The organism is Janthinobacterium sp. 78, from assembly GCF_003096775.1.
Lineage (GTDB): Bacteria > Pseudomonadota > Gammaproteobacteria > Burkholderiales > Burkholderiaceae_D > Janthinobacterium > Janthinobacterium tructae.
The window spans coordinates 1-57,671 of sequence record NZ_QENT01000001.1 but is presented as its reverse complement, the minus strand read 5'-3'; the positions used below and the strand labels follow the sequence as shown (position 1 = coordinate 57,671).

General features: G+C 60.8%; 47 protein-coding genes, 1 tRNA gene and 1 rRNA gene. 25 read left to right on the top strand and 24 right to left on the bottom strand.

Annotated features, from left to right (window positions below; all coding sequences use genetic code 11):
- Nucleotides 1-402 precede the first annotated feature (402 nt).
- The 5 genes from C8C92_RS00245 to C8C92_RS00225 all read left to right on the top strand — a co-directional run bounded on the left by C8C92_RS00245 (nucleotide 403) and on the right by C8C92_RS00225 (nucleotide 6,372).
- The gene (locus tag C8C92_RS00245) at nucleotides 403-1,542 is read left to right on the top strand and encodes a glycosyltransferase (RefSeq protein ID WP_116742710.1); all 1,140 of its coding nucleotides are present in this window, start codon (nucleotides 403-405) and stop codon (nucleotides 1,540-1,542) included.
- Nucleotides 1,542-3,506, top strand: coding sequence for an asparagine synthase (glutamine-hydrolyzing) (gene asnB / locus C8C92_RS00240; protein WP_099761723.1), 1,965 nt, complete (start codon nucleotides 1,542-1,544; stop codon nucleotides 3,504-3,506). The genes C8C92_RS00245 and asnB overlap by 1 nt, the downstream gene beginning before the upstream one ends.
- 99 nt (nucleotides 3,507-3,605) lie before the next feature.
- Nucleotides 3,606-4,862, top strand: coding sequence for a glycosyltransferase family 4 protein (locus C8C92_RS00235; RefSeq protein ID WP_116742709.1), 1,257 nt, complete (start codon nucleotides 3,606-3,608; stop codon nucleotides 4,860-4,862).
- Nucleotides 4,862-5,815, top strand: a complete 954-nt coding sequence (locus C8C92_RS00230; RefSeq protein WP_099761729.1) for an SDR family oxidoreductase — start codon at nucleotides 4,862-4,864, stop codon at nucleotides 5,813-5,815. Before C8C92_RS00235 ends, C8C92_RS00230 begins: the two co-directional genes overlap by 1 nt.
- Nucleotides 5,812-6,372, top strand: coding sequence for a sugar transferase (locus C8C92_RS00225; RefSeq protein ID WP_099761731.1), 561 nt, complete (start codon nucleotides 5,812-5,814; stop codon nucleotides 6,370-6,372). The genes C8C92_RS00230 and C8C92_RS00225 overlap by 4 nt, the downstream gene beginning before the upstream one ends.
- A 279-nt stretch (nucleotides 6,373-6,651) precedes the next feature.
- On the opposite strand, the gene C8C92_RS00220 is transcribed toward C8C92_RS00225, so the two are convergent.
- From C8C92_RS00220 to C8C92_RS00205, 4 genes are all read right to left on the bottom strand, one after another.
- Nucleotides 6,652-8,544: a nucleoside-diphosphate sugar epimerase/dehydratase gene (locus C8C92_RS00220; protein ID WP_243420064.1), complete on the bottom strand. Its 1,893-nt coding sequence runs from the start codon at nucleotides 8,542-8,544 to the stop codon at nucleotides 6,652-6,654.
- 460 nt (nucleotides 8,545-9,004) lie between these two features.
- Complete coding sequence (locus C8C92_RS00215) at nucleotides 9,005-9,544, bottom strand: DinB family protein (RefSeq protein WP_099761738.1); 540 nt, start codon at nucleotides 9,542-9,544, stop codon at nucleotides 9,005-9,007.
- Nucleotides 9,545-9,577: 33 nt separating this feature from the next.
- The gene (locus C8C92_RS00210) at nucleotides 9,578-10,177 is read right to left on the bottom strand and encodes a MarC family protein (RefSeq protein WP_099764369.1); all 600 of its coding nucleotides are present in this window, start codon (nucleotides 10,175-10,177) and stop codon (nucleotides 9,578-9,580) included.
- 117 nt (nucleotides 10,178-10,294) lie between these two features.
- Nucleotides 10,295-11,083, bottom strand: coding sequence for a helix-turn-helix transcriptional regulator (locus C8C92_RS00205; RefSeq protein WP_116742708.1), 789 nt, complete (start codon nucleotides 11,081-11,083; stop codon nucleotides 10,295-10,297).
- Nucleotides 11,084-11,185: 102 nt separating this feature from the next.
- On the opposite strand from C8C92_RS00205, the gene C8C92_RS00200 reads away from it, so the two are divergent.
- From C8C92_RS00200 to C8C92_RS00190, 3 genes are all read left to right on the top strand, one after another.
- Nucleotides 11,186-12,103 carry a DMT family transporter gene (locus C8C92_RS00200; protein ID WP_116742707.1) on the top strand — a complete coding sequence of 306 codons (918 nt, stop codon included), beginning with the start codon at nucleotides 11,186-11,188 and terminating at the stop codon, nucleotides 12,101-12,103.
- Between the two features lie 40 nt (nucleotides 12,104-12,143).
- Nucleotides 12,144-13,061, top strand: a complete 918-nt coding sequence (locus C8C92_RS00195) for a hypothetical protein (RefSeq protein WP_133250679.1) — start codon at nucleotides 12,144-12,146, stop codon at nucleotides 13,059-13,061.
- A 415-nt stretch (nucleotides 13,062-13,476) separates the two neighbouring features.
- The gene (locus tag C8C92_RS00190; RefSeq protein ID WP_116742705.1) at nucleotides 13,477-15,210 is read left to right on the top strand and encodes a methyl-accepting chemotaxis protein; all 1,734 of its coding nucleotides are present in this window, start codon (nucleotides 13,477-13,479) and stop codon (nucleotides 15,208-15,210) included.
- A 22-nt stretch (nucleotides 15,211-15,232) separates the two neighbouring features.
- Here C8C92_RS00190 and C8C92_RS00185 read toward each other — a convergent pair whose 3' ends face one another.
- A complete protein-coding gene (locus tag C8C92_RS00185) occupies nucleotides 15,233-16,375 on the bottom strand; it encodes an AI-2E family transporter (protein ID WP_099761749.1) in 1,143 nt (380 codons plus the stop codon).
- A 160-nt stretch (nucleotides 16,376-16,535) separates the two neighbouring features.
- Nucleotides 16,536-17,474 (bottom strand): hypothetical protein, encoded by a 939-nt coding sequence (locus tag C8C92_RS00180; protein WP_133250678.1) that lies wholly within the window; start codon nucleotides 17,472-17,474, stop codon nucleotides 16,536-16,538.
- Between the two features lie 123 nt (nucleotides 17,475-17,597).
- On the opposite strand from C8C92_RS00180, the gene C8C92_RS00175 reads away from it, so the two are divergent.
- On the top strand, nucleotides 17,598-17,966 hold the full coding sequence (locus C8C92_RS00175; RefSeq protein ID WP_116742703.1) for a hypothetical protein: 369 nt from the start codon (nucleotides 17,598-17,600) through the stop codon (nucleotides 17,964-17,966).
- Here the strand turns inward: C8C92_RS00175 and C8C92_RS00170 are convergent.
- The 5 genes from C8C92_RS00170 to dnaA form a co-directional block, all read right to left on the bottom strand.
- On the bottom strand, nucleotides 17,945-19,006 hold the full coding sequence (locus C8C92_RS00170; RefSeq protein ID WP_116742702.1) for a GGDEF domain-containing protein: 1,062 nt from the start codon (nucleotides 19,004-19,006) through the stop codon (nucleotides 17,945-17,947). The two genes, C8C92_RS00175 and C8C92_RS00170, sit on opposite strands and share 22 nt — an antisense overlap.
- A gap of 206 nt (nucleotides 19,007-19,212) precedes the next feature.
- A complete protein-coding gene (locus C8C92_RS00165; protein WP_116742701.1) occupies nucleotides 19,213-20,133 on the bottom strand; it encodes a helix-turn-helix domain-containing GNAT family N-acetyltransferase in 921 nt (306 codons plus the stop codon).
- Nucleotides 20,134-20,278: 145 nt separating this feature from the next.
- Nucleotides 20,279-22,777, bottom strand: a complete 2,499-nt coding sequence (gene gyrB / locus C8C92_RS00160; RefSeq protein ID WP_116742700.1) for a DNA topoisomerase (ATP-hydrolyzing) subunit B — start codon at nucleotides 22,775-22,777, stop codon at nucleotides 20,279-20,281.
- Between the two features lie 152 nt (nucleotides 22,778-22,929).
- A complete protein-coding gene (gene dnaN, locus C8C92_RS00155; RefSeq protein ID WP_034754341.1) occupies nucleotides 22,930-24,036 on the bottom strand; it encodes a DNA polymerase III subunit beta in 1,107 nt (368 codons plus the stop codon).
- Between the two features lie 149 nt (nucleotides 24,037-24,185).
- Nucleotides 24,186-25,580 carry a chromosomal replication initiator protein DnaA gene (gene dnaA / locus C8C92_RS00150; RefSeq protein ID WP_034781304.1) on the bottom strand — a complete coding sequence of 465 codons (1,395 nt, stop codon included), beginning with the start codon at nucleotides 25,578-25,580 and terminating at the stop codon, nucleotides 24,186-24,188.
- Between the two features lie 513 nt (nucleotides 25,581-26,093).
- Between dnaA and rpmH the strand changes: the two genes are divergently transcribed.
- From rpmH to C8C92_RS00120, 6 genes are all read left to right on the top strand, one after another.
- On the top strand, nucleotides 26,094-26,228 hold the full coding sequence (gene rpmH, locus C8C92_RS00145) for a 50S ribosomal protein L34 (protein ID WP_010401996.1): 135 nt from the start codon (nucleotides 26,094-26,096) through the stop codon (nucleotides 26,226-26,228).
- A gap of 23 nt (nucleotides 26,229-26,251) precedes the next feature.
- Nucleotides 26,252-26,689, top strand: coding sequence for a ribonuclease P protein component (rnpA, locus tag C8C92_RS00140; protein ID WP_099403828.1), 438 nt, complete (start codon nucleotides 26,252-26,254; stop codon nucleotides 26,687-26,689).
- Nucleotides 26,686-26,946, top strand: a complete 261-nt coding sequence (gene yidD, locus C8C92_RS00135; RefSeq protein WP_071075105.1) for a membrane protein insertion efficiency factor YidD — start codon at nucleotides 26,686-26,688, stop codon at nucleotides 26,944-26,946. The genes rnpA and yidD overlap by 4 nt, the downstream gene beginning before the upstream one ends.
- Nucleotides 26,947-26,957: 11 nt before the next feature.
- Nucleotides 26,958-28,694, top strand: a complete 1,737-nt coding sequence (gene yidC / locus C8C92_RS00130; RefSeq protein ID WP_116742699.1) for a membrane protein insertase YidC — start codon at nucleotides 26,958-26,960, stop codon at nucleotides 28,692-28,694.
- Between the two features lie 185 nt (nucleotides 28,695-28,879).
- Nucleotides 28,880-30,259, top strand: a complete 1,380-nt coding sequence (mnmE, locus tag C8C92_RS00125; protein ID WP_116742698.1) for a tRNA uridine-5-carboxymethylaminomethyl(34) synthesis GTPase MnmE — start codon at nucleotides 28,880-28,882, stop codon at nucleotides 30,257-30,259.
- 9 nt (nucleotides 30,260-30,268) lie between these two features.
- On the top strand, nucleotides 30,269-30,568 hold the full coding sequence (locus C8C92_RS00120; RefSeq protein ID WP_116742697.1) for a hypothetical protein: 300 nt from the start codon (nucleotides 30,269-30,271) through the stop codon (nucleotides 30,566-30,568).
- Nucleotides 30,569-30,660: 92 nt separating this feature from the next.
- Here the strand turns inward: C8C92_RS00120 and C8C92_RS00115 are convergent, their stop codons facing one another.
- Nucleotides 30,661-32,358: a M1 family metallopeptidase gene (locus tag C8C92_RS00115; protein ID WP_099761791.1), complete on the bottom strand. Its 1,698-nt coding sequence runs from the start codon at nucleotides 32,356-32,358 to the stop codon at nucleotides 30,661-30,663.
- A 179-nt stretch (nucleotides 32,359-32,537) separates the two neighbouring features.
- On the opposite strand from C8C92_RS00115, the gene C8C92_RS00110 reads away from it, so the two are divergent.
- Nucleotides 32,538-32,738, top strand: coding sequence for a hypothetical protein (locus C8C92_RS00110; protein WP_096238196.1), 201 nt, complete (start codon nucleotides 32,538-32,540; stop codon nucleotides 32,736-32,738).
- A 3-nt stretch (nucleotides 32,739-32,741) separates the two neighbouring features.
- Here C8C92_RS00110 and C8C92_RS00105 read toward each other — a convergent pair whose 3' ends face one another.
- Nucleotides 32,742-33,377 (bottom strand): Hpt domain-containing protein, encoded by a 636-nt coding sequence (locus tag C8C92_RS00105; protein ID WP_099761793.1) that lies wholly within the window; start codon nucleotides 33,375-33,377, stop codon nucleotides 32,742-32,744.
- 93 nt (nucleotides 33,378-33,470) lie between these two features.
- A complete protein-coding gene (locus C8C92_RS00100) occupies nucleotides 33,471-34,424 on the bottom strand; it encodes a CAP domain-containing protein (RefSeq protein WP_347708455.1) in 954 nt (317 codons plus the stop codon).
- Between the two features lie 238 nt (nucleotides 34,425-34,662).
- Between C8C92_RS00100 and pssA the strand changes: the two genes are divergently transcribed.
- Nucleotides 34,663-35,433 carry a CDP-diacylglycerol--serine O-phosphatidyltransferase gene (gene pssA / locus C8C92_RS00095; protein WP_165829561.1) on the top strand — a complete coding sequence of 257 codons (771 nt, stop codon included), beginning with the start codon at nucleotides 34,663-34,665 and terminating at the stop codon, nucleotides 35,431-35,433.
- Here pssA and C8C92_RS00090 read toward each other — a convergent pair.
- The 10 genes from C8C92_RS00090 to C8C92_RS00045 form a co-directional block, all read right to left on the bottom strand.
- Nucleotides 35,430-36,356 (bottom strand): aldo/keto reductase, encoded by a 927-nt coding sequence (locus C8C92_RS00090; protein ID WP_116742695.1) that lies wholly within the window; start codon nucleotides 36,354-36,356, stop codon nucleotides 35,430-35,432. The genes pssA and C8C92_RS00090 overlap by 4 nt on opposite strands.
- Nucleotides 36,357-36,503: 147 nt before the next feature.
- A complete protein-coding gene (locus C8C92_RS00085; protein WP_071075112.1) occupies nucleotides 36,504-37,649 on the bottom strand; it encodes a D-alanyl-D-alanine carboxypeptidase family protein in 1,146 nt (381 codons plus the stop codon).
- Between the two features lie 113 nt (nucleotides 37,650-37,762).
- Nucleotides 37,763-38,416 carry an alpha/beta hydrolase gene (locus tag C8C92_RS00080; protein WP_116742694.1) on the bottom strand — a complete coding sequence of 218 codons (654 nt, stop codon included), beginning with the start codon at nucleotides 38,414-38,416 and terminating at the stop codon, nucleotides 37,763-37,765.
- 48 nt (nucleotides 38,417-38,464) lie between these two features.
- Nucleotides 38,465-38,782: a ferredoxin gene (locus C8C92_RS00075; protein WP_034781335.1), complete on the bottom strand. Its 318-nt coding sequence runs from the start codon at nucleotides 38,780-38,782 to the stop codon at nucleotides 38,465-38,467.
- A 40-nt stretch (nucleotides 38,783-38,822) separates the two neighbouring features.
- On the bottom strand, nucleotides 38,823-40,010 hold the full coding sequence (locus tag C8C92_RS00070; protein WP_099761804.1) for a VanZ family protein: 1,188 nt from the start codon (nucleotides 40,008-40,010) through the stop codon (nucleotides 38,823-38,825).
- Between the two features lie 10 nt (nucleotides 40,011-40,020).
- Entirely contained in the window at nucleotides 40,021-40,635 is a 615-nt protein-coding gene (locus tag C8C92_RS00065) for an ABC-type transport auxiliary lipoprotein family protein (protein WP_116742693.1), read from the bottom strand.
- A 12-nt stretch (nucleotides 40,636-40,647) separates the two neighbouring features.
- Nucleotides 40,648-41,607: an MlaD family protein gene (locus tag C8C92_RS00060; RefSeq protein WP_096238189.1), complete on the bottom strand. Its 960-nt coding sequence runs from the start codon at nucleotides 41,605-41,607 to the stop codon at nucleotides 40,648-40,650.
- Nucleotides 41,607-42,506 carry an ATP-binding cassette domain-containing protein gene (locus C8C92_RS00055; protein WP_071075116.1) on the bottom strand — a complete coding sequence of 300 codons (900 nt, stop codon included), beginning with the start codon at nucleotides 42,504-42,506 and terminating at the stop codon, nucleotides 41,607-41,609. Before C8C92_RS00055 ends, C8C92_RS00060 begins: the two co-directional genes overlap by 1 nt.
- Nucleotides 42,506-43,648, bottom strand: coding sequence for an ABC transporter permease (locus C8C92_RS00050; protein ID WP_116742692.1), 1,143 nt, complete (start codon nucleotides 43,646-43,648; stop codon nucleotides 42,506-42,508). Before C8C92_RS00050 ends, C8C92_RS00055 begins: the two co-directional genes overlap by 1 nt.
- A gap of 57 nt (nucleotides 43,649-43,705) precedes the next feature.
- Complete coding sequence (locus C8C92_RS00045) at nucleotides 43,706-45,214, bottom strand: radical SAM protein (protein ID WP_099761818.1); 1,509 nt, start codon at nucleotides 45,212-45,214, stop codon at nucleotides 43,706-43,708.
- 141 nt (nucleotides 45,215-45,355) lie between these two features.
- Here C8C92_RS00045 and C8C92_RS00040 point away from each other — a divergent pair, with 141 nt between their 5' ends.
- The 8 genes from C8C92_RS00040 to C8C92_RS00005 all read left to right on the top strand — a co-directional run bounded on the left by C8C92_RS00040 (nucleotide 45,356) and on the right by C8C92_RS00005 (nucleotide 57,598).
- Nucleotides 45,356-46,957 carry a DUF2138 family protein gene (locus C8C92_RS00040; RefSeq protein WP_165829223.1) on the top strand — a complete coding sequence of 534 codons (1,602 nt, stop codon included), beginning with the start codon at nucleotides 45,356-45,358 and terminating at the stop codon, nucleotides 46,955-46,957.
- The gene (locus tag C8C92_RS00035; RefSeq protein WP_243420063.1) at nucleotides 46,954-47,634 is read left to right on the top strand and encodes a DUF1175 family protein; all 681 of its coding nucleotides are present in this window, start codon (nucleotides 46,954-46,956) and stop codon (nucleotides 47,632-47,634) included. Before C8C92_RS00040 ends, C8C92_RS00035 begins: the two co-directional genes overlap by 4 nt.
- 14 nt (nucleotides 47,635-47,648) lie before the next feature.
- Entirely contained in the window at nucleotides 47,649-52,187 is a 4,539-nt protein-coding gene (locus C8C92_RS00030; RefSeq protein WP_243420062.1) for an alpha-2-macroglobulin, read from the top strand.
- Nucleotides 52,187-53,881 (top strand): DUF2300 domain-containing protein, encoded by a 1,695-nt coding sequence (locus tag C8C92_RS00025; protein WP_116742689.1) that lies wholly within the window; start codon nucleotides 52,187-52,189, stop codon nucleotides 53,879-53,881. Before C8C92_RS00030 ends, C8C92_RS00025 begins: the two co-directional genes overlap by 1 nt.
- Nucleotides 53,878-54,675 (top strand): DUF2135 domain-containing protein, encoded by a 798-nt coding sequence (locus C8C92_RS00020; protein ID WP_116742688.1) that lies wholly within the window; start codon nucleotides 53,878-53,880, stop codon nucleotides 54,673-54,675. The genes C8C92_RS00025 and C8C92_RS00020 overlap by 4 nt, the downstream gene beginning before the upstream one ends.
- A 40-nt stretch (nucleotides 54,676-54,715) precedes the next feature.
- Entirely contained in the window at nucleotides 54,716-55,450 is a 735-nt protein-coding gene (locus tag C8C92_RS00015; protein WP_243420061.1) for a DUF2135 domain-containing protein, read from the top strand.
- A 440-nt stretch (nucleotides 55,451-55,890) separates the two neighbouring features.
- A 16S ribosomal RNA gene (locus C8C92_RS00010) occupies nucleotides 55,891-57,421 on the top strand.
- A gap of 100 nt (nucleotides 57,422-57,521) precedes the next feature.
- A tRNA-Ile gene (locus C8C92_RS00005) sits at nucleotides 57,522-57,598 on the top strand.
- The last annotated feature ends 73 nt before the right edge of the window (nucleotides 57,599-57,671 follow it).

Genomic DNA, 57,671 nt, shown 5'->3' with positions numbered 1-57,671 from the left:
TTGATCTTGAATTCACTATGTATTCCGACTTCACTTTTGCCATATCATGATCGTTTTTTTATTTGGTCTTGGGTTTTCGGGCCTTCATTAATCATTTATGGTTTGAGTTTCTTTAAGTATAAAATTAAGATTTTTGATATTAAAAAATATATTCGCAGCCTTTGATGAATTTCCAATGGTTTTTAGGTTGTTAAATTTCTCGCCAGTTTTTGAAATTTATGCTGCAGAATATGCGCTATTTTTCGTTGTGCATAGGTAAGTCTTATAAAGTATTTTCGAATGAAATGTTTCATCTAGATAGTAATTTTTTGTCGTTCTTTTATGGGATCAAGTAGACAAGTTGTTAATTTTTGATGGTTGGTCGTCTTTAGAGTATTTACATATAATTTTTAATGTTTGGTAATGAAAATATTTCACATTATTGTAGGCCTAAACGTTGGTGGCGCAGAGCTAATGCTCAAACGTTTGGTTGAATCGCATTTTGGCAACAGTGGTTATGGTCACAGTATTATTTCGCTTACGACCCTTGGCACGGTTGGTGCTCAATTGAAAAAGTTGGGCTTTGATGTGTATTACTTGAACATGCGTTCCCTGTTCGATATACCTCGTATTATTTGGCAGTTGATGCGTATGATTAAGAATGATCGTCCAGATATTGTACAAACCTGGATGTATCATGCCGACCTGCTCGGCGGTATTGCTGCGCGCTTGGCGGGTAATAGAAACATTATCTGGGGGATACGAACCACCGACGTGCAGGCTGGCGGTTCACGCGCCACAACCCTGGTTAGAAAGGTGTGCGCCTGGCTATCCAGCAAGATTCCACACACCATCGTGTGTGCCGCCGATGCCTCGCGCCGTGCCCATATTACGGTTGGCTACGATGCCACGCGCATGACGGTGGTGCCGAATGGCTTTGATCTGACGCGACTGGTCGCCACGCCGGAGCAGCGTGTCGGATTGCGTCAGATGTGCGGCTTTGACGATACGCACGTTGTCGTTGGCACGCTGGGACGTTTCAATCCTGCCAAGGATCACGCTAATTTCGTGCGCGCTGCTGGCTTGGTGGCGCAGGACCACCCCGAGGTGCGCTTCCTGATGGTGGGCCGTGAACTCACCAGCGACAATGCTGTCCTGATGCACTGGATTCAGCAGACCGGCTGCGCAGATCGCTTTGTGTTGCTCGGTGAGCGCGCCGACGTGGCTGTCTGCCTGTCGGCAATGGATATATTTGGCCTGTCGTCCCGTACCGAAGGCTTCCCGAATGTCGTGGGCGAGGCCATGGCGATGGGCGTGCCCTGTGTCGTGACCGACGTGGGGGATGCGGCCATGCTGGTGGCGGATACCGGTGTTGTTGTTCCTAAGGAAGATTCTTCAGCCTTGGCACTTGGGCTGGGGCAGTTGCTGACGCTGGAAGCCGATGTTCTGCATGCGCAGGGACAGATGGCTAGGCAAAGAATTGTTGCAGAGTTTACAATAATGCGCGCCCGGGATCGTTTCGAGGCAGTCTATCAACGCGTTGCAAATGAAAGTATTCACTGATGTGTGGATTTGTAGGTTTCTTCGGCTCTCCTGTTTCTCACGATGGTGGCGTATATGTTCCCCTGCTTAAGCGCATGGCGGACACCATTGCCCTTCGCGGCCCGGATGATGAAGGCTATTGGAGCGATGCAGAGCAGGGTATCGGCCTCGGGCACCGTCGCCTGGCCATCGTCGACTTGTCGCCGGCCGGCCATCAGCCCATGCCGTCGGCCGCCGGCCGTTATGTGGTCGCTTTCAATGGCGAAATATACAACCATCTGTTGCTGCGCCAGGAGCTGGAAAAAAGTGGGGTGGCGCCAGCTTGGCGCGGCCATTCGGATACGGAAACCTTGCTGGCGGGCTTCGATGCCTGGGGCATCCGCGAAACGCTGGTGCGCGCCATCGGCATGTTCGCCATGGCGATATGGGACCGGCAGACTGCCACCTTGACCCTGGCGCGCGACCGCATCGGCGAAAAGCCGCTATATTACGGCTGGCAGGGGCAGGGTAGCGGCGCGGTCTTCATGTTTGGCTCCGAACTGAAGGCCTTGCGCGTGCATCCGGCGTTCGAAAACCGCGTCAACCGCGGCGCACTCTGTCTGCAGCTGCGGCACAACTATATTCCCGCGCCTTACTCGATTTATGAAGGTATCGCCAAACTGCCGCCAGGTTGCTTGCTGACAATATCATTGAAGCAACGTGAACCGCAGTTAAGTACGTATTGGTCCGGTGCCGGGATAGCCGAGGCTGGCGTCGCTGCGCCGTTCAAAGGTACGCCGGAGCAAGGTGTCGATGCGCTGGAAGTCTTGCTCAAGGATGCTATCCGGCAGCAAATGATGGCCGATGTGCCATTGGGCGCCTTTCTTTCCGGTGGTGTCGATTCGTCCACCGTAGTGGCACTGATGCAGGCGCAATCGGCGCGGCCAGTCAAGACTTTTACCATCGGCTTTCACGAGGCCGGCTACAACGAGGCTGAGCATGCAAAAGCGGTAGCCCGGCATCTGGGGACCGACCATACCGAACTGTATGTGACGGCAGAGCAAGCCATGGCCGTAATTCCACGGCTGCCGCAGTTGTATGACGAACCGTTTTCCGATTCGTCGCAGATTCCGACCTTCCTCGTCTCGCAACTGGCCAAGGAGCATGTGACGGTGGCCTTGTCCGGCGATGCCGGTGATGAGTTGCTGTGCGGCTATAACCGCTATCAGTTGACGAATAGACTGTGGGGCAAGCTTTCCGCCGCTCCTGTTCCATTGCGTCGCCTGGCGGCGAAGGGCTTGACGGCAGTGTCGCCGGCGGCCTGGAACAAGGTCGCCGGCGCGGTCCGTCGTGTCGTGCCTGGCGCCGTGCCATTCGCCAACGTCGGCGACAAGCTGCACAAGGGCGCCGGCGTATTGGCCAGCGCTTCTTGCGACGCGCTGTATTTGAACCTGGTATCGCATTGGCTCGACCCGGCGGCTGTCGTCATCGGCGGCAGCGAGCCGGCTACCCTGCTGACCGGCGCCGCGCCTTCTCTCGACGGCCTGGACCGGGTACAGCGCATGATGGCGCTCGATATGCTCAGCTATCTGCCGGACGATATCATGGCCAAGGTCGACCGCGCCGCGATGGGTGTTTCATTGGAAACGCGCGTACCGTTCCTCGACCATAGGGTGGTGGAGTTTGCCTGGAGCCTGCCGCAATCGATGAAGCTGCGCGATGGCCAGACCAAGTGGGCCTTGCGCGAGGTGTTGTACCGGCACGTGCCAAGGGCCTTGATCGAGCGGCCGAAAATGGGTTTTGGCGTACCAATCGGCAAGTGGCTGCGCGGTCCCTTGCGCGACTGGGCCGAGGCGTTGCTGGACGAGTCCCGGCTGCGTCGCGAGGGTTTTTTCGATCCCTTGCCAATTCGACAAAAATGGGCCGACCATCTGTCGGGGCAGCGCAATTGGGAAGCCCATCTGTGGGATGTGTTGATGTTCCAGGCCTGGCTGGAAGCGCAGTGAAAATGAATAGAGTATTGGCATTCAATGAATTGCCAGAAAGCATGCTGAAACCGTGTCGCCATAGGCGCAGACGGGACCGGCAGATTGATGGAATAGATAATGATAGATGAACAAGCGAAGCCCGCGTCTGCCGAGGGCGCCAGGAAATTTCTTGATGGGGATGGTACCTCGCCCCGTCAATCCGGGCAGGCGAGCCGGCAGGTGAAGGCGCCACATGCCGCGGCGCGGACCAAGCTGTTGTTTGTGGTGACCGAAGATTGGTATTTTGTTTCGCATCGACTGCCGCTCGCTGTCGCGGCCATTGCCGCCGGCATGGAGGTGTCGATCGCCACCAACGTCAGTAGCCATGCCGAGGTGATTCGCCAGGCTGGCATCAAGCTGTATCCGTGGAAACTGAATCGGGGTTCGACGGGCTTGCTGGCCGAGTTCAAGGCCCTGTGCGGCTTGTTGAAAATTTATTGGCAGGTGCGTCCGGATATCGTGCATCAGGTTGCCATCAAGCCCGTCCTCTACGGTAGCCTGCTGGCAAAATTGCTGCGCATTCCACGAGTCGTCAACGCGCTTGGCGGCATGGGGGCCATTTTCAGCGATACGTCAGGCAAGCGCGGCCGTTTGCGTGCCGGCGTCCTGGCAGGTTTCCGCTCCTTGTTGAACCGCCGAGGCAGTTTGCTGATCCTGCAAAATCCCGACGATTGTGAACTCATGGTCAATGGCGCGGCGATCGCGCGTGAGAATATCCGCCTGATCCGCGGCGCCGGCGTTGACGTGCGGGTATTTGACGTCGTGCCGGAGCCGGAGGGTACGCCGCTGGTAGTGCTACCGGCCCGTATGTTGACGGACAAGGGAGTCGTCGAGTTCGTCGAGGCCGCCAGGCTGCTCAAGGCGCAGGGCGTGCAGGCACGCTTTGCGCTGGTGGGTGGGACCGATGAATGCAATCCGGCCTCCGTGCCACCTGCCAGCTTGAAGGATTGGGTCGATAGCGGCACGGTGGAGTGGCATGGCCGTCGCGACGACATGCCTGCCGTATACCGCAGCGCTACCCTGGTGTGCCTGCCTTCGTACCGCGAGGGTTTGCCCAAGGCCTTGCTCGAGGCGGCCGCTTGCGGACGCGCAATTGTTGCCACCGACGTTCCCGGCTGCCGTGAAATCGTGCGCCATGGCGAAAATGGCTTGCTGGTCGAGGTGCGCGATGTTGCTGCATTGGCCAAGGCGATGGCGACATTGCTGTCCGATACCGCCACGCGCCAGGCCATGGGCGCGGCCGGTAGACAAATGGTATTACAGGAGTTTTCTGAGGAGAAGGTTGTGGCGGACACGCTGGAGATTTATCAGGAATTGATGATGGTGGCAGACTGATGGCAAAAGTATTGGTAACAGGGGCTGCTGGCTTTGTCGGCGTCGCTTTGTGCAAGGCGCTGCGCGCGCGCGGCGACGAGGTCATCGCTGCCGTGCGCAGCGGGGCGCAAGCGGGACAGATGAACGTGGGCGATATCGGTCCCGATACCGACTGGAGCACCGCGCTGCAGGGCTGTGATGCTGTCATCCATCTGGCCGCGCGCGTACACGTGATGGCGGACCGCGAGCAGGATCCCATGCGCGCGTATCGCAGCGTGAATGTCGATGCTACCCTGAATCTGGCGGCACAGGCGATGCGACACGGAGTCAGGCGCTTTGTCTTCGTCAGCAGCGTCAAAGTGAATGGCGAGGCGACCACGGACCGGCCGTTCAGCGCGGCCGATGTGCCCATGCCGTGCGACCCGTATGGCCAGTCGAAGCTGGAAGCCGAGCGCGGCCTGGCGGCTCTGGCGGCGACAGGTTGCCTGGAGGTGGCGATCGTGCGTCCTCCGCTGGTTTATGGGCCTGGCGTCAAGGCGAATTTCCTCAATTTGATGCGCCTGGTCGAACGGGGCTTGCCTTTGCCTTTTGGGCGGGTTCGCAATGCGCGCAGCATGGTCGCGCTGGATAACCTGGTGGACTTGCTCATTGTGTGTACGCACCACGCGCGTGCTCCAGGCGGTACATTCATGGTGTCTGACGGCGCGGATCTGGGGATCGCCGAGTTGGCCAAGATGATCGCTACGGCGATGGGCAAGACAGCGTTGCTGCTGCCCGTACCGCCGGCCTGGATGCGCCTCGGCGCTGCCTTGCTGGGCAAGCGCGCCGTGGCAGACCGTTTGCTTGACTCCTTGCAAGTCGACATCGGCGCGACGCAGGCAACTTTGGACTGGCATCCGCTTGTTAGCCAGCAGGCAGCCATTGCCGAAAGTGTCGCCTATTTCAAAGCCTTTGATCGTAGTGGTAAAAAATGAAACGTTTCTTGGATTTACTTTGTGTCGGCATGGCGATGCTGGTTTTCGCCGTGCCGTTTGCGCTTCTCGTCATCGTGGTGAAGCTGACTTCGAAGGGTCCCGCCCTGTATTGGTCAAACCGTGTCGGACGTAATAACGCGCTTTTTTCCATGCCCAAGTTGCGTACGATGCGTGTCGATACGCCTGTCGTGGCGACGCATCTGCTGAATGATCCCGATCAATTCCTGACGCCGGTCGGTGGTTTTCTGCGCAAGAGCAGCCTCGATGAATTGCCACAGCTATGGTGTATCCTGCGTGGCGACATGAGTGTCGTTGGACCAAGGCCGGCGCTGTATAACCAGCACGATTTGATCGCCCTGCGTACGGCCCAGGGCGTGCACAGCATTCCGCCCGGACTGACTGGCTGGGCCCAGGTCAATGGCCGTGATGAGTTGCCGCTGGACGTGAAGGTGCAACTCGACGCCTATTATTTGAAGCAGCGCTCGCTCTGGCTGGATATCAAAATTGTTTTCCTGACGGTCTTGAAAGTCGTACGCCGGGACGGTATCACCCATTGATCCAGCGCTAGGCGAATCTTGCCGGAGCGTCAGATAATCATGTTGTTAAGCCAATGCCGTTAAGCTACATAGGGCTGGGTTCTGTATTCCAGGACTCAGCCTTTTTCGTTTGCGAGCGACGCGTGCGGGACGCATGCCTGGATCATCGGCCGCTCCGTATCTGAACGCGTTCATACTATTGAAGCGCTGATGGCTTGCCATTGGCGCAAAAAAAACCCCAAACATGGTAGCCATGTCTGGGGTTCAGTGCACTACCAAGCACTCTCAGGTTTCACCCGCTTAGCTTGATATGGTCACGTTATTCCTGATCTTGATTTCGTCCACCTGAACCTGTTGCCAGATGGTATCGGCGATCTCCGATGCGGGCCGGTACTCGCTGACCATTTTCAGCAACTGGGCACGGATTGCCGCGTGGTCGAAGCGCTGGCAGGCGTCGTTGAGTTGCTTGAGCATGATGTCGAGGAAGGGCCAGTCGATTTCCGATTCCTGGGCGCGCATGATCAAGGGATGTTCGGTACCGGTTACGTTGTTTCCTATGAGTAATTCTTCGTACAGTTTTTCACCGGGACGCAGGCCGACATAGCGGATTTCGATCTTGCCGTCTGGCGTGGAAGGGCTGAGCACTTCCTGGCCACTCAGGTGCACCATGCGTACCGCCAGGTCGACGATGCGCACCGGTTCGCCCATGTCGAGCACGAAGACGTCGCCACCGGTGCCCATCGAGCCGGCTTGTAGCACCAGTTGTGCCGCCTCCGGAATGGTCATGAAGTAACGGGTGATATCCGGATGGGTCAGGGTAATCGGGCCGCCGCCGGCGATTTGCCTGCGGAACAGCGGCACCACGGAACCCGAGGAGCCAAGCACATTGCCGAAACGTACCATCGAGAAGCGCGTGCCGCCGCCCTGGCGGGCGAATGCCTGCAGCACCAGTTCGGCCAGGCGCTTGGTGGCGCCCATTACGTTGGTTGGGCGCACGGCCTTGTCGGTTGATACCAGGACGAAACACTTGACGCGGGCGGCAACGGCCGCCTTGGCCAGGCTGAGCGTGCCGAAGACATTGTTCTGGATGCCTTCGATGGGATTGTGTTCGACCAGCGGCACGTGCTTGTAGGCTGCCGCGTGGTACACCGTGTGGATCTCGAACGTGTGCATCAGGCGCTGGCATTTTTCCGTGTCGAGCACGGAACCGATGCAGGCGACCAGTTCGATGTCGAGTTCATGGCTGGCGCAGTAGCCGCGCAATTCCTGTTCGATTGTATACAGCGCATATTCTGAAATATCGAGCAATACCAGTCGCTTCGGATTCAGGGCAACGATCTGACGGCACAGTTCGGAGCCGATCGAGCCGCCGGCGCCGCTGACCAGGACGGCCTTGCCGTGGATGCATACCGATAAGAGCTTCGGATCGGGCGCGACCGGGTCGCGGCTGAGCAAGTCTTCGATTTCGATTTGGCGCACGTCTTCGACGCGGGCAATACCCTTGACCAGGCTGGTGATCGATGGCGTGACCTTGATCTTCAGTTGCAGGGTCGACAGGCGGTCGAGGATTTTGCGTTGCTCGCGACGCGAGATCGACGGTAGTGCCAGCAGCACGGTGCTGATGCGCATGCTTTTTGCCAATTGTTCAATCTGCTTCGCCGGATAGACCTTAATGCCGTGGATGGTGGTATTTTGCCGTTGTGCGGAATCATCGATAAAGATGACGGGCAGGTATTCGCTGCTTGGCTTCAAGGCATTGGCCAGCATGCTGCCTGCCTTGCCTGCGCCATAGATGGCAACGCGGGTCTTGTTGGAGCGCTCGCGCAAACCGACGAAATAGCCGCGCGCGGTATAGCGACTGGCCAGTACGTAGATGATGGAGGTGACCCAGTAGATCAGGAAAGGGGGCAGCGATAAATGCCCCGGCTGCAGGATATGTACGATGATGGCCAACATGAGTACCGACAGCGTGCTACCCAGCACCACTGTGGAAATGATCTTCTGGTCGATATAGCGCACTACGGCGCGGTACAGGCCCAGTTTGATAAAGATTGGCACGGCGGTGATGGCCGCGGCAAAAGCCGGCCATTTGTATTCGATGAGGAGTGCCATGCTCAGGCTGTCGAAATGCAGGAACAGCGCAAAGTAGAACATTATTGGCAGGCAGACGAGGTCGGCACCAGCCGCTATCATCTGTTTGTGCCGGCGGGATAACTTCAAAAATTTGTTTTTCATACGTCAAAGAATCCATTCTTTGCAAACAAAGCGGACACCAATCTGCTTATGGAAAGTTTGCTTCGCCGAACGTCGTTCGGATTGGCCCGGGAGAGGGCTTGATCAGGTACTGTCGCCATACTGCCGGGACGAGGCTGCTGGGTTGGCTTTCCTGTCCACTGGTCACCAAATTGGCTGGCAAACAGGTCGCCGAGTGGGATAAAGATTGCTGCCGATGGGGAACAAACGTCATGGTAACGCATTCGATGAGGAATTGATATCGCGCACGCTACGAATTCACCGCACTATTGCCTTAAAGTGCTTGCAAAGTTCGAATGATTCATGTAATCCGAAAATATATTTTATAACCGGATATTTCTGTTAACTTGCCTGATTTTTATCAGGTATCAACATATATATAATACTTTCCCGGAATTCCTCAGAGATGGTTGGGAATGCGGAACAGCAGGTCGGTATCGCCCAGGTCGACACCGGTTTGCGACAGCAGGGTGCTGGCCTGGCCCCGGTGGTGCGTCTGGTGATTGAAGAAATGCATGAGCAGGCTGAAGAATTCGCGCCGGTTCGGCCCCTTGCTGTTGCGGTAATCGAGCAAATGGTCCAGGTCTTCTTCGCGGATGGAGGCGGCCCAGTCGATGATGAGCTGGTCCAGCCACAGCCGGTGCGCATGCATGGCGGCAAAATCCTCGGCCGCGAACAGCGGGTGCGTGAGCGAGGCGGGCGGCGTGATGGCGCGGATGGGGTCGAGCAGGGGAAAGCCGGCCGGATGTTTTGCATAGCGCTGCAGCCACAGGGTGTCGCCCACCATCACGTGGTTCAGGGTGGCCAGCAGGGAGCCAAAAAAGGCGCCCCGCTCGCGCTGCAGCTCGCCGGGCGGCAGGCTGGCCGCCGCCGCGTAGACCTTGGCATTCATCCACTGGTTGTAATCGGCCATCAGGCAAATGTGGGCGCAACGGCTCATGGACAAACCTCCGTGAATGAATGAAAGGCTATTTTATACAGACTTCAAAAATGCGCGTATGCCGGCCAACAACATTTCAATGGCCATCGCCGTCAGGATCAAGCCCATCAGGCGTTCGAACGCCGTCATGACCCGTGGACCGAGCGCCCGCTGCAAGCGTTCGGCGCACAGGAAGACGGCCAGCCAGACGACGGCCACGGCCGTCAGCCCCGCGACGTGGGCGATCACTTCATTGACTTCATGCGAGGAAAACAGCAGCACGGTGGCCAGGGCCGACGGGCCGGCCAGCGCGGGGATGGCCAGCGGCACGATGAACGGTTCGCCGGCCATCTCGTGGTCGCTATTGCCCGCGTTCGGTTGTGGGAACACCATGCGCATGGCGATCAGGAACAAAATCACACCGCCGCCGATGCGCAGCGCCACTTCCGACAATTGCAAGGCGTTCAGGAAGTGGCGGCCGAAGAACATGAATAGCAGCAAGATGCCGAAGGCGATCATGCATTCGCGCACCACGACTTTCCAGCGCCGCTCGATGGGTACCCGCTTCAGGGCATTGACGAACAGGGAAACGTTGCCGAACGGATCGGTGACGAGCAAGAGCAGGATAAATGTCTGGAAGAAATTCTGTGTCATGGTGGTGTGATTGAGGTCAACATCGCTGCCAGGATGGGCGCGCTGCGATAAGGCTTGCGATGATAACAAGAGAGGTGACTCTCGCCCATGATTATTGATGCATAGCAGCATTTTTTTTTATGCAGCGATGACTTTAGCCTGGTAAAACGCGGTGGGCGTGGTGCCGAAATGTTTCTTGAACATGGCCGTAAACGCACTCTGGCTGGTGTAGCCGTTGTCCATGGCCACGTCGATGACCTTGCTGCCGTGCGCCAATTGTTCCAGCGCTCGCAGCAAACGGGCTTGCTGGCGCCACTGGCCAAAGCGCATGCCCGTCTGTTTCTGGAACAGCCGGTGCAGGCTGCGCTCGGTGATGGACAGTTCCTGCGCCCAGTGCGCCACCGTCACTTGCTCTCCCGGTTGTGCCATCAGCCGCGCGCAAATGCCGCGCAGGCGCGCATCCACTGGTAAGGGCAAATACAGGGGCAGCACGGGCAGGCTGTTTAGTTCGTGCAACAGCAGTTGCAGCAGGTGCCAGTCGCGGCTGCCTTGCGTGAAATCGGGCGCGATGTCGACGGCTGCCACGATCAGTTGCCGCAGCAGGGGGCTGATGTCGAGCACGCAGCTGTGGCGCGGCAGCAGCGGTGAGCTGGCGCAATCGATGAAGACGGTGCGCATTTTGACCGCGCCGCTCATGCGCACCTGGTGCGCGATGCCGGGCTGCAGCCATACGCCGCGCGTGGGCGGCACCACCCAGCGCCCGCCCTGCGCTTCGATGGTCATCACGCCCTCGATGGCGTACAGCAATTGCGCATGCGTGTGGCGGTGCACGGAAATCACATGGCCATGCGCATAGTCGACGGCCAGCGCCATGGCGCGCGCCGTGACGGGCAGCAATTCCTGAAAGGCGGCGGAGGAACAATCCATCAAATAAGGTCAGTTTTGCGATAGGAATGGACATCTTAGCGCGAGAAGACGCGACGCGCCTGCGGCATGATGGTTCCCCCGCAATGATTTATGGAGCCTCGCATGCCTGTGCGCGCCTATCTGTATCCGTTTCTGGCCATGCTGCTGTGGGCCGGCAACGTCGTCGTCTCGAAGCTGGCCGCATCCAGCATCGCCCCCACGGCCATCACTTTTTATCGCCTGGTGCTGGTCTTGCTGGTGATGACGCCGTTTATCATTCTCCCCCTGTGGCGCAACCGCGCCGCCATCCGGCGCCAGTGGTGGCAGCTGGCCCTGTGCGGAGTGATGTCGATGGCGCTGTTCCAGAGCCTGTCCTATCGCGCCGCCGAATCGACGACGGCGACGAACATGGCCATCGTCACGGCGCTGGCGCCGCTGATGACGGCCCTGCTCAGCGTGCTGCTGCTGGGCGAGCGCCTGACGCTGGGTATGGCGGCCGGCGGCGTGCTGTCGTTTTGCGGCTTGCTGTACCTGGTTGGGCGCGGCGATATGCTGGCCTTGCTGCAGCAGGGCGTGCATGCGGGTGACGCGCTGATGCTGCTGGCCTGCCTGATCTTCGCCCTGTACGGCGTGCTGCTGCGCCGTTGGCGTTTAACGATTCCCGCCTGGCAAGCCATTTATTGCCAGGCGCTGGCGGCCCTGGCGTGCATGCTGCCGCTGTTCCTGCTGTTGCCGCCCGGTAGCGCCAGGCTGGACGCCACCACCTTGCCCCTGATCGGCTATGCGGGCATCGGCTCGTCCATCGTGCTGTCTTACCTGTGGATCGAAGGCGTCAAACTGCTGGGGCCGAACCGCTGCAGCATCTACGTCAACCTGTTGCCTTTGCTGACGGCCTTGCTGGCCATCGTCTGGCTGCACGAAAGCATGCATATGTATCACCTGGTCGGCGGCGGTATCTCGCTGCTGGGCGTGCTGCTGGCGCAGACGGTGCAGCGCCCGTTGTTTGGCCGCTACCGTCCTGGGGTGTCCGGGACTGCCTGAATGGCCATGCATAATGGCGCTTTTGGGCAGTGGAGTTGGCATGCGGAAAACATTTGGGATGAGCACGATGGCGGCGCTGCTGGCGCTGGGAACCCTGGCGCCAGCGCAGGCGGCGCCGCGTTTTTATGCAGGCCAGCCCATGGCCACCGCCAGCTCCGTCGAACGCGGCGCGAAAACCATGGACGAGGCGCAGGTGCGCACGGCGCTGGCCCATGTGCCGCTGATCGACCACAGCATAGCCTACGCACCCACGGGCGTGGCCGAGTTTGACGCCATCGAGCATGCGCATGGCACCCTGGTCGGCTATTTCAATATCGACGGCGAGTTACTGCCGGGCAAACCGGCCGACGCGCCCGCGTTTGCGTATAAAAAAACCTTCCAGGAAAAAGAGGGCCATTTTCTGACCGTCACGTATCTGCTGGGCAAGGGCTGGCAAGGGAGCCGCGCACCCAGTTACCACGTCAAGTGGATCACCTGGGAAACACAGCCGCAGCGCTTTGCCGCCAGCCAGGATGGCGTATTTATCGAATACGACGTGAATTGCTGCGTGGGCAGCGTGTTTGCCCGTGGCCTGTATGCGCAGGGCAAGCGCACGGGCGTATGGCACTATGAAGAGCCGAACACCATCCGCTCGTTTGGCGCCTTCGTCGATGACAAGGCTGAAGGGCCGTGGACGTATGCAAGCGGCGACGAAACCACCACGGGCATGATGCAGCGGGGCCAGCGCACGGGCCGCTGGGAAGTGAGCCCGGGCGTGGCCGAATGGCGCGCAGCGGACATGCACAGTTTCACCGGTTATGACCATTTTGTGAAAGACCGCTTGAACGGCCCCAGCGAGCGCCGCATCGATGGCGTGGTGCAATGGCAGGGCAACTATGTGAATGGCAAGAAGCAGGGCCAGTGGGTCGAACCTGGCGGTGGCGGCTTGTATGTCGACGACGTGAAGCAGGGGCAGTGAAAGAAGGCGATGCCGGGGCAAATACTGACTATGCTCGACGGCAAGCTCATTACGGAAACCATGTATTAACATACCTGGCATGCCGGCGCGACCGCGCACGATTGCGACATGCCAGTTCTGCGCAAAAAACATCATCCGCTTGTTACAAAGCGTGAAAATCCCGGCTGCATATTGCTACAGCTAATCTTTCCCTGTATCTTGCGATCAGGAAATTAAAAGTACAGGAAACCTCAACCCTGTTGCCCCGTATTTCACTCCTGACGATGATGAGCGGGCCGCCTTCCCCCAGCCGCCAGTCACGCTCCATCGACCGAATTTTGTCCTGAACAATTAAGAATTGCCCCGCCCATCTGGTGCTTGCCGTTATCCGTCCGGCATGCGCAAGCATGGTTGCGCCCTTACCAAGGAAAATTGCATGCTGTCGAATATAACAATAAAAATGCGCCTGATTGCCACCATGAGTGTGCTGGGCGTGCTGATCGCCTTGCTGGGCGTGATGAGTATCATCAGCCTGAAATCGGCCAACAACAGCCTCAACGAGGTCTACAGCAACCAGCTAGCCTCGACGCAGGCGATCGGCGAATCGCAAATCGCCCTGGGCCGCGCCCGTTTTACGATGGACCGCGTGATGGTGCACCCGGATGCGGCCAATGCCAAGGATACCCTGGCTCGCTCCGAGCAATTCATCGAGGCTTCCAACAAGTCCTGGAAGGTGTACCTGGCCTTGCCGCAAAGCGCGGAAGAAAAGCGCCTGTCCGACGACATGGACAAGAAGCGCAACGACTATATTAACAATGGCATGCTGGCCATGAGCAAGGCTTTGCGCGAAAACAATATCGAGCAGGCGGACAAGCTGATGATGACGGGTCTGTCGGTTCTCTACCGTACCCTGGACCAGGCTGCCGAAACATTGACGCAATTCCAGGCCACCTCGGCCGCCGCGATGTATGCGGAAAGCCAGGCCAGTTACCGCACGCAAGTGACCATGGCCATCATCGGCATGATCGTCGGCGCCTTGCTGACGATTATTTCCAGCTTCTTGCTGCTGCGCGCCATCTTCGGCCCGCTGGACCAGGCTCTGCGCCATTTCGGTGCCATTTCGGACGGCAACCTGGCCAACGACATCGTCATCACGCGCAACGATGAAATGGGCGCTCTGCTGACGGGCTTGCAGAAAATGCAGGAACGCCTGTCGACCACCGTGCGCGGCGTGCGCGACGGCAGCGGCGCCATCGCCACGGCCAGCAATGAAATCGCCTCGGGCAACCTGGACCTGTCCAGCCGCACGGAGCAGCAAGCGTCCAGCCTGGAAGAAACGGCCTCCTCGCTGGAAGAGCTGACCTCGACCGTCAAGCAGAATTCCGACAATGCGCGCCAGGCGAACCAGCTGGCCGTCTCCGCCTCGGACGTGGCCGTCAAGGGTGGCGCGCTGGTGGCGCAAGTGGTCGATACCATGGGCTCCATCAGCGAATCGTCGAAAAAGATCGCCGACATTATCGGTGTGATCGATGGCATCGCTTTCCAGACCAACATCCTGGCCCTGAACGCGGCCGTGGAAGCGGCGCGTGCAGGCGAGCAAGGCCGTGGCTTTGCCGTCGTCGCCACAGAAGTGCGCAACCTGGCGCACCGCTCGGCCAGCGCCGCCAAGGATATCAAGATGCTCATCGAAGCGTCGGTGCAGAATGTGGGTGCCGGCAGCGCGCTGGTCAGCCAGACGGGTACGACGATGGACGAAATCGTGGCCAGCATTCGCCGCGTGACGGACATCATGGGCGAAATCAGCGCCGCCGGCCACGAGCAGGAACTGGGCATCGGCCAGATCAATCAAGCGGTGGCGGAAATGGATACCGTGACGCAACAAAATGCGGCATTGGTGGAAGAAGCGGCAGCCGCTTCGGAAGCGATGCAGGAGCAGGCGGCGGCGCTGGCCGAAATGGTCAGCATCTTCAAACTCGACGCCGCCCACAGCGGCCCGGCAGCGGCCAAGCCTGCCTTGCGCAAGCCTGTCGTGGCCGCCGCCAGCACGGCCTTGAAACGTCCGGCAGTGCGCCTGGCGCCGGCCCGCGCTGCGGCAGCACCTGTTGCCGCCGCCAAGCCGCGTCCAGCCAAGCCCGCCGCGGATAGCAGCGGCGAGTGGGAAGAGTTCTAAGTGACGGCTTAAATTACTGCGCTTACAGGGCCACCTTGCTGCCCTGTTCCTGCAGCAGCGCCGCCTCGGCCAGGGCCTGGGCGCGCGCTTCCTCGGCCGCCTGTTCCGCTTTCTCATGCGCATCATGGCGCGCCTGCAAGGCCGCCCGTGCGCGCACGAAGACGATCTTGATGGCCGCCATCACGGGCACGGACAGGAAGATGCCCACCACGCCCCCCAACTGGTCGCCGGCCAGCAAGCCGACGATCACCATCAGCGGGCTCACTTCCACGCCTTCGCTCATCAGGTACGGATTGACCACGTAATCCTGGAACAAACGGTAGGCGGCGATAAAGCCGATCAGCCAGAATACGTGATCGAAGCCGCTGAAACCGGCCACGACCACAGCGATGATGGCGGCCGCCAGCGGACCGGCAAACGGGATGAATTCCAGCAAGGCGGCGGCGCCCGCCAGCAGCAGGCTGTACGGCACGCCCATCAGGGAAAAGGCGATGCTGTAAGACACAAACGTGGCGATCGACAACAGCAGCAGCGCGCGTACATAGCGCGACAGCAAGATGTCGAGGTCATCGATGATGGCGCCCCAGAGCTTCTTGTTCGGGCGGTTCAGCAAGGACAGCAAGCCGTCGCGCATGTCCGGCCCTTCCTTGATCAGCAAAAAGCTCAGCACGGGCACCAGCACCAGATAGATCAGGTTGCTGGCCGCATGCATGACGGTCAAGCCCAGTTCCTTCGCCAGCGGCATGGCTTGTCCCGTACCGCTGCTCAGCTGCGTCTGCATGAATGACAGCAGGCGCGCGCGCAAGGGTTCCATGAATTCCGGCAAGGGGATGCGCTCGGCAAAATTATTGCCTTTAAGCAGTGTTGGCAATTGATCGCTGAGCTTGATAGCCTCTTCCTCGATGCGCGCCCCGAAGATGGAGCTCAGTATCGCCACCAGCAAGATCACCACCAGGAAGACGATGCCGATATTGGCCGTGCGCGGCAGGCGCTTCGGCCCATGGCGCTCCAGCAGCCCGATCAGCGGATACACGAGATAGCTGAAGAAAACGGCAAACACCACCACGATCAGGGTCGACGAGACCTTGTAGGTGAGAAATAACAAGAAGGCGATGAGGAAAGCCGTCCACACCATCTTGGCAACGCGCAAGTTAAAACCGAACATATGATTCCTTAGGGCAGGATGCGACGCAAGCGTGGCAGGCGTGAAGGGCAGGGTGGGCGAGGCAGGGAGCGGGCCGCGCCGCACGGCCGGAAATCATACCGCAAAATGCCAAAATGCCATGCTCCTGTGCGTGATGGCAATGTTTCCCCTGCGCTCACGCTTATTTTGTCTGCCAGCTGGCTACGGTGATGAAGACGCTGTCTTTCTTGCCCTGTTCGCGCAAGGTCACCGTGTAGCGGCCGCTGGCATCGTTGCCCGTCAACACGACCTTGTCGTCATGCCCCTTCACTTGCGCGCCCTTGGCCAGCTTGGCGTAGGTGTTGAGCACCCAGTGGAAATCGGCATAGCTGCGCAGGGTGATGGTGGCATCGGGCATGGGCTCGTCGCCGGCCGCGGCCGCTTCCGTGGGCGTGCCGGTCAATTCCGCGTTCGGCAACAGCAGGTGCAGCAAGCTGGCGGGAAAGCCGGGCGGCACGTCGCGCGCTTCCCAGCCGGGCTGGCCGGGGCGGGTGGTAATGTATTCCACCACAGCAATGCTTTGCCGCTGCTCCGGCGCAGCCTGTGCCAGCATCGGTGGCCGCTGCCGCGCCCACACCAGCAGCGGCGCGGCCATCTCGTCCTCTGCACCTGGTGGCAGGAACAGTGTCAGCACGGCATGCGTGGACGGCAGGCAGGCGGGCGCGCAATGGCCATTGACGAGGCCGAGCGCCAACAGCTTGCGTTGCGGGTCGAACAGCATGGCGGCGCGCCATGCACCGCGCGTGCCGGCATCGATGGAGGCCAGCACCGAGCGCCCGTCGGGCAGCATGGTGCGCGTGATGTCGTCCAGTGACTGCATGCTGTCGAGTACCTGGAGCGCGACCAGGGTGTCGTCCTGCGTATAGCTGCCACGCGCATAGCCGAGCAGCCTGAAGACGTCGGCGCGGATCTCGGGATGCTCGTTCAGGCTGAGCGGCGGCGATGGCACGGAGACGGGCACGGTGGCGGCCACGAAGGCGGCATCCTCGGCAGAAATGGCTTGTGCCATGCTGGAAAGCGGCAGGCACAGGGTAGCGCACAGCGACAGCATGCGCAGAGTGAATTTTCCTGGGGTGTTCAATGGCAATCCTTGTCGAGACGCCATGCCGATCCGCTTGCCGGCATGCGCGCGCCGCGATCTTAGCATTTCAGGAATGAAACGCTTTCTGCTAAGCTTGGCTATTGAATCACTGTCCCCGTTGCCATGGCCAAGATCACCATTTCCTGCAGTATTCCCGTCGACGATGAGGTCGTGACCGAGTTCCTGCTCAAGTACGTGCTCCAATCGCGTCTCGGCGCGGCCAGGAGATTGCGCATGGGAGAGAAGGGTTGTTTCTATACCTGCTCCTTGTATCGAGATGACCACGCCAAGGTGAGCCGTTTGATGCGCCGCATGCTGGCGTTCTTTGAGAGCAAGGACATCCCCTTGACCATCCTCAAGATCGGCGCCCTGGACAGCTGGGACGAGGTGGACCCGGAGCAGCGCGACCCGTGGAAAATTTCTCCGCAAGCCTTGCTGGCGCTGCTCGATGCGACGCCCAACGGCGATGTTCAGGCGGCGTTGAGCACGTAGCGGTTCTTGCCGCTTTTCTTGGCCTGATACAAGGATTCATCGGCACGCCGGTAGCTGTGCGACAAGTCCGCTTCCTTGAGCATTTCCGCCATGCCGATGCTGACGGACACCTTGCGTTCCGGCACGAAAGCCGCCTCGACGCTGTCGACCAGTTGCGCGGCAAAGGCGCAGGCCGCGTTCTTTTCGCCCAGGTAAATGATGGCGAATTCCTCGCCGCCCAGGCGGCCGCACAGGTGCTCGCCACACAGCCCCGCGATGACGTCGGCGATCTTTTTCAACACCTCGTCGCCCACCTCATGGCCGTGTACGTCGTTGATTTGCTTGAAGTCGTCGATGTCGATCATCAGGAAAAACGCGGGTGTATGCGCCGTACGCTGCAGGATGCGGGCGCTTTGTGTAAACATGCGTCGGTTGTTGAGTCCGGTCAAGCCATCCTTGTAGGCCATCGTCGCCAGTTCGCGCTGGGAACGGTAGTTATGGATGCGCAAGACGAGAAAATAGATATTTAGCGCCAGGCCGATGATCACGCTGATGGTGACGGCCAGCACGGGCCAATGCTGGTCGGCCTGGCCCGCATGCACGGGAAACTGCCCCAGCCCCAGGATGGCCCACACGCCCAGTGATACGCCCAGGTAATACGCGATGCCGCTGAAGATGGGTGCCGTTGTCAGGGTGATCATCACGCCCAGCGGCAACACCCAGAAAGCGGGGTCTTCCGTGCCCAGCATCAGCACGCGAAAGCCGAAAGCGATGAACAGCACGCTGATGGTGCCGCTGACGATGATGGCCTGCAGCGACCTGGCATAGACCGTCAGCAGCAGCCCCACCAGCATACCCGTCACGCCCAGCGCCGCCTGCGCATGATCGAGCGAAGCGCGCGACAGGGTCAGGCTGAATGTGACCAGCCAGCAAGCCAGGCCAAACGTCAGGATCGCTATCGAAATGAAATGCAGTTCTTTGAAAAAGCGCTGCTGCTGCTCCCGTTCTCCTGAAAAGAACAGGTAATAGAAGGCAGGAGACAGGCTGCGCGAAGTGAACATTGCATTTGTCCAGGCAGACAACACGCCTTGCGGCAGGGAAGCCTCCCGGCAACGGCAGGCGACATGACGCGCGTACAAAAGTAGTTGCGCTCAGGAACTAGTGTACTGGTTTCTGGGGGGTAGTGGGGAGATGGACCAGGAAATTGGCGGACAGTGTCCTGCCGCCGCCACAGTCGCTTCCACGCCAGGGGCCGGCAAGCGCCGGCTTACAGGTCGCGCGCCAGCACCTGGCCGACCAGATCCTTGCCAAAGCTGTGATGCGCCTCTTCCTCGACCAGTTGGAAGCCAGCCTTGTCGTAAATGCGCCTGGCGTCGGTGAGGATGCTGTTGGTCCACAATACCATTTTTGTATAGCCGACCTGGCGGCTGAAGCGCAGGCATTCATTGACCAGGCGGCTGCCGATGCCCAGGCCGCGTGCGCAGGGATCGACATACAGCAGGCGCAGCTTGGCCGTCGTATCGTCCTGGCGCACGATGAGGACGGAACCGATTACCTTGCCGTCCTTCTCGGCTATCCAGCAGCGCTCGCGGGCCGGATCGAATTCCCGCACGAACTTGGTGAGAATCTCGGCAACGAGTGCCTCGTATTCGTTGTTCCAGCCATATTCCTGCGCATACAGCACGGCTTGACGGTGGATGATCCAGCCCATGTCACCCGGCTGCGGATTGCGCAGGATATAACTGGGCGATGCTTCCCCCAGCAAGCCCTGGATTTGCCCCATGGCAGCGACCAGTTCCTGCTGCGCCGTTGGCGGCAAGCGTTGCAGCATGGCCGCCACTTCGCGCCGCGATGCATCAACCAAGGGCGCGAGCGTGCGTTTGCCCTGTTCGGTCAGCTGCAACTGCGCCGCGCGCGCATCCGTCGGCGAGCGCGTCTTGATGATCAACCCCTGCTTTTCGAACCCGGCAATGACCCGGCTCAGGTAGCCCGCGTTCAAGCCCAGTTCGCGGCACAGATCCGCACTGGTCAGTTGTTCCCGGTGCGCCAGTTCATACAGGATGCGTACCTCCGTCAGCGAAAACGCGCTATCCAGCAAATGTTCATGTAGCACGCCAATTTGGCGCGTATAGAAACGGTTGAAACGACGTACGATCTCCGTGCGCTCACTGAGTTGATTCGCGTGCATGTAACACCTCCCATTTGCTTGCTTATGGCAGATTATTGATTGCTTTTGGCAAGTATATCAATGTGGCAGCAGAATGCTGGCGCGCATAAAAAAAGCGGCCCTGAAAAGGGCCGCCTTGGCTGTCACGAAAACCAGGGAAGCTGGCTTACACGTCAATATTCCCCGCACGCAGCGCATTATTCTCAATAAACGCCCTGCGTGGTTCCACGTCATCACCCATCAGCGTCGTGAAGATCTGATCCGCAGCAATGGCGTCTTCAATCTGCACTTTCAACAAGCGGCGGACGGTCGGGTCCATCGTCGTTTCCCACAGCTGATCCGGGTTCATCTCGCCCAGACCTTTGTAGCGCTGTTTCGAGACGGTGCGTTCGGCTTCGTCGCGCAGCCATTGCATGGCTTGGTGGAAGTCGACCACGGCGATTTCCTTCATGCGCTCGCCTTCGCCGCGGCGCACGAAGGCGCCTTCGCCGATCAGGCCTTCGAAGGTGGCGGCGCCGTTGGCCAGCACGGCGTAGTCCGGGCCTTGCACGAAGTCGGCGTCGATGGCCGTCACTTTGATGTTGCCGTGGTGCATGCGCTCGACGCGCAGCATGTGTTTTTCCGACAAATCGTCGGAACGCACGTGCACGCGCACGGCGCTGTCGTTGATGGCCGTCTGCAGGGCCAGGGCGGAGGTTTCCGCCAGGTCAAGCGTCGACAGATCCAGCTGCACGCCCGTCATGATGGCCGTCAGGGCGGCGCGGTCGATGACGCGCGTCAGACGCGTCATGATGGTGTTCGACAGGTTGAACTTGCGCACCAGTTCCGTCAGCGTTTCGCCGGAAATGCCTTCCGCGCCGGTGCGCGGCACCAGCACGGCCGTGTTCAGCGCCACCGTCATCATGTAGCTCGCTTCTTCGGCGTCATCTTTCAGATAGCGCTCGTCGCGGCCCGATTTCACTTTGTACAGCGGCGGTTGCGCGATGTAGATGTGGCCGCGCTCGACCAGTTGCGGCATCTGGCGGTAGAACAGGGTCAGCAGCAGGGTACGGATGTGGGCGCCGTCGACGTCCGCATCGGTCATGATGATGATGCGGTGGTAGCGCAGCTTTTCGACGTTGAATTCGTCCGGTCCGATCGAGGTGCCGAGGGTGGCGATCAGGGTGGTGATCTGCTCGGACGACAGCATCTTCTCGAAACGGGCTTTTTCCACGTTCAGCACTTTACCGCGCAGCGGCAGAATCGCCTGGAACTTGCGGTCGCGTCCTTGTTTTGCCGAGCCACCTGCCGAGTCACCCTCGACGATGTACAGTTCGCACAGGGCCGGGTCTTTTTCCTGGCAGTCGGCCAGCTTGGCCGACAGGCCCAGGCCATCCATGATGCCTTTGCGGCGCGTCAAGTCGCGGGCCTTGCGGGCCGCTTCACGGGCGCGTGCCGCTTCGACGATCTTGCCGCAAATGATCTTGGCGTCGTTCGGTTTTTCTTGCAGGTAATCGGCCAGGGTCTTGGCGACGATCTCTTCGACGGGGCCGCGCACTTCTGACGACACCAGCTTGTCTTTCGTCTGCGACGAGAATTTCGGTTCCGGCACTTTCACCGACAAGACGCAGGTCAGGCCTTCGCGCATGTCGTCGCCGCTGATTTCCACTTTCGCCTTTTTGGCGAACTCGTGTTCATCGATGTATTTGTTGATCACGCGCGTCATGGCCGCGCGCAAGCCGGTCAGGTGGGTGCCGCCGTCGCGTTGCGGGATGTTATTCGTAAAGCACAGCACTTGTTCGTTGTAGGCATCGTTCCACTGCATCGACACGTCGACCGAGATGTTCGTGCCCTGGTCCGACAGGCGCTCGCCCGTGGCCTGGAAAATGGTCGGGTGCAAGACCGACTTGGCCTTGTTGATGTACTCGACGAAGCCGCGCGTGCCGCCTTCGAAGGCGAAGATTTCTTCCTTGCCCGTGCGCTGGTCGGACAATTTGATCTTGACGCCATTGTTCAGGAAGGACAGTTCGCGGATGCGCTTGGCCAGGATTTCGTAGTGGAATTCCACATGCGTGAAAATCTCTTCGTCGGCCCAGAAATGCACGTCGGTACCGCGCTTGTCCGTCTCGCCGATGACCTTGATCGGCGAGGTGGCGATGTCGCCCACCATGACGATCTGGCGGTCTTGCGGTACGCCGCGCACGAATTCCATGTGATGCACTTTGCCATCGCGGCGGATGGTCAGTTTCAGCAATTTCGACAGGCCATTGACGCAAGACACGCCCACGCCATGCAAACCGCCCGATACCTTGTACGAGTTCTGGTCGAACTTGCCGCCCGCGTGCAGCTCGGTCATGACGATTTCCGCCGCCGAACGCTTCGGATCGTGCTTGTCGTCCATTTTCAGGCCGGTCGGCACGCCGCGGCCATTGTCGGTGATCGAGATCGAATTGTCGCTGTGGATCGTGACGTGGATGTCCGTGCAGTGGCCGGCCAGCGATTCATCGATGGAGTTGTCCAGCACTTCGAATACCAGGTGGTGCAAGCCGGTGCCGTCCGAGGTGTCGCCAATGTACATGCCCGGGCGTTTGCGTACGGCCTCCAGGCCTTCCAGGATCTGGATGGAGGAGGCGCCGTATTCTTCCGTGATGGCCTGGATCGGGGTGTCTTGTGGATTCTCGGACATGGACTGCTTTCTCAAATAACGATTGCTGATTGATTCGGGGCTGCTGGCTGATGACCGTAGGTCGGGTTAGCCGGAACGGCGTAACCCGACAGACGGCGCTCAGCATGTCGGATTACGCTGCGCTAATCCGACCTACGTCACTGCTGTGGTCTTTAGATCCGCATCGGCATGACGACATACTTGAAGTCGGCATTGTCCGGGATGGAGATCAGGGCGGACGAGTTCGAATCACCGAGCGCGATGTTGACGTATTCGCATTTCAGGTTGTTCAGCACGTCCAGCAGATACGTCACGTTGAAGCCGATGTCGACGGAATCGCCGCCGTAGTCGATTTCCAGCTCTTCGACGGCTTCTTCCTGGTCCGCATTGGTCGAGCTGATCTTCATGCTGCCCGGGGTGATGATGCAGCGCACGCCCTTGAACTTGTCGCTGGTCATGATGGCGGCACGTTGCAGCGAGCGCAGCAGTTCATCGCGGCCGATGGTGAAGTCGTTTTTGTAGCCTTTTGGAATCACGCGCGTGTAGTCGGGGAACTTGCCTTCCACCAGCTTCGAGATCAGCTCGATGTCGGCAAAGGTCAGTTTCACCTGATTGGCGGCGATGTCCAGCTGCACCGGCTCATCGTTCTCTTCCAGCAGGCGCTGCAGTTCGATGATGGTCTTGCGCGGAATAATCACTTCCTGGCGCGCAAACGTCTGCTCGGTGGCGACCTGGCAAAACGCCAGGCGGTGGCCATCGGTGGCCACGGCGATGACATTATTGCCATCCAGGACCAGCAGCAAGCCGTTCAGGTAATAGCGGATGTCTTGCTGCGCCATCGAGAAATGCACCATGTTGAACAGGTGCTTCAGCGTTTTTTGCGGCAGGGTGACGGACGCGTTGTAGCTTTCCGCCTGTTGCACGGTTGGAAACTCTTCCGCCGCCAGGGTTTGCAGGGCGAAGCGCGACTTGCCCGTTTGCACGGTCAGGCGCTTGTTCAGCAGGGTCATCGTGACGTCGCCCGATTCGGGCAGGGCGCGCAAAATATCCAGCAGTTTGCGCGCGGCCACGGTGGTGCCGGTGACGTCCGCACCGGAACCGATTTCCGCGTGCGTGGTGATCTGCACTTCGGTGTCGGTCGACAGGAAGGAGACATTTTCACCGTCTTTGCGGATGAGGATATTGGCCAGAATCGGCATAGTGTGCCGACGCTCGACAATACCGCTCACGATCTGCAGTGGCCGGAGAAGGGTATCTCGGGTGGTTTTGACCAATTGCATATTTATCCTCAATGTATAGGTTGAACAGTACGATGTTTAACGTATTAATTTAACAATTGTTGCCATAGGGAGCCCCGACAGACCGGCTGCGGTGCCCTCCCAGATGATAAGGGTAAAGCACGTTTTGAGCCAGTCTTGCCAAATGGTGCTTAGCCCTTCAACGTTTGCTCCAGTACATGCAATTCGTGGTTGCATTCCGGGTTCTTGGTGCGGTCCAGCGCGATCTTGCGCACGGCATGCAGCACCGTGGTGTGGTCGCGGCCGCCGAACAGCTCGCCGATTTCCGGCAGGCTCTTCTGTGTCAATTCCTTGGCCAGGTACATGGCGATCTGGCGTGGCCGGGCGATATTCGCGGGCCGGCGCTTCGAATACATGTCGGCTACCTTGATATTGAAGAAGTCGGCCACCGTTTTCTGGATGTTTTCCACGGAAATCTGGCGGTTTTGCACCGACAGCAAGTCCTTCAGGGCTTCCTTGACGATATCGATAGTTATATCTTTGCCATGGAAACGCGAATACGCCAGAATTTTGCGCAGCGCGCCTTCGAGCTCGCGCACGTTCGAGCGCAAGTGCTTGGCGACAAAGAAGGCCACGTCGTCGGAGAAGGTCACACCTTCCTGCTTGGCTTTTTTCAACAGAATCGCCACGCGCATTTCCAGTTCCGGCGGCTCGATGGCCACCGTCAGGCCCGAGTCGAAGCGCGAAATCAGGCGGTCGTCCATGCCCGTGATTTCCTTCGGATAGGTATCCGAGGTGATGATGATCTGTTTCTTCGCAGCAATTAACGCCTCGAACGCATAGAAAAACTCTTCCTGCGTGCGGCTCTTGCCGCCAAAGAACTGGATATCATCGATCAGCAGCATGTCGAGCGAGTGATAGTAGTGCTTGAAGTCGTCGAAACCCTTGCGCTGGTAAGCGGTCACTACGTCGCGAACGTACTGTTCTGCGTGGATGTAGCGGATCTTCGCGCCCGGATTGTCGGCCATCACCTGGTTGCCGATGGCGTGGATCAAGTGCGTTTTACCCAGGCCGACGCCGCCGTAGAAGAACAGCGGGTTATACGACACGCCCGGGTTGTTCGCCACCTGGATGGCGGCGGCGCGCGCCAACTGGTTGGCCTTGCCGGTCACGAAGCTGTCGAAGGTCAGGTCGGTGTTGATGCGGCTCTGCTCGCGGCGCGGCGCCGCGCCGATGCTCAGTTCCGGCACGCTGGGCTGCGGCTCCGCGGCGCGCGCGCTGGGCGCGCCGCCATTCGGATCGCTGGCCGGGGTGCTGGCGGTGACGGGCTTCTTCGGCAGGGCCAGGCGCGGGTCGAGCACGAACTGCACTTCCGTGGGCGCTTCGAAGTACTGTATGGCCAGGGCAGTGATGCGGCTGGCGAACTGGGTCTTGACCCAATCGAGCTTGAAGCGATTGGGCGCAGCAATGCGCAGCTTGCCCTCTTCGTAATCGAGAGGGATAAGCGGTTTGATCCACGCACTGAATTGTTGCGGTGTCAGCTCCAGTTCCAACTGCGCGGAACAGGCCTGCCAGAAATTATCCATGTATGTCTATGTGAAAAGGTGTGGGAGGGCGTATCGATTCTGCCCTGCGTTCACCGTGTTGCAAGGCCGGCGTCGCGCGAGGGCTCGCCACACGTAACGCGCTATTCTACTCCCGACTGCCAAAGTTATCCACAGGCACGGCTGTTATTTTTCTGTGGCGGGGTGGGGCGCCGTGTGTATAAGAGGCGACTTATCCCCCGGTTATCCCGATGCAGGCAGTGCTGGCGCGGCCTGTGGCGGGGGCGTGCCGGTGGATGGGGTCTGGCGCGAAAATTTCCGGGCGATCACTGCAATCCTTGACAAGAGGGGGGCATATGCTGAATAATTCAGGGTTCCCCGCCCGTATTCCGTGTTTATTCATTTGGAACGACAATATGGACTAAGCGTGGATTAAGCGGGCGATGAGATTGGCCAGCTTGTGCCTTGGCATAAGTGCGCGATTGTCATTGGCACCAAAAACTGACGGGACGTCAGACCCGATTTTGCATTTTTTTTGTTTTTAGCGAGACCAACATGAAACGTACTTACCAACCTTCCGTCGTTCGCCGCAAGCGTACGCACGGCTTCCGCGCTCGTATGGCTACCCGTGGTGGCCGTGATGTGCTCAACGCACGTCGCGCAAAGGGCCGCAAACGTCTGGCCGTATAGGCTTGTCGTTGACAGCTGATCGCGTGGCTAGCTGTACTCCAGTCGGCAATCAACGCGAAGGTTCACACGACTTCGCGCGCGTTCGGCGTATCGTTAAAACGGATGAATTTTCATCCGTTTTTCGTTTGCGCCCTTCGCAAAAAACAGCGCATTTTGTGCTGTACACCCGACACAATCAATTGCCGCATGCGCGGCTGGGCGTCGTTGTGGCGAAGCGTTTCGCGCCACGCGCGGCGACCCGCAACACGATCAAGCGCGTCACGCGCGAGCTGTTTCGCAACAGCGCGATGCCGCCGGTCGACTGCGTGGTGCGTTTATCGCGCGCCGTCAACAGCAAGGATGGCCCGGCCACCACGACCAAGCTCAAAGCCGAGCTGCGTGAAGAATTGAGCCGCCTGTTCGCGGCGCAAATCGCCGCCCAGGCCCGCTCTGTTGCTGCGCCACCACCGTCCGCGCCATGAAAACCCTGCTGCTGTTCCTGCTGCGCGCTTATCAGTTGCTGATCAGCCCCATGCTGGGACAGAATTGTCGTTTCTATCCGAGTTGTTCGCATTACGCGATGGAAGCGCTGCGCGTGCACGGTACTGCCAAGGGCAGCCTGCTGGCTGCCAAGCGGCTGTGCCGTTGCCACCCCTGGAATGAAGGGGGCGTCGACCCGGTGCCGCCGGCCGACCCTAAACAATCTTCAACGACCGCTTGCGGTTGCAACCACTCCTGACAAATACCCTAATGGATATCAATAAACGTACCATCCTGTGGATCGTGTTTTCCGTCTCGCTGGTAATTCTCTGGAACGAATGGATGATCTCGAACGGCAAGCCGTCGATGTTCTCCGCGAACACGGAACAAACCGCCAAGGCGCCTGCGACCCCTGCCAAGACGGATGCCCTGGCTGCCTCGGCTGCGGCAGGCGTGCCTGCCCTGCCGGGTGAGGCTGTCGATCCCGCCGCGTTCAAGCGCGAAGTGATTACCATCACCACCGACGTCATCAAGGTCGACATCGACACCCTGGGCGGCCAGGTCAAGCGTCTGGAATTGCTGAAGTTCAAGGGCGCGGGCAATCCGGGCTGGTTTGGCGGTTGCTTCGGCCTGTTCAAGGTATGCCAGCCTGATGACGGCAAGCAAAACGAAGTGCTGTTCGACGAAGGCGCGAACCATACTTACCTGGCGCAATCGGGCCTGGTCGGCGGTCCATTCCCTACCCATGCGAGCGGTTTCACCGTGCAGCCTGGTGTACGTACCCTGGCCGATGGCAAGCAGATTCAACTGGTGATGGAAGCGGTCGAAGGCGGCGTCAAGCTGACCAAGACGTTTACCTTCAAGCGCGGCGACTACGTCATCGACGTGCGCCACGACGTCGCCAACGTGGGCGCGGCACCTGTCACGCCACAGCTGTATCTGCAACTGACGCATGACGGCAACAAGCCGGTCGGCGATTCGTTCTTCAACAGCAGCTTCACGGGCCCGACCCTGTACACGCCGCAAGACAAGTACCAGAAGCTGACGTTCGAGAAAATCGAAAAAGCCGCAGTGGAAGACGAGAAGAAGGGCAACGACAACGCCATGAAGGGCTTGCACCCGGCCACGGCGAATGGCGGCTGGTTTGCGATTTCGCAACATTTCTTCGTTTCCGCCTTTGTTCCGCCTGAGAACGTCAAGCGCGACATCTTCACCAAGAAGGTCGGCACCAACCTGTACGCCATCGGCAATGTGCTGCCCCTGCCTACCTTGGCGCCAGGCGCCACGGCCAGCATGGACAGCAAGCTGTACTCGGGTCCGCAAATCGCGCATCTGCTGGAAAACGTTTCGCCTGGCCTGGAACTGGTCAAGGATTACGGCTGGCTGACCATCATCGCCAAGCCGATGTTCTGGGTCATGGAACAGATCCACAGCGTGCTGGGTAACTGGGGCTGGACCATCATCGCCTTCACGATCCTGATCAAGCTGGCGTTCTTCCCCTTGTCGGCTGCCGGCTACCGCAGCATGGCCAAGATGAAACTGGTCACGCCGAAGATGCAAGCGATCCGCGAACGCTTCAAAGGCGATCCGCAAAAGATGAACCAGGCCACGATGGAGCTGTACAAGACGGAAAAGATCAATCCGCTGGGCGGCTGCCTGCCGATCCTGATCCAGATGCCCGTGTTTATCGCGCTGTACTGGGTACTGAACGCGTCCGTGGAAATCCGCGGCGCGCCATGGATCGGCTGGATCACCGACCTGGCCCAGCATGACCCATGGTGCATCCTGCCCGTGCTGTACGCGATCTCGATGTACATCACGACCAAGCTGAACCCGGCACCGGCCGATCCGATGCAAGCGAAGATGATGCTGTTCATGCCTTTGGCATTCTCGGTGATGTTCTTCTTCTTCCCGTCGGGCTTGGTACTCTACTGGGTCGTCAACAACGTTCTGTCGATCGGCCAGCAATGGGTGATCACCAAGAAATACGCGCCTGCCGCCAAGTAATTCCGGCCAGCGAACAGAAAGCCCGCCTAGTGCGGGCTTTTTAATTCTTGTAGGTCGGATTAGCGTGGCAAGGCCACGCGTAATCCGACACTATCGCCAGCGTGTGCTGCGTCGGCTTACGCGCTGCGCGCTAAGCCGACCTACGTTGCTGCACCTTCCCTTGCCGTACCTATTACAATATCCCCATGAAACTCGACTCTTCCCCTATCGCCGCCATCGCCACCGCCCCAGGGCGCGGCGGCATCGGCGTGGTACGCGCCTCCGGCAAAAACCTCGCTCCTTTGATGACGGCCCTGTTCGGCGCGCAGCAACTCAAACCGCGCCACGCCACCTATTTACCGTTCACGGAAAGTGACGGCAGCATCATCGACCAGGGCATCGCCATCCACTTCAAGGGCCCGCATTCGTACACGGGCGAAGACGTGCTGGAATTGCAGGGCCATGGCGGTCCCATCGTGTTGCAGCTGCTGCTGGCGCGCGTGCTCGAAGCGGGCAAGGACAACGGCTTGCGCCTGGCCGAGCCGGGCGAATTCACGCGCCGCGCCTTTTTGAATGACAAGCTGGATCTGGCGCAAGCCGAAGCCGTGGCCGACCTGATCGACGCGTCCACGGAAGCGGCCGCCAAGTCCGCCTCGCAATCGCTGTCGGGTGCGTTCTCGAAGACGATCCACGCGCTGGTGGAACAGGTGACGGGTTTACGGATGCTGGTCGAGGCGACGCTGGACTTCCCGGAAGAAGAAATCGATTTCCTGGAAAAATCGAATGCGCGCGGCCAATTGAAGGCCGTCATCGAAGCGCTGCATAAAGTGTTTGCGCAGGCGGCGCAGGGCGCGCTGCTGCGCGAAGGTCTCAATGTCGTGCTGGCGGGCCAGCCGAACGTGGGCAAATCGTCGCTGCTGAACGCGCTGGCGGGCGCCGACGTGGCGATTGTGACGCCGATTGCCGGCACCACGCGCGACAAGGTCAGCGAAACCATCCAGATCGAGGGTATTCCGCTCAACATCATCGATACGGCCGGCATCCGCAGCGCAGGCGACACCATCGACGCCGTCGAGCGCATCGGCATCGAGCGCACCTGGGGAGAGATCGGCAAGGCCGACGTCATCCTGCACCTGCTCGATGCCGACCATGGCCCCACCCTGGCCGATGAAACCATCGTCGCCGCCTTCCCCGAAGGCGTGCCCGTGGTGCGCGTGTGGAACAAGATCGATCTCTCTGGCCACAAGCCTGGCGTCGACAGCTTGCCGGACGCCACGCACGTGTATCTGTCGGCGCACGAGCACATCGGCATCGACTTGCTGCGCGCCGAGCTGTTGCGCATCGCCGGCTGGCAGCAGACGGGCGAATCGCTGTACCTGGCGCGCGAGCGCCATCTGATCGCCTTGAAATCGGCCGGCAAGCACCTGGACATCGCCGCCGCGCACGCGGCGCAGGATGACCAGTCGCTGGACCTGTTCGCCGAAGAGCTGCGCCTGGCGCAGGTGCAGCTGTCGAGCATCACGGGCGAGTTTTCGCCTGACGATTTGCTGGGCGTGATCTTCAGCCGTTTCTGCATCGGCAAATAAGGAGGTTCGATGAAGCTGCTGCCTGTTCTGCTGTTCAGTTGTCTGCCCTTGCTGGCTGGTGCGCAGGAAAAATTGCCGAAGGACGTGGCGCAGTTTGTCGATAACGCCCAGATGTGCGAGCATTTCGCCGGCGAGTGGGATGACAACGACAAGGCGCGCCAGCGCGAGATCACGCAAGCCGTGGCCAGCTCGTGCGGGCAGGCGCAGCGGCAGTGGAAGCGGCTGCGCGTGAAATATGCAGGGCAGCCGGAAATTCACAAAGTCATCGACGAGCATGCGAATGATGCGGTCAGGAGCTTTCGGAAATAAGTCCGAACCGTGAAAGGCCGGGGTCAGACCCTCAACACCGCTAACACAAAGATCATCGCTAACGTGCGAGGGGGGGCTGACCCCAGGTTTTGTTACCCCTTCTTTCCTTTTACCTGTTCTTCCCTGAACTTCTGGAACGTCTCGATATGCTCGGCGCGGCGCAGCACGCGTGAGCGCGGGTCGAGCGTGTACGTGGTGCCGGCCGGCAGGGGCAGTTCGCCAAAGCCCAGCGACATGGAAACGGTATGGATTTCCTTGCCGATACGCACTTCCACCGGCATCGGAAAGGCGATGTCAGCCGGCGTCTTCCATACCAGGCGCAAGGTGTCGCCGTCACGCACGGCGGACAGTTCCGGCAGCGCGGCCTGGTACAGATAGGTCTGGAAGAACCAGTCGTAGTTGCTGCCCGTGACTTTGTAGACGATGTCCATGAATTCCTTGGTGCTGCCATAGCGCGGCTGGAACTGGCCCGGCTGCGGCTGTTCCGTGCCGTAGACGAGCAGGCGCACGGCGCGGAAGAAGGCGTCGTCGCCGATCAGGCCGCGCAAGGTGTGCAGCACTAGCGCCCCTTTCACATAAATATCGCCGCCCGGTCCGCCCTTTTTCAGGTCATACACTTCTTCCTCGGTTTTCGGCTTGCCCGAGACCATGGGTGCCTTGTTGACGATGCCTGCGCGCATTTGCTGCAACGAAGCAAAATACTCCTGTTCTCCCCGCAGATATTGCATGTACAGCGGCTGCATATATGTGCCGAAGCCTTCGTGCAGCCACATGTCGTCCCAGTTGCTGTTGGTGAGCTGGTTGCCGAACCATTCATGCGCAAACTCATGTTGCAGCAGATCGTCGTAGCCATAGCTGGTCCTGGCGAATTTGTTGCCATAGGCATTGATGGTCTGGTGTTCCATGCCCTTGTGCGGCGTTTCGGCGACACCGACTTTTTCATCGCCAAACGGGTAGGGGCCGATGACGCTTTCAAAAAAATCTAGCATGGGCGGCAATTCCGCGAACAGGGCGCCCGCCTTGGCCTCGCTTTCCGGCAGATACCAGAATTGCAGGGGGATGCGGTTGCCGTAGCGGCTAGCATACTCGCCCTGCAGGCTGCGGTAGGGCGCAACGTTGAGGGCGATGCCATAGGTGCTCGGGTGTTTGGCGCGCCAGTGCCAGGTGCGCCAGCCGTCGGCCTCATCCATGCCAAGCGCGATGCCGTTGCCGGCCGCCACCAGCGGCGCCGGCACGATGATGTGCTGGTCGATCAGCTGTGCCTTGCCCATCGGATGGTCGATACACGGCCAGAACAGGTCGCAGCCTTCGCCTTGCACGGCGCTGGCGATCCATGGCGCGCCATCGGCCGTGCTCGACCACACCATACCGCCATCCCACGGCGCTTTCACGGCGACGTGCGGCACGCCGTGGTAGACGATGCGGATGGTGGTGCGCGCGCCGGCCGCGAGGGTGGCAGGCAAGGTCATGCTCAGGCGTCCGTCCGGGTTGGCATAATCCTGTGGCTGCAGCGCCTTGCCGTCGATTTCGATGGCATCGACGGGCAAGTTGCGGTCCAGGTCCAGCGCGAAACGCGAGATCGGCTGCGTCGCCAGGAAGGTCAGGCGCGCATCGCCGGCGATGCTGCGGCTGGCCGGGTCGATGCGCAAGGTCAGGTCGGCGTGTTCGAACACCACCGCCAATTGCTCCGGCGTGCGTTCGGCGCCCGAATTGAGGGTGTAGGCGGTGGGCGCGCGCGTGGCGCAGGCGCTAAGTAGCAAGCAGGAGAGCAGCAGGGGGATGTGTTTCATGGCGAAGGCGCAAGTGAACGGAACACTGATTGTAGTGTGAAGTGATAACGTTGTCGTTTGGAAATTTCAAGACGCCGAGGGGGCAAGCGTGGCCGCCGTTGAGAAATGTCATGGGCTTCAAACTGTGCTGACGTAATCTTGCTGAGCGGCCTTGAAGTGCCGCTAGGAAAGGAAGCGCCATGGACAGCAAACAGCCGGATGTCGTGGAATGCGAGGATGAGGTAGTGGCGCGCCCACTGCCCGCCATGCCGGAATTGATCGCCTCCTTGCCGCCGAAAGGCGCATGTTGGTACTGCGACAAGCCGCTTGATGCCGTGCGCCGTTTCTGTTGCAAGAGTTGTGGCGTGGCGTATGCGGAAGAGGCGCAGTACAACAGCTGAGCGCTATCGCCGCCGCAGCAGCGCTGCCAGCGCGCCATCGAAATCGAATTCGTGCGCAGCGGCCGCCACTTCCTGGTAGACGTTGACGCCCAGGCTGGCGGCCAGCAGGCTGGCCGAGTTTTCCAGGATGTCGATGGCCGCGCCATCGCCTTCGCGCAGATGGCTGGCCAGGCGCGCCAGCAGCAGCTGGATGGCCGGTGCGGCCGGGTCGGGCGCCATGTCTTGCGCCGCCGTGTGGGTGCTCTCCGGCGTGCCCAGCATGCTGCTGACCGCGCCGAGCAATTGATCCTGCGCCAGTTCCAGCTGCAGCATTTGCCGGGCCAGGTCGGGCGCCTGCGCACGCAGTGCCGACTCCAGGGTTGTCGCCAGGCCGTGCACGTGGCGTGCACCGATCATGCCGGCGGCGCCTTTCAGGGTATGCGCCTTCAGGCGCGCGGAAGCATAGTTGCCCGTGTCGAATTCGGCACGGATCTGGCACGGCGTGGTGCCGTGGTCATGCAGGAAGCGGCGCAGGATTTTCAGGTACAGGATGCGGTCGCCCATGATGCGGCCCAGTCCGTTCTCGACGTCGAGAATACGGACCATGTCGGATGCCGCCAGGGCGGCATCATCATCGCAAGTGGCGTGTGGTTTCAGCATGCTGTGCAGAGAGCCCCAAAACGTGTCACTGTCGTAAAGCAGAAAGTACTATTTTACATCCTGTCGTGCTCAACACCGCGCCCGCTTGCCACGCTAGCGCGTGCTGAATGACCAACTGCGCGTGATGTCCGCGCCATTGACTTTGCCGATGAAACTCACGTCATAGGTGGTGGCCGCCAGCAGGGGCGCCAGCGGAATGATGGATGCGGCCGAGACCGGCGTATGCGCATCGTTGCCGCTGGTGAGCAGGCGTACCGCCAGGTCCGCGCCGGCGCCGCGCTGGCGCACGCTGAACGCCGTCACGCTGACTGGCGTGCCGTAGTTGGCATGCACACTGATCGGGTAGCCGACCACATCCTGGTTCGGCACGGGATCGGGCGCTTCGTTATCGCTGGAGAAACTGACGGCCACTTTCTGCTGCCCGCTGAAGGGATAGGTGATGATCTGTCCCGCCGCGAGCCCGGTGCCATAGTTGCGGTTGCCTGCCAGGTCGGTGGTGAAATACGCGTAGCCGGCGCCACTGACAGCCGCACCCGCGCCGCCTTCTTTGAAGAGCGGCTCGAAAATGACGAAGCGGTGATAGATGGCCGTGACCAGTTCTTCCGCCAGGTAAAAGCCGGAGGTGTTGCTGGCGCCGGCAATGACCTCGCCCTGCAGCGACGTGACGACGTAGCCGGCCTTGGCCAGGCGGTCGCCCAGTGTGACGCCGGTAAAGCCGGGCTTGCCCTGCACCTGTTCGTGCGCCACCGTATTGTTGAGGTTCAGATAGCTGGAATGGCCCAGGGCGGCGCTGTCGATCAAGCCGTTGCGTACCAGTGGCGACAGGCCGATCTGGCTGCGCCGGTAGTTGAACCAGTTGAAGCCATCGGTGGCAATATTGTTGCTGAGCGCGGGAGCGCCCGGTTCCTGTACCAGCTGCCCTGCCGGGGTCGAGGTGTTTTGCGCAACATTGCTGCTGTCGCTGCTGCCTCCGCCACAGGCGCTCAACAGGGCTGCGCTCAGCAGGGCGGGTATCCAGCGTTTCCAACGCAGTGACGAGACAATCAAGTTGACTCCTGTATAGGTGGGCGGACAGAGGTGGGGGCCGGCGTGCTGCCCGGTGAAACGATTCTAAGGTATTTTGATAGCGCGTAGAGCATCCATGAAAAGATATGTCGTGCGCTCGTGCGCGGACGCTCCCGCAGCTGCGCAGGGTAGAATGAGCGCAGCGCAGCGTTTGCCGCTGCATTGCCTCATTCCCGCTACTTAGATTGCCCATAATTTGAACACCTTGCCCAAGTCGCGCCTGCAGCGCGCCAAATACGCCTTGCCCAGCATGGTGACTTTGCTGTCGATAGCCTGCGGCTTTGCCAGCATCGTCATTTCCGTCGATAACGCCCCGGTGGGCGACGCGGATGCCTACCGCCTGGCGGCAGCGCTGCTGGTGCTGGCCGGCGTGTTCGATGCACTCGACGGCTATGTGGCGCGCCTGACGAACACCAGTTCGCAGTTCGGCGTGCAGCTCGATTCCATCGCCGACGTGATGAATTTCGGCTGTGCCCCCGCCGTCTTGTTGTACTGCTATGGTTTTGTGCAGATGGGCGTGCACGATCCGCTGCTGCTGCGCTTTGGCGGCATGGCCAGCTTCTTCTTTGTCGCCTGCGGCGCCATGCGTCTGGCGCGCTTCAATGTGAATGTGGGGCGCACCGACCCGCTGTATTTCGTCGGCATGCCGATCACGGCCGGCGCCGCCTGCGTGGCGGCCGTGGTGGTGGCCTGGCCGGCGCCCATCGACTCCATGCTGCACAGCTATCTGCTGATGCTGCTGCTCGTCGGCGTGGGCAGCCTGATGGTGTCGACCTTGCGATTCCCCAGCTCCAAGCAAAAGAAAAGCCTGGCCGCGCTGCTGGTGCTGATCGTCGCCGTCGCCCTGCTGGTGTGGCTGAAGACCAGTTTCTTTGCGCTGTTCTTCGCCGTCTACATCGCCGCCACCCTGGCGCTGAACCTGGCGTGGTATCTGGGTTGGCGCGGTATTGCGCTTCCCCAGGTTTTCAACGACCCGGATGAAATAGACTAAGCCACCTCGTGCCCGCGCGCGGCGCGCAGGATGGCGAACCAGTCGCTGCGGCTGAGTGTGAACTGCGTGCCTTCCACAGCCACGCCGACCGCTTCGATGCGGCCCGTGCCCGTCAGCGGCAGGGGCCGGCAAGGCAATTGCATGATCCACGCAAACACCACGCTGGCAAACGGCCGCTGCAGCTGGTCGGCGATCTGCTTGATGACATTGCGCAAATTTTCCACATTCGCATCGCCGCCCTGGAACAGCCGGCCGCCGGCCAGCGGCGACCAGATCATCGGCGCCACTCCCACGTCTTGCAAGCCGTCGAAGGTTTCGTCGAACAGGGGCGCCACGTGCAGCGGCGAAAACTCCACCTGGTTCGTCACCAGCGGGAAACGCCGGTGCAGGCACTCGAACTGGTGGCGGCTGAAATTCGATACACCAAAGTGCAGCACCTTGCCCGCTTGCTTGAGCTGGGTGAACGCGCCGGCGATCTCGTCGAAATCCATCAGCGGGTCGGGACGGTGGATCAGCAGCAAGTCCAGGCGGTCCGTGTGCAGCTGGCGCAAGGTCTGCTCCACGGAACTGGTGATGTGCGCCGCGCTCGTGTCGTAATGCTGGATGGCGTGACCGGGGCGGTGCGGCGAGAGCAGCTTGATGCCGCATTTGCTGACCAGCTCCATCTTGTCGCGCAAGCCCGGCTGCAGGGCCAGCGCTTCGCCAAATAGCCCTTCGGCGCTGTAATCGCCATAGATATCGGCATGGTCGAAACTCGAGACGCCCAGCGTCAGGCATTGCTCGATGAAGGCCAGGCGCTGCTGCGCCGACATATTCCACTCGCCGATGCGCCACATGCCGGCGACGATGCGCGACAGTTCGGGGCCGTTGGCACTCAAACGGCTGCGCGGTGCTTGCAGGCTGGCAGGAAATACATGGCTCATGGGCTGGCTTTCTGATGGTGGCGTGAAGGGATACCCTACGATTATAGCCAGCTACGCTACAGCATGCTGTGGAGACAGCGGCGGCGAGACAGACGAAAAAAATGCCCGCAGCATCTGCGGGCATTTTTTATGGAATACGAGAACGAATTACTTCATCCACAGACGCATCGAATCCCAGGCGCGGCCGAAGATCGTGGCCTGGTTGATGGTTTCCAGCGCCACGACAGGCAGTTCCAGCAGGACTTTATCGTCGACCATCATTTTCAGTTTGCCGACAGGGGCGTTCTCGGCCAGAGGCGCGACCAGCGGGTCCTTGCGTTCCAGCACAGGTTTCATCTTGGCAGCCATGCCTTTTGGCACGGTGACGAGCACGTCGCGGGCAAAACCGATTTTCACGGTGCCTTTCGAACCCTTCCATACTTCCGGCGTGGCCACGGCCTGGCCTTTCGAGTACAGCTTGACCGTATCGAAGTTCTGGAAGCCCCAGTTCAGCAGCTTCTGGCTTTCCTGCGTACGCGCCTGGTCGGAGGTGGTGCCCAGCACCACGGAAATCAGGCGGCGCTCGCCGGTGCCGCCCGGACGGCGGGCCGAGGCGATCATGCAATAGCCGGCCGCTTCCGTGTGGCCCGTCTTCATGCCATCGACGGTCGGGTCCAGCCACAGCAGGCGGTTGCGGTTAGGCTGGGTGATCTTGTTGTACGTAAAGCTTTTCACGGAATCGATTTTGTAGAATTCCGGGTAATCGGCGATCACGCGCTTGGCCAGCACGGACAAGTCTTGTGCGGTGGAATAGTTATCTGGGCTAGGCAAGCCATGCGGATTGCCAAAACGCGTGTTTTTCAGGCCCATGCGCTGTGCTTCGCGGTTCATCAGCACGACGAACGTACCTTCATCGCCGGCAACGGCTTCCGCCAGCGCCACGGCGGCGTCGTTACCCGATTGAATCATCAGGCCGTGCAGCAAGTCGTCGATCGAGACGGGCGTGGCCGGGTCGATGAACATCTTCGAGCTGCTCGAATCGACTTTCCAGGCGCGCACGGAGACATTCACTTTTTGGTCCAGCGCCAGTTTCTTTTCGCGGATGGCGGCAAACGTCAGGTAAGCCGTCATGATCTTGGTCAACGATGCCGGCTCGATGCGCGCGTCCGGATCTTGCGAAGCAATGATCTGGCCACTCGTGGCATCAAGCAACAGCCAGGACTTGGCGGCGATGGTCGGGGCTGGAACGCTCTGGGCGAAGGCGGCGGATAGGAAAAGTACACTGGAGGCCAGTGCCGCTAAGAGTTTTTTCATGGAGGCTGGTCTGCGAAAAAGATGAAGGCTGAGGGCCATGCCGTTGCAACTTACATGGCCGCGTGGAAAAAACGGATCAATTATAGCCGTGGAGGCGGTAGTAAGCCCACACTTCAATGATCATCGGCTGCGATTGCGGGTTTGTCACCATGCCACAGGGCAATCACGAGGTTCTTGATGTGGTTGAGCTTGCGGTGGAAAAAGTGGTCGGCGCCGGGGATCACGATCACGGGAATGTCTTGTGGACGGGCCCAGTCGAAGACGGCGGACAGGGGAATCGTGTCGTCCAGTTCGCCGTGGATCAAAATGCTGTCGGCGGGAATGTCGGCCATGGCCCATTTGCCGGCCGCACTGCCGATCAGCGCCAGGCGCTCGACGGGCGTGCCGGCGGCGGCCAGGCGTTCCTGCAGTTTCGATTGCACGAAGGTGCCAAACGAGAAGCCGGACAGGGCCACGGGCAAGCCCGGATACAGGCCGACCATGTGTTGATACAGCAATTGCATGTCGTCCGTCTCGCCCACGCCATGGTCGTGTACGCCTTCCGAGGCGCCCACGCCGCGGAAGTTGATGCGCGCCACCACGTAACCGAGGGCGACAAACGCGCGCGCCAGGGTTTGCGTGACCTTGTTGTCCATCGTGCCGCCGTACAACGGGTGCGGATGGGCAACGAGGGCGATGCCGCGCGGGGTGTCTGCCGGGAAATCGAGCAAGCCTTCCATGCTGCCTGCATGGCCGGCGAGGGTAAATTTTTCCGAATTTCTGTTCATGATGCTCATACTGGTGGCGTAGGCTTAAATTAGGATTAAAGATGGGGCTTAGATTTTCAGGCGTTCGACGATCTTGCCGCCCACCAGGTGCGTATCGATGATTTCATCGATATCGCTGGTGTCGACATAGGTGTACCAGGTCGCTTCCGGGTAGATGACCAGCAGCGGGCCTTCTTCGCAGCGGTCCATGCAGCCGGCCTGGTTGATGCGGATCTTGCCCGCGCCATTCATGTCGAGTTCCTTGATGCGGCGCTTGCAATGCTTTTGCGCCGCTTCCGCGCCATGGTCGCCGCAACTGTTGCGGCCGTCTTCACGTTTGTTCATGCAGAAAAAAACGTGGCGTTCAAAATACGGTGCGTCGCTCATACTGTGCTCCTGCTGAATCGTCAATGCGCCATGATAACGCTTATGGGTGGTCTTCGCGACGCTGGCGCTGCACATCATCCTGCCGGTTCAAACGGTGCGAGGGCAGGCACAGGAACCACAGGGCCATGAAGGGCCACAGCAAGGCCAAAAATTGCGCCGCGCCATTGAAGTTCAGGAACTTGCCTTGCACCCAGCCTTGCAAGGTGGACATGAAGTATGGGTTGATCGGCGTCGTATTCACCATCACCAGGCTCAGCAGCAAGGTGGCGGCCGCGATGCGGCGCTGCGCCACATGGGGCGCGAAGGCCAGGCCGCCCAGCATGATCAGGCCGATCAAAAAGCCGCCCTGGGCACCCGGCGTGATCCAGACGAAGGCGTTTTCGGGCGAAAACAGCAGCGCGCTGGCCATCGAACGCACGATCAAGGCGGCGGCGATGAGGAGCAGCATCAGCGCGGCACGCGGCGCGGCGCGGCGTAGCAGGCATAGCAAGGTGAGCACGGCGCCCGTCATGCCGCAGGCCGTGATGATGGTTTCTGATAGCCAATATTGCTCGACCGTCAATATCACATCGGGCCGCAGATACGCGGCCAGGTCGATCTCCATGCCCATCAGACTGGAGGCCCAGTCCGACAGGATGGGCAGCAGCTGGCCCAGGCCGAACAGATAGCCTTGCGGATAGATTTGCGCCAGCGGCCACAAGGCCAGCAGCACCAGGCCCTGGCTGGCGTGCTGGGCAAACCAGCGCTGGCGCACGCGGTACAGATGGCTATGGTCGAGCAGTTTGCGCGCCGTCAGGGCGCCGATGATGGAACCGATCAGGCAGCCGGCCGAGTTCGTATAAAAGTCGAGATTCGACGATACGCGGCTGGGCAAATAGGTTTGCACGGCCTCCATGCTGCCGGAAATTAACATACCGCACAGGCTGGCGATCACGACGGCAAAGAAACCAGTAATCCTTGGAAACAGCGAATACACGATCAGCGCGCCCAGCGGAATGTAGCCGACGACGTTGATGCCCACGTCAAAGCCCGTCCAGTAGCGGGGCATGCGCGTGTTTTCCAGGAAAGTCAGCGGCGACAGGCCATTGCTGTGCCAACCCGTGAACGGGAACCAGCTGGCGTACACGATCAGGAAGACGTAGGCGAGCAGGGTCGCGCGCGATACGGGCGACGAGCGTGCGGGCGGTAGTGGCGCGGGCGGGCTGGCGGAGGCTGCGGGGTCGGTCATCGTGCTGCGGTCACTCTTTCGGCAGGTTCAGTGTGCCCAGCCATGCCAGCAGGTCGGCGGCGATGGCGTCCGAGGCCGCCGCCAGCGCCTGTGCGCCGCCCTGCGCGTCGGCGCTGCCGGCCGGGCCGCTGCGGCTGAAGGTTTTCTGGTCGATCAGGCGGTGGCCGCGGAACAGCGAGGCGCGCAGCGACACATGGCCGCTGCTGCGCGTCTGCGTATCAAAGTTTTGCGAAAAATCATCGACATCGATGCGCAGCAGGGGCATGCCGGCGGCCGCGTCCGTGGTGGACAGCACTTTCACGCCGCTTTGCGCGATGCGGGTTTTCAGGCGCTGGCTCAGCAGTTGCAGCGGCGGCGTGTTCCAGCGGTTGTAGGCGTACGGGCGCGACTGCTGCGCATCGGCATACAGCAGCCGGTAATACATGCGCTGGCTGTCCAGCCACGAAGGGCCGTTGGCGTCGGCGATCACCAGCACGGGCACGGCTGGCGCCGCCGGCTGCACGGCCGCCTGCGGCGCGGCAGGGCCGAAATCATAAAACGTGGGCACGGGGCCGCGGCTGGCGCAGCCGCCCAGCAGGAAGGCGGCGGCCAGGATCAGTGCGCTGAGATTGCGTGGGATAGGCATGCGGTGTTCTCCTTATTTGCCCGGTGCCGAAAAACCGGGCTCGCCCGGGCCGGGCGGGATGTCTGGGGCGCCGAACAAGATGCTCTGCGGCTGTTCATTGAGCGTGCTCATGGTGGTTTTCAGGGCGCGCATCGAGGAGCGCGCCTCGCCGCTCAGCTCGATAACCTGTGGCAGCACTTCCAGCGATACGCCATTGGCCACCGTTTCCACCGAATTGCCGACCCGGTCGACCGTGCCATTGACCTTGTCGAGCACGCCACCTGGCGCCTGGATGTCGTTGCCCAGCTTTTTCCACGTGGCCGTCAAATCCGACACGTTCTTGCTGGCCGTGCTGACGGCCGTCAAGGTTTGGCGTGTTTGTTCCGTCAACTGCGGCAATTGCGTCAGGGTCGGCTCCAGTTGCTGCGGAATGGCGCCAAAGGCCTTGGCTGCCTTGCCCACTTCATTGAAGGCGCCCAGCATGGCGGCCTGGTTGTCGGGGCTGAGCAGATTATTGACCTTGTTGGTGATTTGCTCGGCCTGGTCGAGGATGCGCTTGCCGCGCTTTTCCAGCTGGTCTAGCAAGCCGGCGCGCAGGGGGATCAGCGAAGGCTTGTCCTTGCTGGTGCCCAGCAGTTTCGAACCCACGTGCTCGTCGTCGAGCTGGATGTAGGCGATGCCCGTCACGCCCTGGTAACCGAGGCTGGCAAAGGTGGTGTCGGTGACGGGGGTATCGGGCGCCACGCTGATGTGCACGAGGATTTGCCCCGCCTTTTGCGTGTCGAAATCGATGGCGTCGACCTTGCCCACTTCCAGGCCCCGGTAACGCACGGTCGCCTGCGGGTTCAGGCCCGGCACGGACAGGGTGGTGGCGAGCAGATACGGCACTCTTTCCACACGGTCGCGGTTGAACCAGACGCCGAACAGAATGGCCGCCACCAGCAGGGTGAGTGTAAAAAATCCCGTCATCAGGGCATGTGATCTGTTTTCCATTACTTCTCCGCTTTCTTGTCTGTGCCGGCATCGTCGCCTGGCTGCGCCGCCTTGCCTGCCGCCGCCTGTTTTTCATCGAGGACGGCCAGTGCGCGCTTGCCGCGGTCGCCGAGGAAAAATTGCTTGATGAACGGGTGGTCCACTTCGATCACCTCGCGCGTGGGGCCGATGGCGATCACGTGTTTTTCCGCCAGCACGGCGATGCGCGTGGACAGGGCGAACAGGGTGTCGAGGTCATGCGTGACCATCACCACCGTCAAGCCCAGTTCGCGGTGCAGCGACTGGATCAGGGCGACAAAACTTTCCGACAGATCCGGGTCCAGGCCCGCCGTCGGTTCGTCGAGGAACAGCAGCTTCGGTTCCAGCGCCAGCGCGCGCGCCAGGGCCACGCGCTTGATCATGCCACCCGACAAGTCCGACGGCATTTTCAGCGCATGTTCCGGACCCAGTCCCACCATGTTCATCTTTAATAATACCGCGTCGTGCACCAGTGCCTCGGGCAGCACGCGCAATTCGCGCATCGGTTGCGCCACGTTGTCGAACACGGTCAGGGCCGAATACAGGGCGCCTTGCTGGAACAGCATGCCCCAGTGGTTGCGCAATTGCTGCAACTGGTCGGAACTTGCCTTGTTGATATCTTCGCCAAAGACTTTGACGCAGCCGCGCGCCGGATGCTCGAGACCCAGCATCTGGCGCAGCAGCACCGTCTTGCCCGTGCCGGAGCCACCCACGATGGACAGGATTTCACCCCGTTCGATTTCCAGGTTCAAGTCCTGGTGCACGACGGTGCGGCCGAACTTGGTCCACAGGTTGGTGATTTCCACCACGGGCGCGCTGCCATGCAGGTTGAACTGGCCGTCCTTGCCCGTGCCACAAGCGATATCGGTGTCGTCCGCCATCAGTAGCCCACTCCATTGAAGACGATGGCGAACACGGCGTCGGCCAGGATCACCACGGTGATGGCCGTGACGACGGCGGTGGTGGTGCCGTGCCCCAGACTTTCCGTATTGGCCTTGATGCGCAGGCCGAAGTGGCAGGAGACAAGCGCGATCAGCATGCCGAAAATCACGCCCTTGCCCAGGCCTATCATGTAATTGGCCAGCGGCACGGCATCCGGCAGCTTCTGGATGAAGTAGCGCGCCGACAGATTCAATTCCACCTTGGCCGCCACCATGCCGCCGATCAGCGCGGCCGTATCCGTCCAGATGACGAGCAGGGGCATGGAAATGGCCAGGGCCAGCACTTTTGGCATGATCAGGCGGAAACCGTGCGAAATGCCCATCACCAGCATGGCGTCGAGCTCTTCCGTGACGCGCATGACGCCCAGCTGGGCCGTGATGGACGAGCCCGAGCGGCCGGCCACCAGGATGGCCGCCAATAAAGGCCCCAGTTCGCGGATGACGCTCATGCCCAGCAGGTTGACCAGGTAAATGTCGCCGCCAAAGGCGCGCAGCTGCTGCGCCGACAGATAGGACAGCACGACGCCGATCAGAAAGCCGACCAGGGCCGTGATGCCCAGCGCCTGGAAGCCCGCATGGAAGATATTGGCGGAAATTTCACGCCACGGCCCGCGCATGGGATGGCGCGCAAAGCGGCCGATATCCTGCGTCACCTGGCCGACAAGGGCAATGAACCCCTTCAAATGTTCGAAAAACAGCAGGATGGTCATGCCCAGCTTCATCACGGGCGTGAGGCGGTTGGCGCGCGAAGGCGGCGTCTCCAGTGGGCCCGTCTCTTCGATGCGCCGGAAAAACTCTTCCTGCGACGGCGCCAGGGTCAGCTGCGCGGGGCGCTGCTTGCCCCAGGCATTCCAGAATAGCTGGGCGCCGATATGGTCCATGCTGTCGATCTGCGACAGGTCCCATTGCACCTTGGTGTCGCCCTGCAAGGGCTTGAGCTGGGCGTCGATGGCCTTGATGGCCTTGATGGCATTGTCATGCGCCAGCGCGTGCACCTGCCAGGTGCCGCTGGCAGTGACAAGGGCTCCCTGTTGGGAGCTGGTCTGGGAGAGGGTCAGTTTCGGCGATTGTACAGTCGGCATCGTGCCAGTTTAAGGGAGAATGGCGCAGACCGCCACCGATGTTCAATCGTCACGCTTTCAGGAGGCCAGATGGCGCGCCTGCCGCTGCGGTATTGCCGCCTCCAGGTGGGCCTTCGGCTGGTCGCTGGTTTTGGCGTGGTTTGCCGCTTGCGCGCCGCCCGCATAGTCGCTGGCCACGAGGGCATTGGCCTCGACCGCACTCATGCCGCGCGTCTGCAGCCATTGCGCCACCAGCTTGGCCAGGCGTTCCATGGCGATGCGGTGCGTGGCGTCCGTATGGGCGTACAGCCAGTTCGAAAAGTCCATGAAGTTTTCAAACGGCGACTCGCCCAGCATCCATTGCACCGTATTGGCGAAGCGGCCCGAGTTGGCCACCAGGTCCCAGTAGCGGGCGAAGCGCACCAGGCGCTGCATGCTCATGAAATCGAGCTGTTTATTCGCCAGGATGGTATACGGCGGGTGCGGGTCGAACACCATGCCGTAATTTTCCGTATGGCGGATGATGGGCGTGCCGCGCAGCCGTTTTAGTATGCCGAACTGGATTTCATGCGGTTTCAAGGCCACCAGCTTGTTGAAACCGGCCGCGAAGCTCGCTTCATCCTCGCCCGGCAAGCCGGCGATCAAGTCCACGTGCAAGTGGGCGTTCGATTCTTCGCACAGCCAGCGGATATTGTCGGCCGCCTTTTGATTATCCTGCTTGCGGCTGACCAGCGCTTGCACCTCCGGATTGAAACTCTGGATGCCGATCTCGAACTGCAGTGCGCCGGGCGGGAACTTGCTGATGCCTTCTTTCAAGGCATCGGGCAGATGGTCGGGCACCAGCTCGAAGTGGGCATAGATCGGGTCGTCTGGATTGGCCTCGATCTTGTCCAGAAAGAACTGCATGATCTTCAGGCTGGTCTTGATGTTCAGGTTGAAGGTGCGGTCGACGAACTTGAACAGGCGCGCGCCGCGCGCATGCAGTGATTCCATCTCGGCCAGGAAGTTTTCCAGCGCGAAGGGCCAGGCCGTCTTGTCCAGCGCCGACAGGCAAAATTCGCACTTGAACGGGCAGCCGCGCGACGCTTCCACGTAAATGGTGCGGTGGCGGATATCGTCGTCTGTATAGAGAGAGTAGGGCAGTTGCAGTTCGGCCAGCGGGGCTTGCACGCCGGCATGGATCTTCATCAGCGGTTTCGGGCCGTTGAGGATCTCGCCGCACAGCTTGGGGAAGGTGACGTCGCCCCAGCCCGTGATCAGGTAGTCGGCCAGCTTGACGATCTCTTGCTCACCTGCCTCGTGCGACACTTCCGGCCCGCCCAGCACGATGATGACGTCGGGCGCCACGCGCTTGAGCATGGCCACCAGTTTGGTGGTTTCCTCGACGTTCCATATATACACGCCAAAACCGATGATGCGCGGCTTGTTCGTCAGGATGCGCTCGACCAGTTCCGTTGTCTTGGTGCCGATGACGAATTCCTGCAACCGCGTCTGCGCTTGCAACGGCCCCATATTGGCCAGCAGATAGCGCAATCCCAGCGAAGCGTGGGTGTAGCGGGCGTTCAGGGTGGAAAGCAGGATGGTCATGGCAGCGATGGAAACGGCGAAACCGCTATTTTACGCTGTCGCGTCACCGGTGCGCTGCGGCCACAAATGCCATGTTACCATTTGTCAATAATTACTAACTTGGCAATGCTTCGGCAGGGCAACAGGGGATACACGGTGCTGGTGAAAAAAGTACTCAATAACAAGGTCCTGCTCGGCTCACTTGCTGGCGTGGCGCTGGTGGCGGCTGCACTGGTCGGCTACCGCGCGTTTGGCTGGGGCGCGATGGGGCCGGTCAACGGCCTGAAGCTGGATTTATCCAGGCCCGATGCGCTGGTCCGCACGAAAAGCCTGTCGGCCTTGCCGCGCGACCTGCTGACGGTGCCGCTGGCGCGCGACGTGCTGCGCGAGGATTTCCTGTTCTATTACGAGCAAAGCGAAGACCGGCTGGGGCTCAAGGGCAGCCTGCGCCGCATCGCCTACGAACATGAACTGGGCTGGGGCGACCAGTTGCTGCGCATGGTGCTGGACCAGCCTGCGGAAGTGGCCTTGTGGCGCGATGCAGACGGCTCGCTCAAGCACTTTTCGATTGCCGTGTCGCGCAGCCAGCTCACGCGTTTGCTCGAGGAGGCGGGCAAGATCGCCTTGAAGGATACGCAAATGCGCGTGGCCGGCAGCTTGCGCGTCGATGGCGACAGCGTGCCCGTCTACGCGCTCAATTACGCCTGGCAGCGCACCTTGCTGTTTGCCGCGCATGGCCAGCGTCTGGTCATCCTGTCCCATCCCGGCATGCTGTATGGCGGCAGTGAAGGCAAGCATGGCGATGGCACGGCCGAGAAAACCGTGGCCAGCCTGCTGGCGCCGGAGCCGGCCAAACAAAACGTCTTTCACGCGCAATTCCATCTCGATCCAGCCGCGCCCGAGGGCCACAGCATCGCCGTCAAGGCGGATTTCCTGTCATTCGGCTACCAGCCTTTCTTCGGCGCGTTAGAGGCGCTGCGCTTCGATTTTCAACACGGCGCCTGGCAATCGAAGGTGCTGCTTAATGCCGATAAATTGAAAAACGGCGGCTACGACAGCAGCGCCCTGTGGCCGCAGTTGCCGCACAACCCGAGCGCCTGCTTCAGCGTGCCGGTCGACTGGACCGCGCTGCAGCCCGTGCTCAAGCGCCTGGGCAGCAAGACCTCGGAACCGGTGGCGCCGCTGGCCGGGCACTTGCAAGGCCCGGCCGCCGCCTGCTGGTACGGCACTTCACGCCTGCATACGCCCGTGTTCGTGGCCACGCGCAGTGCGCAGGCCGGCGATGACGCTGTCTATGGCAGCCTGTTCGAGGCGGCCATCGGCGGCAAGGACCCCGTGCGCAAAACGACCGGTAAAGATGGCGCCGTTCGTTGGGAACGCAGTGTCGCCACGGCCCTGGGCCAGTCCACACCGGCGCTGGCCGTGGCCGGCAATACGGTGGTCTTCTCGGCCGACGGCAAGCTGGTGGACCAGGTACTGGCCGTGCGCCGCAAGCAGGCGCCGGCGGCCAGCGACCTGCTGCCCGATGCTTCCCGCACCATCGGCCTGATCGCGCCGGCGTCGCTGGCCCGGCTGATCCAGCTGGAAGCCTTCGATACCCTGCCGGCGAATAATGAACCGGTACTGCGCGCAGCCGCCAATGAACACCTGGTGCCGCGCCTGAACGCCTTGAAAAAATACCCGCCGCTGCGCATGGTGCTCAAGCGGCAGCCCGCCAGCGGTATTTCGTGGGAAACGCTGGAATGGCAAGAGGCCGCGCGATGACGCTGTTGCATGGGCGGCATGCGCGCCGTGCCGCCTTGCGCTGGATCGCGGCCTGCGCCACCACCGTGGCAATGCCCGCCTGGGCCCTGCGCACAGCCGCCGAACCGCAAGTGCAGCTGTCGCAGGCGCAGAGCCGCGCCTTCCAGGCTTGGATGCTGCGCATCGTCAACGCGCAGATCGAACGGGGACCGTCGCCGCGCTGGACGCACCGCGATTGCGCCGGCCTGGTGCGCTTTGCCGTCAACGAGGCATTGAGCGTGCATGACGCGAAGTGGCTGCATGCGAACGGTATTGCCAGCGACCGGCGCCTGCCGCCCGAGCTGGAACTGGACGCGAAGCAGGCCGCCTTGCGCAACCGCTGGGTGCAAACGGGCGGCAAGGTCGGCCATTTCGTCACGGCGCTGGCGCTGGTACAGCACAACAGCCGTTTCATCGCCCGCGAAATCAGCCAGGCGCTACCCGGCGACCTGCTGTTTTTCGACCAGGGCGACGAACAGCACCTGATGGTCTGGATGGGGGCGCGCATCGCTTACCACACCGGCACCGTCACCCCCGACGACAATGGTCTGCGGACCGTCGATATCAAAGAACTCACGAGCTGGAAGGACACGCGGTGGCAACCTGTGGTCAACAATCCCAATTTCGCCGGGGTGTTCCGGCTGGCGTTCCTGTCATGAAGCCTATTTTTCTCATGAAGCTGCTATTTGCCAGCTTGCTGGCGCTGCTACTCATTGGCGGCACCTCGGCGCAGGAACGCGAACCAAGCAACTACGCCACCTTCAAGGGCGAACCCTTCTTCCTGCTCTCGGACGCCAGTTACGGCAGTCTTGATGAAGCGCGCGTGCGTCTGGAAGTGCCGGGCCGTGACATGGGACGCATGAACCTGGAAGCGTATTCGGGCGCCGACATCGTCATCTACCGCGTGCCCGAACCGATGGAATTCCTGAAAAAACAGCGCAATCTGCACCGTATCCAGGTGGAAGGCAATTACCAGGGCGAAGGCCTGGCCAACACCTTGAGCTTTCTGTGGGATAGCTGGTGGAAGCAGTCGCGCCTGGCCTGGCGCAAGCTGTTTTCCGGCGAGGCGCGCCGCGCGGTAACGAAGGAACAGCCGCAGCTGGCCACGAATGACGCCATCCGCCGGCCGACCGTGTTCGCCAACCATCCGCAGTACAAACCGATCAAGGGCATGGAGCTGGTCGACAGCTTCCGCTATCCGATCTGGCAGGCCAAGGCCATCGCACCGCCGAAGGGCGTCAAGCTCGATGGATCGAGCAGCGACTTCATCGTCGCCGGCGCCGGCAATGTGATGATCCCGCTAGGCAAGCGCAAGCCGGGCTTGTACCTGGTCGAAGCGATCATCGGCGAGCACCGCGCCACCACGTTGGTATTCGTGTCCGATACGGTGGCCGTCACCAAGGTATCGTCAGGCCAGATGCTGGTCTGGACGGCGCGGCGCGACAACAGCGCCGCCGTGGCCGGCGCCAGCGTGGCGTGGACGGACGGCACCGGCGTGCTGCAATCGGCCACCACGGGTGCCGACGGTGTCGCGTCGCTCGAACGCGGCAGTCCCGAACATACGTATGTGCTGGGCCAGGACCGCGCCGGCGGCGTGTTCGTGTCCGAGAATTTTTACTATGACAGCGAAATCTATAACACCAAGATTTATGCGGTGACCGACCGGCCCCTGTACCGGCCCGGCGATGAAGTCAACGTCAAGTTCCTGGGCCGTGAATTTACGTCCGCGCGCGCATCGCAGGCCGCGGCCAGCGCGCCTGTCAGTCTCACCGTGCTCAATCCGAATGGCACACCGCTGCTGACGCAAACGCTGCAGCTGTCCGGTGACACGGGCGCCGACACGCGCTTCCGTCTGCCCACGGAAGCCACCGCCGGCGGTTATGAACTGCGCTTCAATTACAAGGATGGCGTATATGGCGCGGCCTTCCGTGTGGCCGAATACGTCAAGCCGCACTTTGAAATCAACGTCCAGCCATCGAAGCCGGAATTCAAGACGGGCGAGGTGGTCAAGGGCAGCATCGCGCTGCGCTACCCCGATGGCAAACCCGTGAAAAACGCGAAGATGACCCTGTCGCTGCGCGGCCAGCAAAACACCATGGTCGAGGGGGAGCTGCGTTACAGTGGCCTGTTCCCCGTGGCCTTGAAGACCGAGGAAGTGACGAGCGATGGCGGCGGCAATGTGGACTTCACCTTGCCGCCGGCCGCCGATCCCTCGCGCTACATATTGACCGTGCTGGCGACCGATGGCGCGGCCTACCGCGTCAAGGCGACGCGCGAGCTGATGATAGAACGCTCGAGCAGCAGCTACCAGTTGAAGGCCACGCGCCAGTTTTCCGATCCGGGACAAAACGTGCATTTCGACTTGCTGGCCGATGGTCAGGGCGCGGCCAAGCCCGTGCGCTGGCAGATGGTGCAGCTGGAAAAACAGAGCAAGACCGAAGGCGCGTTCGACCCCAACGCCAAGGGCTGGGATGTGACATTCCCGGCCTCGGGTTCGTATCAGCTGACGCTGCGCGACGAGCGCGGCAACCTGCTGGCCGCCGCCAGCCACTGGGTGTCGGGTGATGGCGTGCAGACGACGCCGGGCAGCATCGAGATCGTGCTGGACCGCGCCCGTTATCGTCCGGGCGACACGGCCGAGGCCTTGATCACCTTCTCCGACAAGGTCGACCAGGCGCTGTTCACGCTCGAACGCGACAAGGTAGAACACCATGGCTTGATGGCCGGCGCAGCTGATTGGTATCAGGCGAAGCGCGTGGCGCCGCGCCAGTGGAGAGTGCGCATCCCGGTAAAAGAAGAGCATGGCCCGAACATGACGTTCTCGGTGGCGTACACGCGCAATGGCGATTTCGTCTTCGAGAACGCCGGCCTGCAAGTGATCGAGCCGCGCATCGCGCTGCAGTTCAAGAGTGACAAGGAAGTCTACCAGCCGGGCGAGAAGGTGACGCTGGATGTCAAGGCCACCCTCGATGGCAAGCCATTGAGCACCCTGGTGGCGCTGGGCGTGGTCGATGAAATGATCTATGTGCTGCAGCCGGAAATCGCGCCGGACATCGGCGACTTCTTCTACCATCCGCGCCGCAACAACGTGCGCACCACGGCCAGCCTGTCCTTCATCAGCTACGACATGGCACAGGGGCGCACTGCCGGTGCGCCCGCGCGCCACAACTACAACGAGCGCGGCGTCAAGGTGCTGGAACGTCCGCGCCGCGACAATATCGACACGGCTTACTGGGCGCCATCGCTCAAAACCGATGCGAATGGCAATGCACGCGTGAGTTTTACCATGCCCGACGCGCTGACCCGCTGGAGGATCACCGGCCGCGCGATGGATGAACAGGGGCGCGTCGGCCAGCGCACCGCCTATCTGCGTTCCGATAAAAACTTCTATGCCAAGTGGACGGCGCCCGACTGGATGCGCGCCGGCGATGCGCCGCGCGCTTCGGTAGCCGTGTTCAACCAGACGGGCAAGGAGCAGGCGCTCGACGTCGTCCTCTCCGGCGGGGCACAGCCGAAGACGGAAAAACTGACTGCCAAACCGGGTGTCAACTACGTTGAGTTCCCGCTCGCGGCAGGCAGCGGACCGCTGCGCCTGGAGCTGAAACAGAATGGCAAACTGGTCGATGCGTTAGAGACGGCCATGCAAACCTTGCCCACCGCCTGGAGCAGCCCGCGCTCCTTGGCGTTGCCGCTCGATGGCGCCACCGCGGATATTCCACTCAAGCTGCCAGCGGATGCGCGCAATATCCGCGTCTCGTTCGCGCAGGGCGCGGCCAGCCACTTCGCGCGCATCGCCGACGACCTGATCGACTATCCGTATGGCTGCGTGGAGCAGACGGCGAGCCGCTTGATTCCGCTGGCGCTGGCCACGCAAAGCCTGGGGCCGGACACCGGCGCGGCAAGCGAACGGCTGCAAACGCTGCTCACGGCGCAGCGCCTGCGCCTGGTCTCCATGGCTGGTCCGAATGCCGTCTTCGGCTGGTGGGGCAATGCCACGGCCGGCAATGCCTTGATGACGGCCTACGCCTATTACGCCGACTGGTACGCGGCGCGCGCGCTGCACATCGAGTTGCCGCCCGAGCACTGGAACAAGCTGCTGGCCGTCTACAGCGAACATGGTTTGAAGGATGCGATGGGCGACCGCGCGCTGGTGTTGTGGATGGCGCGCGAGATGGGCCTGCCCACCCAGACGCTGGCAGCCGGCCTGGTGGACGACAGCGGCATCGCCGTCCTGGGCGGCAAGCCGCGCCAGGCGGGCGACAGCGGCAGCCTGCTGCTGGGCGGCGCCTCTGACCGCGAGGCGCAAGCGATGGCGCTGGGTCTGGTGGCGCTGGTCGCCAGCCAGAATGGCATCGCCTTGCCGCATGGGCTGCAGCTGCAAGTGGCCAGCGCCTGGCAAGTCTTGCGCGAATCGAAAGCGCCGGTGGCGCAGGCCTTGCTGATGCTGGCTGGCGAAGTGCCCCCATCGCAGGCCGACGCGGTACTGGCCGGCGTGCGCGCCGAAATGCCGACCCTCGACCGTGCGATGACGTTGATGTGGGTGCAAAAGAAGCTGGGTGGCGCATCGTTCGGCAAGGGGCCTGCCGTGGCGCTGGACGGCGCCTGGCAAAAACGCGACAGCCGCAGCGGCCAGCCGCTCTGGCGCTGGCTTGACGCCAAGGGCTTGCCTGACAAACTGCGTCTCGCTGCATCGACCGCAGCGCCGGCCGGTACGGTGGCCGTGCTGCAGTACGACAGTCACGCGGCCGAAGCGCAAACCTTGCCGGTCGCCGTCGAACGGCGCATCCTGCGCATGAAGGCGGGCAAGGGAGGCTATACGACAGAACTGGTCAAGCCGGGCGAGGCGTTCAGTACGGACGCGCTGTACCTCGATGAAATCACCTTGAAAGCGGCACCGGGTGCGAAGCACCGCTTTGGCTTGCTGGAAGTGGCGCTGCCGCCAGGCGCCATGGTCGAATCGACCACCTGGGGCATGGTCATGGCGGGCGACAAGCCGACTGCGCTGGAACGTGCACGCCACACGGAGCGCCGCGACGGCTATGGCGTGCCGATCGAGCCTTTGGCCGGCGAGGTGACGGTGCGCCATTTGCTGCGCTTCGCGCAAAAGGGCAGTTACGTGCTGCCGCCGGCGCGCTTTTACCGCATGTATCAGCCGGAGCTGAAAGCGTTCGAGGGCGGCGGCAAGACCATGCGCGCGCTGAAGGTCGAGTGATGCGCGCAGCCCTTCCTGCATTGATGGCGACCCTGCTGCTGGCCGCACCTGCCTGGTCGCAGTCATTGTCAAAATCGCTGGATGTCGCCTGGTGGAAGGATGGCAAGACGGAAGTGCGGCAGCTGCGCCAGGGCGGCGTGGCGCTGCCACTCTCGCCGCCGTTTGACGGCACGCGGCAAGTGCCGCTGGCCAGCCTGTGGAAACTGTTTGTGTATGTATACGCGACCGATAACAAGGTGGCGATGCCGGACTACCGCTGCGGCGGCCGCGATCCGGAAGAAGTGTATTGCTGCGATGCGGGTCAGAGCATCGGCCATGACGCGGCGCTGGCGCAGTCCTGTGGTCCATTTTTTTCGCCGAAACGCCTGATGATTGCGCCGGCGTCATGGCGCCAGTACTGGACCGGCCGCCTGGGTAGCGCACCGGCAGGCGACTTTGCCTGGCTGTCCGACCCCGCGCAGCTGGCACCAAAGCGCCTGGTGCGCCTGGACAGCCTGCTGCGCGCGCTGGACAGCATCCCGGCCGCCAGCCGCCAGGAAGCCGAAGCGGCCCTGCTGCGTGTGGTGCTGGACGGGCGCGGGGCCGGGACGGCGCGCTGGTTCGGCAGCCAGTTACGCGTAAAAACGTATTCCTGGCACCAGGCGGGTGGGCGGATAGGTGGCGCGGCAGGCTGGCTGTCCGATGGCACACCGATCTGGTTTGGCGGCGCGGGCGGCAGCAGCAATGTCTTTGAGCAGTGGGCGCCCAGGCTGGCCGCCAGCTTGCCGCCAGTGGGTGCGGCCGACGATGGCGGCTGCGTGGTGGTCGATTACTTCAAGCGCTATCCGATCCGTGCCGTGCGCGGCGAGCGTGGCATAGCCGCAGCTGGCCCGCTGAATGGCCGCTACCATGTGCAATTCGAGAATGGCCAGAACCTCGCCTTGCGTAGCAACGGTGAGCTGATGCTATTGCAGGAGAAGGGCGGCCGCCCGCAATTGCGCGGCCGCTTCGGCGTCAATGAATATGTGGCGCGCGTGCTCGACCGCGAAGCGAATGCTGGCGAGCCGGAAGCGGCCAAGGCGCTGGCAATCGCCGCGCGCACGTACCTGCAGCAGAACGCGGTGACTGTGGCGGGCTGCCAGCAGATCGCCGACAGCAGCGCAACCCAGCGCGTCAGCCCCAGCCCCGCCACGCCGGCGGCGCTGGCGATTGCGCGCTGGACCGACCAGCTGATCGTCGATGGCGTCACCGTGCGCTATCACAGCACCTTGCCATCCGAGGGCACGATGGCGTGGAGCGAGGCGGTGCGCCAGGCCAGACAAGGCAAGCACTATGATGAATTGCTGGCGACGGCCTATCCCGGCGGCGCGCTGAGCACCTTTGGCAATACCGGCGCGCGTTGCCGGCGCCTGGTGCAGAATGAGGATTGGCTGGCGCGCTCCGTGCCGCGCTGGCAGCGCGTGCTGCTGCGCGAGGCCGGCTACGAAGCGCCGCCGCAAGCGCCGCTGGTCTGTGCCCTGTCCAGCGGCGCGCCGTATTCGGAGCAGTCGCGTAACCGCATCTTCATGCGGCCGCTTGCCTCGCGCGAAGACCGCATCACCTTGGCCCATGAATATTTACACCTTGGCCTGCGCCGTCATCCGCGTGGCCAGGACGAAGAATATGTCGAGCGGCTGGCCCGCCGGCTGGTCGACCTTAACCTGGAGTCGATATGAATGTATTCGTCCTGATCGCGGGCGCAGCTGTGCTGGCCCTGGCCGGGCCTTGTGTGCAGGCCGCCGACAAGAGCATGACCACCCCCGTCGGAGGCTGGAGCCGCGCGGGATTGACGGACAAATCCAATGAGCTGGCGGTCAATTATCCCTACTCGCTGATTGATCGTGGCGCGCAGAGTGGCCGGCGCATGATACGCGGCGAGCTTGAGAAGGCGGGCAAAAGCCGGCCTGTCCACAAGCTGGTGGTCAATGGCAATCCGACGCCGCTGTACACGGACGATGATGGCCGCTACGCGCGCGCCTATTCTTTCGGCTCCGGCTCGAACAGCATCGAGATCCGCTCGCCCGACGGCAAGCCGGTCAAGCGCGTGCAGTTTTATGAGGCGCACCGCAGCCGGCCGCAGCCCATGATCCGGATTATCGCGGCCTGGGACGACAGTCAGGCCGAGGTCGACCTGCATGTGGTCACGCCCGATGGCCAGCATGCATTCTGGTCGCACCCGACCCTGAGCAACGGTGGCGGGCTCGATGCCGATACCGTCGACGGCCCGGGGCCGGAAAATTTCATGATGACGTCGCCGATGCGCGGGCTATACCAGGTATGGATCAATTACTGGGGTAATTTCAGCGGTGAGGGCTATCACTTTGACGAGAACACGCGCCAGCGGCCCGTCATTACCAGCCGCATTACGCTGGTATTCAACGAAAACACTGCGCGCGAGCGGCGCGAGGAGTTTGTCGTGCCCTTGCGCGGTATCGGCGAACTTACGCTGGTCAAGACTTTCAAGTATTGAGACGATGAAGACACTACCTCTTTACCCTTTGTGCTCTCTGTTGCTGCTGCCATTGTGGGCGCAGGCGCAGGCCCAGGTCACCATCGACGCCCCAAGGAGTGGCTGGCGCAATTCGGCCGGCGCTAGCGAGGAATACACGCAAGCGGTCAACTACCCCGCCGCGTCGGTCAACCTGCAGCCGGGCCAGGCCGAGACGGCGCAGATACGGGGGCGTATCGCCGGCGCTATCAAGGGCAAGCCCGCCACCCTGGTGGTCAACGGCGTGGCGATGCCGATGGAAGTGGGCGAGGACGGCAGCTATGGGCGACCGTATGGCTTCGGCAGCGGCTCGAATAGCGTGGAAGTGCGCTCGCCCGATGGCCGGAGCCGCGCACGCACCCAGTTTGTAGACAGCTACCAGGGCAAGACGCAGGCGCGCCTGCGTATCGTGCTGTCGTGGGACAGCCCCGGCACCGACCTCGATCTGCATGTGGTCACGCCGGACGGTGGCCACGCCTGGTATGGCAATCGCGTCTTGAAAGATGGCGGCGCGCTGGATGTGGACGTGACTACCGGCTATGGCCCGGAAATCTTTTCCAGTGCCGCGCCCCTGAAGGGCAACTATCACGCCTATGTCAATTACTACGGCAGCGGCGAGAACACCGCCATGTTGACGGTTGCCCGCTTATCGATCATCACCAACGAAGGCACGCCGCGTGAAAAGCTGCAGAGCTTCCAGGTGCCGATGCGGGCCGCCGGCGAGCTGACCTTGGTGAAATCGTTTGTCTTGCCATAAAAATGGCCGCAAATAGCCCTTGCCGGGTGCGCGGGGCAGGACTATAATTCGCCCCCTCGCTGAACGATGCATGCAAATGCCGAGTGAAGCGGGCAAAAAAGAAGGTTGACGAAATAGCCGAAACGCTTCATACTCTTCCTTCTTCGCAGCTGACAAACACAACGCTTTGTCGATAGCGCGAGAGTAGTAAATAAGCAGTACCGAATACCGTTCTTTAACAATTAACAGTCGATAAGTGTGGGCATTTGATGTAAGTGCAGCGTCAATCTTCGGATTGGCGTCTAACTTAAAATATCAAATGTTCACAAGAAATAATAAAATAGGATACTTCTTCGGAAGTAGCCTGTCAGTTTTTTGAGTGAGCAAATCTTTTGCAATGCAAAAGATTTGGATGGTAGTGATACTGTCCGACCTGTCAGAAATGACATTAAACAGAGATTAAACTGAAGAGTTTGATCCTGGCTCAGATTGAACGCTGGCGGCATGCCTTACACATGCAAGTCGAACGGCAGCACGGAGCTTGCTCTGGTGGCGAGTGGCGAACGGGTGAGTAATATATCGGAACGTACCCTAGAGTGGGGGATAACGTAGCGAAAGTTACGCTAATACCGCATACGATCTAAGGATGAAAGTGGGGGATCGCAAGACCTCATGCTCGTGGAGCGGCCGATATCTGATTAGCTAGTTGGTAGGGTAAAAGCCTACCAAGGCATCGATCAGTAGCTGGTCTGAGAGGACGACCAGCCACACTGGAACTGAGACACGGTCCAGACTCCTACGGGAGGCAGCAGTGGGGAATTTTGGACAATGGGCGAAAGCCTGATCCAGCAATGCCGCGTGAGTGAAGAAGGCCTTCGGGTTGTAAAGCTCTTTTGTCAGGGAAGAAACGGTGAGAGCTAATATCTCTTGCTAATGACGGTACCTGAAGAATAAGCACCGGCTAACTACGTGCCAGCAGCCGCGGTAATACGTAGGGTGCAAGCGTTAATCGGAATTACTGGGCGTAAAGCGTGCGCAGGCGGTTTTGTAAGTCTGATGTGAAATCCCCGGGCTCAACCTGGGAATTGCATTGGAGACTGCAAGGCTAGAATCTGGCAGAGGGGGGTAGAATTCCACGTGTAGCAGTGAAATGCGTAGATATGTGGAGGAACACCGATGGCGAAGGCAGCCCCCTGGGTCAAGATTGACGCTCATGCACGAAAGCGTGGGGAGCAAACAGGATTAGATACCCTGGTAGTCCACGCCCTAAACGATGTCTACTAGTTGTCGGGTCTTAATTGACTTGGTAACGCAGCTAACGCGTGAAGTAGACCGCCTGGGGAGTACGGTCGCAAGATTAAAACTCAAAGGAATTGACGGGGACCCGCACAAGCGGTGGATGATGTGGATTAATTCGATGCAACGCGAAAAACCTTACCTACCCTTGACATGGCTGGAATCCTTGAGAGATCAGGGAGTGCTCGAAAGAGAACCAGTACACAGGTGCTGCATGGCTGTCGTCAGCTCGTGTCGTGAGATGTTGGGTTAAGTCCCGCAACGAGCGCAACCCTTGTCATTAGTTGCTACGAAAGGGCACTCTAATGAGACTGCCGGTGACAAACCGGAGGAAGGTGGGGATGACGTCAAGTCCTCATGGCCCTTATGGGTAGGGCTTCACACGTCATACAATGGTACATACAGAGCGCCGCCAACCCGCGAGGGGGAGCTAATCGCAGAAAGTGTATCGTAGTCCGGATTGTAGTCTGCAACTCGACTGCATGAAGTTGGAATCGCTAGTAATCGCGGATCAGCATGTCGCGGTGAATACGTTCCCGGGTCTTGTACACACCGCCCGTCACACCATGGGAGCGGGTTTTACCAGAAGTAGGTAGCTTAACCGTAAGGAGGGCGCTTACCACGGTAGGATTCGTGACTGGGGTGAAGTCGTAACAAGGTAGCCGTATCGGAAGGTGCGGCTGGATCACCTCCTTTCTAGAGTTTGCACGAATCAGGTAACTGATTCACGCATCAAATGTTCACACTTATCGGCTGTTTAATTAAGAAGAAACAGTAGTCGTAGTAGTTCCGCGTTGGGGCTGTAGCTCAGCTGGTTAGAGCACCGTGTTGATAACGCGGGGGTCGTTGGTTCGAGTCCAACCAGCCCTACCAGCTAATTAGTACATAATTCCCGGGGGATTAGCTCAGCTGGGAGAGCACCTGCTTTGCAAGCAGGGGGTCGTCG

Coding starts and splice junctions, on each gene's coding strand:
- C8C92_RS00230 (WP_099761729.1), top strand. CDS start 4,862: ATGGCAAAAGTATTGGTAACAGGGGCTGCTGGCTTTGTCGGCGTCGCT.
- C8C92_RS00045 (WP_099761818.1), bottom strand. CDS start 45,214: ATGACCATCCTGCTTTCCACCCTGAACGCCCGCTACACCCACGCTTCG.
- C8C92_RS00075 (WP_034781335.1), bottom strand. CDS start 38,782: ATGAGCGACGCACCGTATTTTGAACGCCACGTTTTTTTCTGCATGAAC.
- C8C92_RS00170 (WP_116742702.1), bottom strand. CDS start 19,006: ATGTTCACTTCGCGCAGCCTGTCTCCTGCCTTCTATTACCTGTTCTTT.
- C8C92_RS00165 (WP_116742701.1), bottom strand. CDS start 20,133: ATGCACGCGAATCAACTCAGTGAGCGCACGGAGATCGTACGTCGTTTC.
- C8C92_RS00110 (WP_096238196.1), top strand. CDS start 32,538: ATGGACAGCAAACAGCCGGATGTCGTGGAATGCGAGGATGAGGTAGTG.
- dnaN (WP_034754341.1), bottom strand. CDS start 24,036: ATGCAATTGGTCAAAACCACCCGAGATACCCTTCTCCGGCCACTGCAG.
- C8C92_RS00205 (WP_116742708.1), bottom strand. CDS start 11,083: ATGGATTGTTCCTCCGCCGCCTTTCAGGAATTGCTGCCCGTCACGGCG.
- rpmH (WP_010401996.1), top strand. CDS start 26,094: ATGAAACGTACTTACCAACCTTCCGTCGTTCGCCGCAAGCGTACGCAC.
- C8C92_RS00210 (WP_099764369.1), bottom strand. CDS start 10,177: ATGACACAGAATTTCTTCCAGACATTTATCCTGCTCTTGCTCGTCACC.
- C8C92_RS00200 (WP_116742707.1), top strand. CDS start 11,186: ATGCCTGTGCGCGCCTATCTGTATCCGTTTCTGGCCATGCTGCTGTGG.
- yidD (WP_071075105.1), top strand. CDS start 26,686: ATGAAAACCCTGCTGCTGTTCCTGCTGCGCGCTTATCAGTTGCTGATC.
- C8C92_RS00030 (WP_243420062.1), top strand. CDS start 47,649: ATGAAGCTGCTATTTGCCAGCTTGCTGGCGCTGCTACTCATTGGCGGC.
- C8C92_RS00065 (WP_116742693.1), bottom strand. CDS start 40,635: ATGCCTATCCCACGCAATCTCAGCGCACTGATCCTGGCCGCCGCCTTC.
- C8C92_RS00085 (WP_071075112.1), bottom strand. CDS start 37,649: ATGAAAAAACTCTTAGCGGCACTGGCCTCCAGTGTACTTTTCCTATCC.
- C8C92_RS00020 (WP_116742688.1), top strand. CDS start 53,878: ATGAATGTATTCGTCCTGATCGCGGGCGCAGCTGTGCTGGCCCTGGCC.
- C8C92_RS00120 (WP_116742697.1), top strand. CDS start 30,269: ATGAAGCTGCTGCCTGTTCTGCTGTTCAGTTGTCTGCCCTTGCTGGCT.
- C8C92_RS00035 (WP_243420063.1), top strand. CDS start 46,954: ATGACGCTGTTGCATGGGCGGCATGCGCGCCGTGCCGCCTTGCGCTGG.
- C8C92_RS00185 (WP_099761749.1), bottom strand. CDS start 16,375: ATGTTCGGTTTTAACTTGCGCGTTGCCAAGATGGTGTGGACGGCTTTC.
- C8C92_RS00225 (WP_099761731.1), top strand. CDS start 5,812: ATGAAACGTTTCTTGGATTTACTTTGTGTCGGCATGGCGATGCTGGTT.
- C8C92_RS00055 (WP_071075116.1), bottom strand. CDS start 42,506: ATGGCGGACGACACCGATATCGCTTGTGGCACGGGCAAGGACGGCCAG.
- yidC (WP_116742699.1), top strand. CDS start 26,958: ATGGATATCAATAAACGTACCATCCTGTGGATCGTGTTTTCCGTCTCG.
- C8C92_RS00115 (WP_099761791.1), bottom strand. CDS start 32,358: ATGAAACACATCCCCCTGCTGCTCTCCTGCTTGCTACTTAGCGCCTGC.
- C8C92_RS00220 (WP_243420064.1), bottom strand. CDS start 8,544: ATGATAGCGGCTGGTGCCGACCTCGTCTGCCTGCCAATAATGTTCTAC.
- asnB (WP_099761723.1), top strand. CDS start 1,542: ATGTGTGGATTTGTAGGTTTCTTCGGCTCTCCTGTTTCTCACGATGGT.
- C8C92_RS00105 (WP_099761793.1), bottom strand. CDS start 33,377: ATGCTGAAACCACACGCCACTTGCGATGATGATGCCGCCCTGGCGGCA.
- C8C92_RS00195 (WP_133250679.1), top strand. CDS start 12,144: ATGCGGAAAACATTTGGGATGAGCACGATGGCGGCGCTGCTGGCGCTG.
- C8C92_RS00215 (WP_099761738.1), bottom strand. CDS start 9,544: ATGAGCCGTTGCGCCCACATTTGCCTGATGGCCGATTACAACCAGTGG.
- C8C92_RS00175 (WP_116742703.1), top strand. CDS start 17,598: ATGGCCAAGATCACCATTTCCTGCAGTATTCCCGTCGACGATGAGGTC.
- mnmE (WP_116742698.1), top strand. CDS start 28,880: ATGAAACTCGACTCTTCCCCTATCGCCGCCATCGCCACCGCCCCAGGG.
- C8C92_RS00090 (WP_116742695.1), bottom strand. CDS start 36,356: ATGAGCCATGTATTTCCTGCCAGCCTGCAAGCACCGCGCAGCCGTTTG.
- gyrB (WP_116742700.1), bottom strand. CDS start 22,777: ATGTCCGAGAATCCACAAGACACCCCGATCCAGGCCATCACGGAAGAA.
- dnaA (WP_034781304.1), bottom strand. CDS start 25,580: ATGGATAATTTCTGGCAGGCCTGTTCCGCGCAGTTGGAACTGGAGCTG.
- C8C92_RS00190 (WP_116742705.1), top strand. CDS start 13,477: ATGCTGTCGAATATAACAATAAAAATGCGCCTGATTGCCACCATGAGT.
- C8C92_RS00245 (WP_116742710.1), top strand. CDS start 403: ATGAAAATATTTCACATTATTGTAGGCCTAAACGTTGGTGGCGCAGAG.
- C8C92_RS00025 (WP_116742689.1), top strand. CDS start 52,187: ATGCGCGCAGCCCTTCCTGCATTGATGGCGACCCTGCTGCTGGCCGCA.
- C8C92_RS00070 (WP_099761804.1), bottom strand. CDS start 40,010: ATGACCGACCCCGCAGCCTCCGCCAGCCCGCCCGCGCCACTACCGCCC.
- C8C92_RS00080 (WP_116742694.1), bottom strand. CDS start 38,416: ATGAACAGAAATTCGGAAAAATTTACCCTCGCCGGCCATGCAGGCAGC.
- C8C92_RS00060 (WP_096238189.1), bottom strand. CDS start 41,607: ATGGAAAACAGATCACATGCCCTGATGACGGGATTTTTTACACTCACC.
- C8C92_RS00050 (WP_116742692.1), bottom strand. CDS start 43,648: ATGCCGACTGTACAATCGCCGAAACTGACCCTCTCCCAGACCAGCTCC.
- C8C92_RS00235 (WP_116742709.1), top strand. CDS start 3,606: ATGATAGATGAACAAGCGAAGCCCGCGTCTGCCGAGGGCGCCAGGAAA.